The organism is Ensifer sp. EB106-05-01-XG146 (assembly GCF_058791875.1).
The window spans coordinates 1,443,624-1,500,134 of record NZ_JBYTDX010000002.1; the positions used below are offsets into that span (position 1 = coordinate 1,443,624).

52 protein-coding genes (2 of these 52 running past the window's edge) are annotated in these 56,511 nt (G+C 63.1%); 15 read left to right on the forward strand and 37 right to left on the reverse strand.

Annotated features, from left to right (window positions below; translation table 11 throughout):
• Window positions 1-53, forward strand: partial view of an NCS1 family nucleobase:cation symporter-1 gene (locus AC3WVQ_RS26745; RefSeq protein ID WP_034805858.1) — the end only. It extends 1,396 nt beyond the left edge of the window; the window shows 53 of its 1,449 coding nt (coding positions 1,397-1,449); its start codon lies beyond the left edge, outside the window; it ends in the stop codon at window positions 51-53.
• Between the two features lie 47 nt (window positions 54-100).
• Here AC3WVQ_RS26745 and olsE read toward each other — a convergent pair whose 3' ends face one another.
• Window positions 101-1,042 (reverse strand): ornithine lipid hydroxylase OlsE, encoded by a 942-nt coding sequence (gene olsE / locus AC3WVQ_RS26750; protein WP_457578461.1) that lies wholly within the window; start codon window positions 1,040-1,042, stop codon window positions 101-103.
• The gene (locus AC3WVQ_RS26755; protein ID WP_112771414.1) at window positions 1,042-1,485 is read right to left on the reverse strand and encodes a hypothetical protein; all 444 of its coding nucleotides are present in this window, start codon (window positions 1,483-1,485) and stop codon (window positions 1,042-1,044) included. The genes olsE and AC3WVQ_RS26755 overlap by 1 nt, the downstream gene beginning before the upstream one ends.
• Window positions 1,486-1,516: 31 nt before the next feature.
• Between AC3WVQ_RS26755 and AC3WVQ_RS26760 the strand changes: the two genes are divergently transcribed.
• On the forward strand, window positions 1,517-2,986 hold the full coding sequence (locus tag AC3WVQ_RS26760; protein WP_112985527.1) for an amidase: 1,470 nt from the start codon (window positions 1,517-1,519) through the stop codon (window positions 2,984-2,986).
• The gene (locus AC3WVQ_RS26765; RefSeq protein WP_051659713.1) at window positions 2,971-3,636 is read left to right on the forward strand and encodes a TetR/AcrR family transcriptional regulator; all 666 of its coding nucleotides are present in this window, start codon (window positions 2,971-2,973) and stop codon (window positions 3,634-3,636) included. Before AC3WVQ_RS26760 ends, AC3WVQ_RS26765 begins: the two co-directional genes overlap by 16 nt.
• On the opposite strand, the gene AC3WVQ_RS26770 is transcribed toward AC3WVQ_RS26765, so the two are convergent.
• On the reverse strand, window positions 3,621-4,283 hold the full coding sequence (locus AC3WVQ_RS26770; protein ID WP_492383239.1) for a sulfite oxidase-like oxidoreductase: 663 nt from the start codon (window positions 4,281-4,283) through the stop codon (window positions 3,621-3,623). The two genes, AC3WVQ_RS26765 and AC3WVQ_RS26770, sit on opposite strands and share 16 nt — an antisense overlap.
• A gap of 90 nt (window positions 4,284-4,373) precedes the next feature.
• The gene (locus tag AC3WVQ_RS26775; RefSeq protein ID WP_034805852.1) at window positions 4,374-5,129 is read right to left on the reverse strand and encodes an IclR family transcriptional regulator; all 756 of its coding nucleotides are present in this window, start codon (window positions 5,127-5,129) and stop codon (window positions 4,374-4,376) included.
• Window positions 5,130-5,309: 180 nt separating this feature from the next.
• On the opposite strand from AC3WVQ_RS26775, the gene AC3WVQ_RS26780 reads away from it, so the two are divergent.
• From AC3WVQ_RS26780 to pcaF, 3 genes are read left to right on the forward strand one after another with little or no spacing between them, the layout of a single operon-like run.
• On the forward strand, window positions 5,310-6,170 hold the full coding sequence (locus tag AC3WVQ_RS26780) for a CoA transferase subunit A (RefSeq protein WP_492383240.1): 861 nt from the start codon (window positions 5,310-5,312) through the stop codon (window positions 6,168-6,170).
• An 11-nt stretch (window positions 6,171-6,181) separates the two neighbouring features.
• Entirely contained in the window at window positions 6,182-6,964 is a 783-nt protein-coding gene (locus AC3WVQ_RS26785; protein WP_034805846.1) for a CoA-transferase subunit beta, read from the forward strand.
• Entirely contained in the window at window positions 6,964-8,169 is a 1,206-nt protein-coding gene (gene pcaF, locus AC3WVQ_RS26790) for a 3-oxoadipyl-CoA thiolase (RefSeq protein ID WP_034805843.1), read from the forward strand. The genes AC3WVQ_RS26785 and pcaF overlap by 1 nt, the downstream gene beginning before the upstream one ends.
• Before the next feature lie 108 nt (window positions 8,170-8,277).
• Here pcaF and AC3WVQ_RS26795 read toward each other — a convergent pair whose 3' ends face one another.
• The 13 genes from AC3WVQ_RS26795 to AC3WVQ_RS26855 form a co-directional block, all read right to left on the reverse strand.
• A complete protein-coding gene (locus AC3WVQ_RS26795) occupies window positions 8,278-10,290 on the reverse strand; it encodes a beta-galactosidase (protein WP_034805840.1) in 2,013 nt (670 codons plus the stop codon).
• Window positions 10,291-10,417: 127 nt separating this feature from the next.
• Window positions 10,418-11,452 (reverse strand): LacI family DNA-binding transcriptional regulator, encoded by a 1,035-nt coding sequence (locus AC3WVQ_RS26800; RefSeq protein ID WP_034805837.1) that lies wholly within the window; start codon window positions 11,450-11,452, stop codon window positions 10,418-10,420.
• 14 nt (window positions 11,453-11,466) lie between these two features.
• The gene (locus AC3WVQ_RS26805; protein WP_492383241.1) at window positions 11,467-13,170 is read right to left on the reverse strand and encodes an amylo-alpha-1,6-glucosidase; all 1,704 of its coding nucleotides are present in this window, start codon (window positions 13,168-13,170) and stop codon (window positions 11,467-11,469) included.
• A gap of 4 nt (window positions 13,171-13,174) precedes the next feature.
• The gene (locus tag AC3WVQ_RS26810; protein ID WP_492383242.1) at window positions 13,175-13,987 is read right to left on the reverse strand and encodes a carbohydrate ABC transporter permease; all 813 of its coding nucleotides are present in this window, start codon (window positions 13,985-13,987) and stop codon (window positions 13,175-13,177) included.
• Window positions 13,980-14,933, reverse strand: a complete 954-nt coding sequence (locus AC3WVQ_RS26815) for a carbohydrate ABC transporter permease (protein ID WP_234798784.1) — start codon at window positions 14,931-14,933, stop codon at window positions 13,980-13,982. Before AC3WVQ_RS26815 ends, AC3WVQ_RS26810 begins: the two co-directional genes overlap by 8 nt.
• 25 nt (window positions 14,934-14,958) lie before the next feature.
• Window positions 14,959-16,188 carry an ABC transporter substrate-binding protein gene (locus tag AC3WVQ_RS26820; RefSeq protein ID WP_060581002.1) on the reverse strand — a complete coding sequence of 410 codons (1,230 nt, stop codon included), beginning with the start codon at window positions 16,186-16,188 and terminating at the stop codon, window positions 14,959-14,961.
• A gap of 20 nt (window positions 16,189-16,208) precedes the next feature.
• Window positions 16,209-17,357, reverse strand: a complete 1,149-nt coding sequence (locus tag AC3WVQ_RS26825; RefSeq protein ID WP_060522036.1) for an ABC transporter ATP-binding protein — start codon at window positions 17,355-17,357, stop codon at window positions 16,209-16,211.
• 194 nt (window positions 17,358-17,551) lie between these two features.
• Window positions 17,552-20,584 carry an aminotransferase class III-fold pyridoxal phosphate-dependent enzyme gene (locus tag AC3WVQ_RS26830; protein WP_492383243.1) on the reverse strand — a complete coding sequence of 1,011 codons (3,033 nt, stop codon included), beginning with the start codon at window positions 20,582-20,584 and terminating at the stop codon, window positions 17,552-17,554.
• 12 nt (window positions 20,585-20,596) lie between these two features.
• Window positions 20,597-21,259 carry an SDR family oxidoreductase gene (locus AC3WVQ_RS26835; protein WP_060522034.1) on the reverse strand — a complete coding sequence of 221 codons (663 nt, stop codon included), beginning with the start codon at window positions 21,257-21,259 and terminating at the stop codon, window positions 20,597-20,599.
• Window positions 21,260-21,269: 10 nt separating this feature from the next.
• The gene (locus AC3WVQ_RS26840) at window positions 21,270-22,925 is read right to left on the reverse strand and encodes an amino acid ABC transporter permease (protein WP_060530453.1); all 1,656 of its coding nucleotides are present in this window, start codon (window positions 22,923-22,925) and stop codon (window positions 21,270-21,272) included.
• A gap of 74 nt (window positions 22,926-22,999) precedes the next feature.
• Entirely contained in the window at window positions 23,000-23,746 is a 747-nt protein-coding gene (locus AC3WVQ_RS26845; RefSeq protein WP_034805816.1) for a transporter substrate-binding domain-containing protein, read from the reverse strand.
• Window positions 23,747-23,765: 19 nt separating this feature from the next.
• Window positions 23,766-24,839, reverse strand: a complete 1,074-nt coding sequence (locus AC3WVQ_RS26850) for a LacI family DNA-binding transcriptional regulator (RefSeq protein WP_034805813.1) — start codon at window positions 24,837-24,839, stop codon at window positions 23,766-23,768.
• 180 nt (window positions 24,840-25,019) lie between these two features.
• Window positions 25,020-25,775: an SDR family NAD(P)-dependent oxidoreductase gene (locus AC3WVQ_RS26855; RefSeq protein WP_060581004.1), complete on the reverse strand. Its 756-nt coding sequence runs from the start codon at window positions 25,773-25,775 to the stop codon at window positions 25,020-25,022.
• A 330-nt stretch (window positions 25,776-26,105) separates the two neighbouring features.
• Here AC3WVQ_RS26855 and AC3WVQ_RS26860 point away from each other — a divergent pair, with 330 nt between their 5' ends.
• The 6 genes from AC3WVQ_RS26860 to AC3WVQ_RS26885 all read left to right on the forward strand — a co-directional run bounded on the left by AC3WVQ_RS26860 (window position 26,106) and on the right by AC3WVQ_RS26885 (window position 30,207).
• Window positions 26,106-26,693, forward strand: coding sequence for a L,D-transpeptidase (locus AC3WVQ_RS26860; RefSeq protein WP_060581016.1), 588 nt, complete (start codon window positions 26,106-26,108; stop codon window positions 26,691-26,693).
• A 190-nt stretch (window positions 26,694-26,883) separates the two neighbouring features.
• The gene (locus AC3WVQ_RS26865) at window positions 26,884-27,015 is read left to right on the forward strand and encodes an ABC transporter (protein ID WP_077963089.1); all 132 of its coding nucleotides are present in this window, start codon (window positions 26,884-26,886) and stop codon (window positions 27,013-27,015) included.
• Between the two features lie 145 nt (window positions 27,016-27,160).
• On the forward strand, window positions 27,161-27,733 hold the full coding sequence (locus tag AC3WVQ_RS26870; protein ID WP_060581005.1) for a hypothetical protein: 573 nt from the start codon (window positions 27,161-27,163) through the stop codon (window positions 27,731-27,733).
• 218 nt (window positions 27,734-27,951) lie between these two features.
• Entirely contained in the window at window positions 27,952-28,539 is a 588-nt protein-coding gene (locus tag AC3WVQ_RS26875) for a protein-S-isoprenylcysteine O-methyltransferase (protein ID WP_034805804.1), read from the forward strand.
• A gap of 10 nt (window positions 28,540-28,549) precedes the next feature.
• Window positions 28,550-29,332 carry a hypothetical protein gene (locus tag AC3WVQ_RS26880; RefSeq protein WP_060644690.1) on the forward strand — a complete coding sequence of 261 codons (783 nt, stop codon included), beginning with the start codon at window positions 28,550-28,552 and terminating at the stop codon, window positions 29,330-29,332.
• Window positions 29,329-30,207 (forward strand): SDR family NAD(P)-dependent oxidoreductase, encoded by an 879-nt coding sequence (locus tag AC3WVQ_RS26885; RefSeq protein WP_112975528.1) that lies wholly within the window; start codon window positions 29,329-29,331, stop codon window positions 30,205-30,207. Before AC3WVQ_RS26880 ends, AC3WVQ_RS26885 begins: the two co-directional genes overlap by 4 nt.
• Before the next feature lie 75 nt (window positions 30,208-30,282).
• Here AC3WVQ_RS26885 and AC3WVQ_RS26890 read toward each other — a convergent pair whose 3' ends face one another.
• From AC3WVQ_RS26890 to AC3WVQ_RS26955, 14 genes are all read right to left on the reverse strand, one after another.
• On the reverse strand, window positions 30,283-30,966 hold the full coding sequence (locus AC3WVQ_RS26890; protein ID WP_348646568.1) for a DUF930 domain-containing protein: 684 nt from the start codon (window positions 30,964-30,966) through the stop codon (window positions 30,283-30,285).
• 154 nt (window positions 30,967-31,120) lie between these two features.
• Window positions 31,121-33,991, reverse strand: a complete 2,871-nt coding sequence (locus AC3WVQ_RS26895) for a DNA translocase FtsK (RefSeq protein WP_457578464.1) — start codon at window positions 33,989-33,991, stop codon at window positions 31,121-31,123.
• A 341-nt stretch (window positions 33,992-34,332) separates the two neighbouring features.
• Window positions 34,333-35,409 (reverse strand): plasmid partitioning protein RepB, encoded by a 1,077-nt coding sequence (repB, locus tag AC3WVQ_RS26900; protein ID WP_034805797.1) that lies wholly within the window; start codon window positions 35,407-35,409, stop codon window positions 34,333-34,335.
• Between the two features lie 5 nt (window positions 35,410-35,414).
• On the reverse strand, window positions 35,415-36,674 hold the full coding sequence (gene repA, locus AC3WVQ_RS26905; RefSeq protein ID WP_034805794.1) for a plasmid partitioning protein RepA: 1,260 nt from the start codon (window positions 36,672-36,674) through the stop codon (window positions 35,415-35,417).
• Between the two features lie 250 nt (window positions 36,675-36,924).
• Window positions 36,925-38,364 (reverse strand): M20 family metallopeptidase, encoded by a 1,440-nt coding sequence (locus AC3WVQ_RS26910; protein WP_060581010.1) that lies wholly within the window; start codon window positions 38,362-38,364, stop codon window positions 36,925-36,927.
• 113 nt (window positions 38,365-38,477) lie between these two features.
• Window positions 38,478-40,022: an ABC transporter substrate-binding protein gene (locus AC3WVQ_RS26915; RefSeq protein ID WP_457578465.1), complete on the reverse strand. Its 1,545-nt coding sequence runs from the start codon at window positions 40,020-40,022 to the stop codon at window positions 38,478-38,480.
• A gap of 37 nt (window positions 40,023-40,059) precedes the next feature.
• Window positions 40,060-40,917 (reverse strand): serine hydrolase, encoded by an 858-nt coding sequence (locus tag AC3WVQ_RS26920; protein WP_492383244.1) that lies wholly within the window; start codon window positions 40,915-40,917, stop codon window positions 40,060-40,062.
• Window position 40,918: 1 nt separating this feature from the next.
• The gene (locus AC3WVQ_RS26925) at window positions 40,919-42,547 is read right to left on the reverse strand and encodes an ABC transporter ATP-binding protein (RefSeq protein WP_034805780.1); all 1,629 of its coding nucleotides are present in this window, start codon (window positions 42,545-42,547) and stop codon (window positions 40,919-40,921) included.
• On the reverse strand, window positions 42,544-43,362 hold the full coding sequence (locus AC3WVQ_RS26930; protein WP_034805777.1) for an ABC transporter permease: 819 nt from the start codon (window positions 43,360-43,362) through the stop codon (window positions 42,544-42,546). The genes AC3WVQ_RS26925 and AC3WVQ_RS26930 overlap by 4 nt, the downstream gene beginning before the upstream one ends.
• Window positions 43,359-44,303, reverse strand: coding sequence for an ABC transporter permease (locus tag AC3WVQ_RS26935; RefSeq protein WP_034805773.1), 945 nt, complete (start codon window positions 44,301-44,303; stop codon window positions 43,359-43,361). Before AC3WVQ_RS26935 ends, AC3WVQ_RS26930 begins: the two co-directional genes overlap by 4 nt.
• Window positions 44,304-44,519: 216 nt before the next feature.
• Window positions 44,520-45,638: an NAD(P)-binding domain-containing protein gene (locus AC3WVQ_RS26940; protein ID WP_112985493.1), complete on the reverse strand. Its 1,119-nt coding sequence runs from the start codon at window positions 45,636-45,638 to the stop codon at window positions 44,520-44,522.
• 57 nt (window positions 45,639-45,695) lie between these two features.
• Window positions 45,696-46,184, reverse strand: coding sequence for a GAF domain-containing protein (locus tag AC3WVQ_RS26945; protein WP_457578467.1), 489 nt, complete (start codon window positions 46,182-46,184; stop codon window positions 45,696-45,698).
• 89 nt (window positions 46,185-46,273) lie between these two features.
• Window positions 46,274-47,176 (reverse strand): LysR family transcriptional regulator, encoded by a 903-nt coding sequence (locus tag AC3WVQ_RS26950; protein WP_034805970.1) that lies wholly within the window; start codon window positions 47,174-47,176, stop codon window positions 46,274-46,276.
• 157 nt (window positions 47,177-47,333) lie between these two features.
• Window positions 47,334-47,720: a BRA0787 family protein gene (locus tag AC3WVQ_RS26955; protein ID WP_034805768.1), complete on the reverse strand. Its 387-nt coding sequence runs from the start codon at window positions 47,718-47,720 to the stop codon at window positions 47,334-47,336.
• A gap of 396 nt (window positions 47,721-48,116) precedes the next feature.
• Here AC3WVQ_RS26955 and AC3WVQ_RS26960 point away from each other — a divergent pair, with 396 nt between their 5' ends.
• Together AC3WVQ_RS26960 and AC3WVQ_RS26965 are read left to right on the forward strand one after the other, a co-directional pair.
• Window positions 48,117-49,334, forward strand: a complete 1,218-nt coding sequence (locus tag AC3WVQ_RS26960; RefSeq protein WP_435383199.1) for an SfnB family sulfur acquisition oxidoreductase — start codon at window positions 48,117-48,119, stop codon at window positions 49,332-49,334.
• A gap of 79 nt (window positions 49,335-49,413) precedes the next feature.
• Window positions 49,414-50,811 carry an LLM class flavin-dependent oxidoreductase gene (locus tag AC3WVQ_RS26965; RefSeq protein ID WP_159415789.1) on the forward strand — a complete coding sequence of 466 codons (1,398 nt, stop codon included), beginning with the start codon at window positions 49,414-49,416 and terminating at the stop codon, window positions 50,809-50,811.
• Window positions 50,812-50,890: 79 nt separating this feature from the next.
• Here the strand turns inward: AC3WVQ_RS26965 and AC3WVQ_RS26970 are convergent, their stop codons facing one another.
• The 3 genes from AC3WVQ_RS26970 to AC3WVQ_RS26980 all read right to left on the reverse strand — a co-directional run bounded on the left by AC3WVQ_RS26970 (window position 50,891) and on the right by AC3WVQ_RS26980 (window position 53,522).
• Entirely contained in the window at window positions 50,891-52,117 is a 1,227-nt protein-coding gene (locus tag AC3WVQ_RS26970; RefSeq protein ID WP_268088320.1) for an acyl-CoA dehydrogenase family protein, read from the reverse strand.
• Window positions 52,118-52,262: 145 nt separating this feature from the next.
• Window positions 52,263-52,838 (reverse strand): class I SAM-dependent methyltransferase, encoded by a 576-nt coding sequence (locus AC3WVQ_RS26975; RefSeq protein WP_034805750.1) that lies wholly within the window; start codon window positions 52,836-52,838, stop codon window positions 52,263-52,265.
• Window positions 52,839-52,895: 57 nt separating this feature from the next.
• Complete coding sequence (locus AC3WVQ_RS26980) at window positions 52,896-53,522, reverse strand: Crp/Fnr family transcriptional regulator (protein ID WP_492383245.1); 627 nt, start codon at window positions 53,520-53,522, stop codon at window positions 52,896-52,898.
• On the opposite strand from AC3WVQ_RS26980, the gene AC3WVQ_RS26985 reads away from it, so the two are divergent.
• Window positions 53,516-54,286: an SDR family NAD(P)-dependent oxidoreductase gene (locus tag AC3WVQ_RS26985; RefSeq protein ID WP_457578470.1), complete on the forward strand. Its 771-nt coding sequence runs from the start codon at window positions 53,516-53,518 to the stop codon at window positions 54,284-54,286. The two genes, AC3WVQ_RS26980 and AC3WVQ_RS26985, sit on opposite strands and share 7 nt — an antisense overlap.
• 72 nt (window positions 54,287-54,358) lie before the next feature.
• Here the strand turns inward: AC3WVQ_RS26985 and AC3WVQ_RS26990 are convergent, their stop codons facing one another.
• The 3 genes from AC3WVQ_RS26990 to urtD form a co-directional block, all read right to left on the reverse strand.
• Window positions 54,359-54,817, reverse strand: coding sequence for an RrF2 family transcriptional regulator (locus AC3WVQ_RS26990; protein WP_060522010.1), 459 nt, complete (start codon window positions 54,815-54,817; stop codon window positions 54,359-54,361).
• 307 nt (window positions 54,818-55,124) lie between these two features.
• The gene (urtE, locus tag AC3WVQ_RS26995; protein ID WP_029742910.1) at window positions 55,125-55,820 is read right to left on the reverse strand and encodes an urea ABC transporter ATP-binding subunit UrtE; all 696 of its coding nucleotides are present in this window, start codon (window positions 55,818-55,820) and stop codon (window positions 55,125-55,127) included.
• A 35-nt stretch (window positions 55,821-55,855) separates the two neighbouring features.
• Window positions 55,856-56,511, reverse strand: partial view of an urea ABC transporter ATP-binding protein UrtD gene (gene urtD / locus AC3WVQ_RS27000; RefSeq protein WP_029742911.1) — the 3' portion only. It continues 109 nt past the right edge of the window; the window shows 656 of its 765 coding nt (coding positions 110-765); its start codon lies off the right edge, out of view; its stop codon occupies window positions 55,856-55,858.

Sequence of the window (56,511 nt, forward strand, 5' to 3'; positions counted from 1 at the left end):
CGATCTACTACGTCTTAAGGATCGGCGCACGCAAGCCGGCCTTTGCGGCCTAGTTGTTGCGCAGCATGCCCGGTTCAACACCGGGCATGCTGTCGCATTTTCATGAGCTTTTCTTCGGGAGGCCGAGGATTTCGCGAACGCCGTTCTTGGTGAAGGGCTGCGCCAGTTGTGCCAGGAAGCCTCGGGCTATCTGGCCCTTGATGCCGATGTTAGTGGAGGACGGACGGTCAGGGTTGTAGTATGTGCCGAACAAAAGGTCCCAGACCACGACGTTCTCGCCGTAGTTCATGTTGCCCTCGCGAAGATCCTTCGAGTGATGCCAGCGGTGCAGCCGCGGCGTGCTGAAGAGATAGTCGAAGGGGCCGGTGCGCATATCGACGTTGCAATGGGTAAGAATGCCCATGAAGGCCGTGACCGCGCCGAGCCACCAGAAAACGTGCAACGGAGCGCCCAGGCAATAGAGCGGGATCTGGCTCATGGCGATCTTGAACAGTGAATCGGCCACGTGGAAGCGGCCGGTATTGATGACCCAGAGGCGAACGACGCTGTGATGCAGAGCGTGGAACCGCCAAAAGAACAGCTTTTCGTGGGCGATCCGATGCGACCAATAGAGGCCGAATTCGGCAACCACCACGGCGATAGCCACCTGAAACACCATCGGCCAATCCGATGGCCAGAGACCGAACTTGAGCGCTGCGAGCGGCTGCAGGATGTTGGCGGCATACATGGGAAAGACGGCGGCGATCAGGCCAGCCGCCTGCAGCAGGCCCTTCGTCGCCAGCGTGTGGCCGATATCGTTCACCGTTTCGCCATCCGACTGAAGCCAGCCCCGCTCGTAGGGAATGTAGCGTTCTAGAAGAAACAGGATGAAGACGGCAGCCGCATAGACCGCCACGAATCCGACCATCGGCTCTGCGCTCGCGAACGCGTAGTAGGCGCCGAGCAGTCCACCGAAAAACACCAGCGGCCAGGACAGATACCCAAGCACTAATCTGACAACCTGTCCGAGCCTCGACACGGTGGCTCTGCGCTCTGCCTTCATCAACGATGCTCCATCCACTCGAGCAGTTCCCGGCATGTGCGCGGCCGACCGTCGCTGACGCGCCCGTTGCTGCATGCATCCAGGCGATGGTCCTGCTCGGACCAGCCGCCTCGTCCATGCCGGTACATGCGTCTGATCTCGGCGCAGGTCCGCGGCGTTCCATCACTTAGCCGACCATCACGACAGGGATCGTACAAAGGCTGCACGGTCCGATACGGATTGTCCGCAATCCACATTGCCTTTTCTTCGGCATGGGTCGGGCTCGCGCTGAAGAGGATCATCCACATGGGTAAAATGGCCAGGCGCATCGACAACGTCCTTTGTTGAAACGTTGCACGAGCTTTGCGGGGGGTGGGTTGCACCAGCATTGCAGGAGACGGGAAGATGCAATCAGTCGCTTGCGGATGCAACCGCCCATTGACGATGAAAAGAGAATCTATCATTCTCTTTTCATCGTCAATGGAATCTGGACAGATGCGCGCGCCGAATCCCGAATTTTCGCAACAGGAAACGGACGACTTTTCCGCGCTGGACGCAACGGAACAGGCGCGTCTCGTCTCGACGGGCCAAGCCTCGCCGCTCGAACTCGTCGATGCCGCCATCCGGCGCATCAAGCGGATCGAGCCGCACGTCAACGCCCTTGCATCCACGGGTTTCGACCAAGCGCGCAAGTGCGCCGGAGCTCTTCGGCCGCACGCGGACATGCCGTTCCCGGGCGTACCGACCCTGCTGAAGGATCTGCTTGCCTATCCCGGCCATCCGGCCGGCTTCGGCTCTCGCCTCTTCAAGGGACAGCTCGCCCAAGGCGGATCGGATTACACGGACGCAATCGACAAGGCCGGTCTGATCGTTCTTGGAAAGACGACCACATCGGAGTTCGGTCTGCTCGGCACCACCGAAACCCTCGCCCATGGCGCGACGCGCAACCCCTGGAATTTTGCCCTTTCGACCGGCGGCTCGTCCGGCGGCGCGGTGGCGGCCGTTGCCTCCGGCATGGTGCCGATCGCCCACGCGTCCGACGGCGGCGGCTCGATCCGTGGCCCCTCCTCCTTCTGCGGGCTTTTCGGCTTCAAGCCGAGCCGGGACCGCACGGTGAATGCCGGCCTGCCGCCGGCGATACCGACGGCGCGGCTGATCAGCGACCATTGCGTCAGCCGTTCCGTGCGCGACAGCGCCTTGTGGCTGGCGGCGACCGAGCGGCAGGACCTGACGCGACCAATGCCTGCGATCGACGATATGCGCTGCGGCCCGCAGAAGAGGCTGCGCATCGGCGTCTATCGCCATGATGTTTTCGGGCGCGGCGTGTCTGAAGCGGTCGAGGACGCGCTCAACGCAGCGATCACGTTGTGCACGGTTTTGGGGCACGAGGTCGTCGAATGCGCGGGGCCTGACGTCAACGCGCAGGAAACCAGCCGCGCCTTTTTCAATCTGACCGGGATCGTTCTGTCCGGCCTGTTCGACCAGGTCGCGGCCGCAATGGGCGGCGCCTTCGACGAGACCTTGTTCGAGCCCTACACGGTCGAGCTCGTCCGCCGCGCCAGGCGGCTGCCGGAGGCGGCAATCATGGAGGCGATCGGCGCGACGAAGAGGGCCGAGGCGAGCGCAAATCAGACGATCTCCGGCTATGACGTGCTGCTTTCGCCCACCGTCCCCTTCACGGCCTTTCCGCTGGGGACGCAAGGACCGACCGAGGATGCAGTCCAACTCATCGCGTTTACGGAACGCCTCGCCGGGTTCACCAATGTGGCGTCCTTTGCCGGATGGCCCGCCATGTCGGTGCCGCTTTGCTGGTCGCGCGAGGGGCTGCCGGTCGGCTGCCATTTCGCTGCAGCAACGGGCGAGGACGCGTTGCTCTTCTCGCTCGCCTTCCAGTTGGAAGAAGCTGCCCCCTGGCAACCAAGGCTCACCGAGCTTGCAGAAAGGCTCGCATGCCCCAGCGCCTGAAGCAGGAAGTGCGCGAGCGTCTGCTTACGGCAGCGGCAGCGGTGTTTGCCGAGCAAGGGTTCGAAAAGGCGCGGCTGACCGATGTGGCGGAACGGGCGGGTACGAGTTCGAGCAACATCTACAAGTACGTCGCCGACAAGGAAGCGCTGTTTTATGAGATCGTGACACCGGCGCTCGCCGGGCGATTGTTGCGCCTGCTGCGCGCCCGTGTACGAGAACTGCGATCGATCGGCAATTGGCTGCAGGCCGATGCTTCCGGATCCGAACGTGCCGGGGCGCTGCTGTCCTTCTGGATCGAACAGCGGCTCGTGGTCCTCATCCTGCTTCGCGGCGCTGACGGCACGCGCTACGCCCATGTCCGCAAGCTGATGATCCGGGAGATGGTGCGGCTGGCTTCCGGCTACCTGACCGACAAGGGCGGCGAGCAGGCCCTGACGCCTTTGATGGGTTTCATGCTCGAGCGAACCTTCACTCGAACGCTGGACACCATTGCCGATACGCTCAGCGAATACAGCGACGCCCCATCGATCCAGTCGGCCATTTCGCTCTTCTGGCGCTACCAGCTTGCGGGGCTGCAATCGCTTCTGGACCCGGACGCGTTGGGCGGTGATCGTCAAGCCTTCACAGGCCCCGATCAGTCGTCCGAATAGCGCTCCTCGCGCCACGGGTCGCCACGCATGTGGTAGCCGTTCCGCTCCCAGAAGCCGGGCATGTCGCCTTCGCGAAAATCGATACGCGTCAGCCACTTGGCACTCTTCCACAGATAAAGATGCGGAACGACGAGCCGCATCGGTCCGCCATGGGTGCGGCCGATCGGTTGGCCCTCCCATTCGGTCGCAAGGATCGCGTCTTCGGAGGCGAAATCCGCAAGCGGCATGTTCGTGGTGTAGCCGTCATAACTCGTCAGCATGACATGGCTCGCCTCGGCCTTCGGCATCACCTGGTCGAGCAGATCACGTGTGGTCACGCCTTGCCAGCGGTTGTCGTAGCGCGACCACGTCGTCACGCAATGCATGTCGGAGAGACGGTGGCTCTGCGGCAACGCCTTGAAGGTGGCCCAGTCGAGCGACAGCGGATGCTCGACGTGGCCGGTGATATCGAGCCGCCAGCTTTCCGTCCGGATGATCGGCTGCTGGCCGAGGTCGAGCACCGGCCAGTCCTTGACCAGGTGTTGCCCGGGCGGAAGGCGCTCGTCCTCGGGGCGCACGATCCGCCCCGTCAGGAACTTGCCATCGCCGGCCCAGCGCCGCTTCGTCGTCGTGAGCTTGGTTTCCGGCGGATGCGCGTCGTCGGTCATGATGCTCTCCTCCCCAACCCCCGAATTCACTCGCCAAGCGAGAGTAAGAAGGGCGCGACGGCGGAAGGTCAAGCGCAGCTTCAAAAGTTGTTATCTCAGCACCAGCCGGAGCGCCGCTTGCGTTTCCTTGAGCAGCGGCAGGTAACGCTCAACCATCTCCGCTGCGGCCACGTGGGCTGCCGGCGCGCCGATGTTTAGCGCCGCAACGATCCGGCCGCGGTCGTTTTCGAGCGGCACTGCGATCGAACAGAGACCGAGTTCGAGTTCCTGATCAATCAACGCATAGCCCTGGTCGCGCACACGGCGAAACTCGGCGATCAGGTCCTCCGGATCGGTCTTCGTATAGGGCGTGTTTGCCTTGAGGTTCGATCGGGCAAGGATCTCTCGTGCCTCATGCTCCGGCAGTGCCGCGAGCCATACCCGCCCCATGGAGGCGCAATAGGCCGGCAGGCGCGACCCCGTCGTCAGGTTGATCGACATCACCCGCTTTTGCGAGGCGCGGGCGATGTAGACGATCTCGGTTCCATCCAAGACCGAGGCCGAGGCGCTCTGCCCGGCGCGGTCGGACAATTGGTCGAGATAAGGTTGGATGATCGTCGGCAGCGGCGTTGCCGAGAGATAGGCATGGCCAAGGCGCAGGATCTTCGGCGTCAGCGCGAAGAACTTGCCGTCATAGTCTGCATAGCCGAGCTCGGAGAGGGTCAGCAGCGACCGGCGCACCGTCGCCCGGTCAAGCCCGGTAATCTTTGACGCCTCGGCAATCGACAGTTTCGGCCGGGTTTCATCGAAGGCTTCGATCACTGCCAACCCGCGCGCAAAGCCGCTGACGAAGTCCGTTTCCCGCATCCTTGCCTCCCAAATCATCGCCAACGATTTTGTGCGATATACGAACAAAAGTCAAATATCGCACAAAATGTTTGACCGAGCGTTTCGATCGGCGCTTATTGGCATCCGGAAGAGGAAGGCGCCGGCTGCCCGTGGGGCGACGAAGGCCACGAACAGATCACTGAGACCAAGAGAGGAAACATGGCGAAGATCGTTTCGCTCGCCGAGGCTGTCGGCGACAATGTCAGGGATGGCGACACCGTCGCCATGGAAGGCTTCACCCATCTGATCCCCTATGCCGCGGGGCATGAGGTGATCCGCCAGGGTCGCAAGGACCTCTATCTGGTGCGTATGACGCCGGACATTCTCTATGACCAGCTGATCGGCGTGGGTGCGGCGCGTGGCATGAAGTTTTCCTGGGGCGGCAATCCCGGCGTCGGCTCGCTGCATCGCTTCCGCGACGCCGTCGAAAACCAATGGCCGCGGCCGCTGGAGATCGAGGAGCATTCCCACGCGGCGATGGCCAACGCCTATGAGGCGGGTGCCGCCAACCTGCCGTTTGCGACGCTGCGTGGTTACATCGGCGCCGACCTGCCGAAGGTAAACCCCAACATCAAGTCGGTCACCTGCCCGTTTACCGGCGAAGTGCTTGCGGCCGTACCGGCGATCCGCCCTGACGTCACGATCATCCACGCCCAGCACGCCGACAGGAAGGGCAACGTGCTGATCGAAGGCATCGTCGGCGTGCAGAAGGAGGCGGTTCTTGCCGCCAAGCGCTCGATCGTCACGGTCGAGGAGATCGTCGACGAACTCGACCCTCCGTCGCCCAATTCCCTCGTACTGCCGAGCTGGGCCGTCACATCGGTTGCCCACGTTCCGGGTGGCGCCTTCCCGTCCTATGCGCACGGTTACTATCCGCGCTCCAACGCCTTCTACATCGGCTGGGACGAGATCGCCCGCGACCGCGATAGCTTCACCGCCTGGATCAAGGAAAACGTGCTCGACGCCGGGCCGGAAGATTTCGCCAAGCATGCCGGCAACAAACCGGCAAAAGCGGCCTGAGGGAGGATAGGATGAGCGATTTTACCCCCACCGAAATGATGACCATCGCCGCTTCCCGGGCGCTCTCCAACGACGACGTCTGCTTCGTTGGCATCGGCGCGCCCTCGGCCGCCTGCAACGTCGCGCGGCTGACGCATGCACCCGATATCACGCTGATCTACGAGAGCGGCACGGTCGGCACCAAGCCGGATGTGCTGCCGCTTTCGATCGGCGATGGCGAACTCTGCGACACGGCCCTTTTCACCGTGTCGGTGCCGGAGATGTTCCGCTACTGGCTGCAGGGCGGGCGTATCACGACAGGCTTCCTCGGTGGCGCCCAGATCGACAAGTTCGCGAACCTCAACACCACGGTCGTCGGCCCCTATGACCACCCGAAGGTGCGTCTGCCCGGTGGTGGCGGCGCTCCGGAGATTGCCTCCAATTGCGGCCGCATCTTCATCACCATGGCGCTCTCCAGGCGCGGCTTCGTCGAGAAGCTGCCCTTCATTACCTCCATGGGCCACGGCGACGGCGGCGACCACCGCGAACGGTTGGGCATGAAGACCAAGGGACCGACGCGCGTCATCACCGACCTCTGCATCCTGGAGCCGCATCCGCAAACCAAGGAACTGACCGTCGTTTCGATCCATCCCGGCGTCACGCGCGAGCAGATCGTCGAGAATTGCGGCTGGGCGATCAGGTTCGCCGAGCACGTGATCGAGACGCCGGCCCCGTCCGAACTCGAACTCAAGACCCTTCGTGACATCAACGCTCGCACCAAGAAGGCGCATCAGGGCGACAAGGAGGCTGCGTGATGGCCGAGGCTTTCATCTGCGACTACATCCGCACCCCGATCGGCCGGTTCGGCGGCTCACTCTCATCGGTCAGGGCCGACGATCTCGGCGCGGTCCCACTTCGCGCCCTGATGGAGCGTAATGCCGATGTCGACTGGGACGCCGTCGACGACGTGATCTTCGGCTGTGCCAACCAGGCGGGCGAGGACAACCGCAACGTCGCCCGCATGTCACTGCTCCTGGCCGGCCTGCCGGTCGGCGTCACCGGCACGACGATCAACCGGCTTTGCGGCTCCGGCATGGATGCGGTCATCACGGCAGCCCGCGCCATCAAATCGGGCGAAGCCGAGCTGATGATCGCCGGTGGCGTCGAGAGCATGTCACGCGCGCCCTTCGTGATGCCGAAGGCCGATGCCGCCTTCTCCCGCAACGCCGAAATCTACGACACGACCATCGGCTGGCGCTTCATCAATCCCCTGATGAAGAAGCAATATGGCGTCGATTCGATGCCAGAGACGGGCGAGAACGTCGCGGCTGACTTTCACGTCAGCCGCGAAGACCAGGATGCGTTTGCTGTGCGCAGCCAGGCAAAGGCAGCGGCTGCGCAGGCCAATGGCCGGCTGGCGAAAGAGATCGTTTCGGTGACGATCCCGCAGCGCAAGGGCGAGCCCGTTATTGTCGATCGCGACGAGCACCCGCGCGCGACGACGATGGAGGTGCTTGCCAAGCTCGGCACGCCCTTCAGACAAGAAGGCGGCACGGTGACCGCCGGCAACGCCTCCGGCGTCAACGATGGCGCAACGGCCCTGATCATCGCCTCGGAAGCGGCAGCGAAGAAATACGGCCTCAGGCCGATCGCCCGCATCCTCGGTGGGGCTACCGCCGGCGTACCGCCGCGCATCATGGGCTTCGGCCCGGCTCCAGCATCGAAGAAGCTGATGGCCCGCCTCGGTCTCACGCAGGCGCAATTCGACGTGATCGAACTCAACGAGGCCTTCGCCTCGCAAGGGCTCGCCACGCTTCGCGACCTCGGCATTGCCGACGACGACCCGCGCGTTAACCGCAACGGCGGCGCGATCGCACTCGGCCACCCCCTCGGCATGTCTGGCGCCCGCGTCACCGGCACGGCGGCACTCGAACTGCACGAGACCGGTGGGCGCTATTCGCTGTCGACCATGTGCATCGGCGTCGGCCAGGGCATCGCCGTGGCGCTAGAACGGGTCTGACCACGGAAAAAGTACCGTATGAAACGCAAAGAGCCCGGCCTTTTTCCAAGGCCGGGCTCTTTGCTTTTGGGTGCTGCGTCGGTCGGCGGGCGATAATCTGCCTTCCGATCACTCCGACCAGATCGCGACGTCGACCGGGCCGAGCTTGCGGCCACCGACATGGAAGGTTGCGCCCGCAGACGCCGGCACGTCCACGGCCGTCTTGCCGTAGTTGAAGGCGAAAGTGAGCTTGCCGCGGCGGGTGATGCGCAGATCGCCAAGATCGGCGAGCGCCTCGACCGAAGCCCAGCCGAGCGCATCGCCAATCACCTTGTCCAGGAGCTCGCCGCGTGCACCCGTTGCCATGTAGCGTGCCTTGTCGTTGCCGACGAGCGCCGGAGCGCCATTGCGATAGTCGCCCTCGAAGGTCGCAAGCACGGTTTCGTTGGTGCGAACCGTCTCGCGCCAGACGCCGGCCGGATAGGTCTCGTTGCCGTAAAGCACACTCTCGCCGTGGAATTCCGGCAGCGACTCGACACGCGCGACGCTGACGTCGATCAGCGCGGCGAGCGGACCCGGCGGCAGGCCCTCCGGAATATGCATGTCCTCGGTCTTGCTGCCACTGCGCGGTCCGAAAAGCACCTTGGCACCCGACGCCGCAAGCTTTTCGACAAAGGCCTGTTCGGGGATCACGAGGTCGGGTGCCAGCACCAGCTGGTAGCCTTCGAGGTCCGAGTGCTGGCCGATGATGTCGACATCGACGCCGAGGCGGGCGACGGTCGAATACCAGTCGAGCGCGATCTGCGAAGCCAGATAGGTGCGGCCCTGCGGCAGCGCCCGGGTCGCCCAGCGCGAATTGTAGTCGAGCAGGATCGCGACTTTCGCCTTCTCGCGGCGCTCACCCTTCGGCAGACGCTTCATTTCCTCGGCAACCTGCGCGACTTCGAGATAGCCCTGGTCAGCCTCGCTGTTCGGAAGCAGCAGACCCGCATGGAACTGTTCCTGCGCAAACGGCACCTGGCGCCAGCGGAAATAGGAGACCATGTCGACGCCGTGGGCATAGGCGAGCCAGGTCCAGAGCCGCACCATGCCGTCGGCCGGCGACTGATTGTGCGAGGCCCAGTTTACCGGGCCCGGCTGCTGCTCCATCACCCAGACGCGGCCGTTGCCGACGGCGCGGTAGAGATCGTGGTTGAAGGCCGGTTGGTCGGGATCGCCGACGCGCAGATACCGGCCCTTGTCTTCCGACGAGAGACGACCATTGAGCAGGCCACCCATCGGATAGACGTCCCACGACGCGATATCGATGTCCTCGCCGACCTTGTAATGGTCGAAGTCGGTGTTCTGCGACATGAAGTTGTGCGTCACCGGACGGCCCGGCGAGTGCTTGCGGATGATGTCGACCTGCGCCTTGTTGAAGCTCTTCACCTGGTCTGAGGAGAAGCGGATGTAGTCGACGATATGGGTCGGGCTCGGCTCTTCGACGAGGTTGTTCGGAAGCTCGACCTCGTCGAAGCTCAGATAGTTCATCGCCCAGAAGGCCGTACCCCAGGCGCGGTTCAGCTCGTCGACCGTGCCATAGCGGGCCTCAAGCCATTCGCGGAAGGCGCGCAGCGCCTCGTCGGAATAGCTGTAGATCGTGTCGTGGTCGCCGTACTCGTTATCGGTTTGCCAGGCATGGACGAAGGCGTTTTTGCCGTAGCGCTCGGCCATGGCTTCGGAAATCCGCGCCGCCTCGATGCGGTAGCGGCGGCTGGAGAAGCAGTAGTGACGGCGGGCGCCGAACTTGCGCACCACACCCTTGACGTCGACGGGCAGGATGTCCGGGTAGCGGTCGATCAGCCACTTCGGAGGTGCGGCGGTCGGTGTTCCCAGAATGACCTTAAGACCGGCCTTGCCGAGCACCTCGATCGCGTCGTCCAGCCACTCCCAGTGGAATTCGCCCGAGCGGGGCTCGATCTTCGCCCAGGCGAATTCGCCGATGCGCACCCAGGCAAGGCCAAGCTCGACCATGCGGCGGGCATCCTCTTCCCATTTTTCGCGCGGCCACTGCTCCGGATAGTAGCAGACGCCGAGTTCCAGCATGTCCGTCTGCTGTTCTTTGGCGTTGAAGCGGTTCGATCTCGTCAGGGGCATGTGCACGGGTTCCGGTCCTTCGTCATGTCTTACGGCCGGTTGGGTCCGACCTCGGGTTTTGTCTGTGCGCCCTCGAATATAAACGTTTATATTCAAGGGCATGAATGAGCGCCCTGAGCGGGCGTGAAATTCGTCAACGGTTCGGGTTCAAGCGGTCGTCGCAACGCTCGATCAGGTTCGGCATGAGCAGCGTCTGCAGCGCTTCCGGCGGCTCACCCTCCATGCGCCTGAGGATATAGGCGCCGAGCAGGCTGCTCGGCTCGCTGATCGGCAGGTAATAGGTGGTGATCGGCGGCGCGAAATACTGGCTGACGTTGAGATCGTCGGTGGCGTTGATCACCGCATCGCGGCCATGCACCAGCCCGCGCTCGTGGAAGCCCGAGAAGGCGCCGAGCGCGGAGGCTTCATTGGCGCAGATATAGGCGGTCGGCGGGTTGCCGAGCTCCGACATGGTCAGCACGTTCTCGCGGCCGAAAGCCGGCGTCAGACGGCCATGGGCGACGAGCGCCGGATCATAGGGAAGCCCCGCGACATCAAGCGCATGCCTGTAGGCTTCGTGCCGGGTGATGCCGTAGCTTAAGTCCGAGAGCGGGTTGAGCAGCGCGATGCGGCGATGACCGCGCTCGGTGAGCCGCGCCATCGACACCCGGATCATCTGCTCGTTGTCGGCATCGACATAGGCATGCGGCGCATTGTGAATGCTGGTGCCATAGGTGACGAAGGGGAAATCGGCCGCCTGCATCGTGCGGATGCGGGGATCGTCGGCGCGGGTGCCCGAGATGATGATGCCATCGGCCTTCTTCAGCGAAACGATCTGCTTGATGACCGCCTGGCTCTCCTCGAAATTGCGGACCGCATAGAGCGAGACGCGATAGGGACTGTCTTCCAGCGCCCAGGAAATGCCGCTCAGGAGCTGGGCGTATTCGACGCCTTCCCATTCGTTCTGCTTCGGACCCGGCGCGGTCATGATGGCTGCGACCTGATAGGTCTTGCCGGTGCGTAACTGCACGCCATGCATGTTCAGTTCGTAGCCGACGCGTTCCGCCGCTTCGATCACGATCGCGCGCGTCTCCGGACGAACCTGAGGCGAATGCTTCAGGGCCTTGGAAACGGTGGCGATGGAAAGCCCCGTCTCCTGCGCAATGGTCTTGATCGTCGGTCTCTGCATGGCGGTTCTGCTCGTCACGGGTTGTCAGCGCTGAGCGATGCTGCCAGCACAAGATAGACTGCGGATGTCCAGGCGAATGCGCGATCGCGAAGGCCCCTCCCCGAGCGCGCGTCGAAGTTTTCGGCCATACCGCTTTTGCTCGCAAGTGAACAGAACTTTTCCGCGACTTCGCGCGCGAGCTCAATCTTCCCTTGCCGGCGCAGTCCATCCCAGAGAAGCAGTGTGGTCGGCGCCCAAATCGGCCCGCGCCAGTAACCGTCGTCTTCGTAGAAGGAACTCTTCGGGCTTTCCGTCGCCGGGCCCCATTCGGTGATGAAGCCGCCAGCGACGAGCCGCGCGGCCAGCTTCTCGCGCATGTCGGGCGTCAGCCGCGAACCGAGCAGCAGCGGCATGAACTGGATGAGGTTTTCGCCCGGCAGTATCCGCTCCGGATCCGCAGCGAGCCGGGCGCCAAAGGTGTCGCCGGTCCAGAGGCGCTCGAACAGCAGCACCTGCAGGTCGTCTGCCTTCTGCCGCCACACCGCCCGGCGTTCTCGATCGTCTTCAAGAAGCTCGGCCAATGCCTCGCAGGCAAGGATCAGGAAAACCGGCAGATCCGGCGAGATCACCGGGCCGCCTTCGGCAAAGAAGGTGGCGTTGTCCCAGCCGCTGTCGTTGCCGTGGAAATAGGACGGCAGGCTCGTGGCATCTTTGCGTCCATGGGTCAGCCAGTAATCGACCTGTCGGCCGATGGCGTCGCGCAGGTAGGACTTGCGCTCCGCTGTCAGGAAGCCCGGATTGGCAGCTGCGATCAGCGACAGCGCCCAACCGTGCACCGGCGGCTTGGTGAAGGCAAAGAGCACGTCGCGGTCGTTGATGTAATCCGGCAGCAGGCCGGAGGCGTCCTGGTGGTCGAAGATTGCTGCGAACTGATCGAAGGCGAGATCCTGATCGAAGGCCGCAACGCCCAGCGCCGAAAAGGCGTTGTCCCAGCTCCAGATGTTGATCATGTGGTTCTTGGACATGTAGATCGCCGGCCGCGTCAACGCGCCACCGGCCGGCACGCCGTTCGCCCAGAGCAGATAGCTTGCCAGCCGATGCGCCTCGCCCTGGCCGTCAACACCTCCGGGAACGCGCGCGTGCCACACAGAGAATTCTGCCTTCGCATCCGAAAGCGCCTCGGCGAACCGACCGGGCCGATCAGCCGGCGGCAAGGTGCGGAAGAAGTCGACATTGCCCTCGAAGGCACCGGTCCCCGAAAAGGCGAAGGACACGTCTTCGGAATGATCGCGCTGCCAGGCGCCGGTGACCTTCAGGTCGCCGGTGATCGCCCGCGGGATGAACTTGACGTTTTCGACCGCAGCGACGAGGCAATCCTCTCCGTTCGGCGTGCGGTAGACATAATCGTAACGCGAGCCTTCGAGATGAAAGCGTACGCCGGCTTGTCTGCCGGATATGTGCAGCCGCTCCCCTTCGCCGATGACGAAGGTGACTTCGCCGTCACCGACGCGTGCGTCGAGTCGTTCGGGTGAAAGCACGAGCACCGGGGCCACGGCCCTGCCTTCCGCATCGAGAAATTCCACGCGGCAGAGGCGACCGAGCGATGGCCGCTCGTCGCCGCCTGCCACGTGGCGGAGATAAAGTGCCCGCTCGCCGTCGCGGCCCGGCACGCGCATCATCGAGAGCGTCAGGAACCGGCCCCTGCGGCTGAAGGGCACGGTATCGATGTCGAACAGCATGCCGTTATCCCTTCACCGACGAGCCGACTGCGCCATCCATGATGTAGCGCTGGGCGACGAAGAAGAGGGCGAGCGGCGGCAGGCAGAGGATGACCGTGATCGCGGCGATCGAGGTCACGTCCACCTCGTGCAGGCCCTTGAACATGGAGAGGCCGAGCGTGAGGGTGTATTTCGACTGGTCGTTGAGGAAGATCAACGGGCCGAGATAGTCGTTCCAGGCATTCATGAAGTGGAAGGTGCCGACCAGCACCAGGGCCGGCATCATCAGCGGCAGATGGATGCGCCAGTAGATGTCGAAAGCGTTGGCGCCATCCATGCGGGCCGCCTCGTCGATCTCCATGGGCACAGTCATGATGTACTGGCGCAAAAGGAAGACGAAGAAAGCATCGGCGAAATAGGCGGGCACGATCAAGGGCTTCAGCGTGTTGATCCAGCCGAGCAGGTTGAACTCCATGTAGAGCGGGATCATCTTCACGTCCCACGGGATCATCATGGTGGCGAGCAGCAGGATGAACAGCGGGTCGCGGCCGGGGAAGCGGAAGCGGGCAAAGCCATAGGCAACCAGCGACGACGAGATCAGCTGGCCGATCGTCGACAGCACCACGACGATCACCGAATTGGTGAGGTAGGTGCCGAAGGGCTGCTTGTTCCAGGCGGCGGCAAAGTTCTCCCAGTGCCATTCCGACGGCCAGAAGACTGGCGGGAACTGGTAGAGCTCGGCGGAGCTTTTCATCGCCGTCATGAAGGTCCAGTAGAACGGCGCGATGAACAGCGCCGAGAGCAGGATGAGCGCGGAATAGAGCAGCGTCTTACGCATTGTGCTCTCCATCGTTCTGGCGGACTTCGCCTTCGTAATAGACCCAGGCAGCCGACCAGCGCATGACGCCGAGGCTGAGCAGGAGCACGATGATGAACATCACCCAGGAGCCGGCGGCGGCATAGCCCATGTCGAAATACTTGAAGGCGTTGTCGTAGATGTACATGGCGAAGAAATAGGTGGAGCCGAGCGGTCCGCCCTTGGTCAGAAGCAGCGCGATCGTCAGCTGCTGGAAGGCCGAGATGATCGAGGTGATGAAGGTGAAGAGCAGCATCGGCCCGAGCATCGGCAGGGTGATGAAGACCATCTGCGCCCAGCCGGGAACGCCCGAAACGGTTGCGGCCTCGTAGAGCTCCTTCGGGATGGCTTTCAGGCCCGTCAAGAGGATCAGCATCGTGCCGCCGAGCCCCCAGAGGCTGGCGATGATGATGGCGACGATCGCCAGGTTCGGATCGCCGAGCCAGTTCGGCCCGTCGATGCCGACGAAGGAGAGCATGAAGTTCAAAAGCCCGTATTCCCGGCTGTAGATCCAGCTCCAGATCGTCACCAGCGCGACGCCGGAAATGACGCTCGGCAGGTAGAAGGCGGTGCGGAAGAAGCCGCTGGCGAAGGTAATGTTATGCAACATCAGCGCCAGCAGGAACGACATGACGATGTTGAACGGCACATAGATTGCCGCAAACTTGACGGTAATCCAGAGGCTTTCCCAGAACTGCGGATCCTCGAACAGCATGGAACGATAGTTTTCGAGCCCGACGAACGTGCGTTCACCGACGACGGGCCAGTCGTAGAAGCTCATTGTCAACGAGAAGACGAGCGGGCCAAGCGTGAAGAACAGAAACCCGAGGATCCACGGGGAAATGAACAGATAGGCCGCGATGTGGCGGGCGAAGGCCGAGCGCTTGCGCTTGGCCGCGGCCGGCACTGCGGCTGTTGCATAGGTCATGTCCATCTCCCCGGGCTCCCTTGTCTTACTTGATCAGCCGCTTCGAGCGGGCAACCGCCTCGTCGAGATGCTGCTTGGCATTGCCCTGGTCGATCATCGTCGCCTCGATGGCGCGAGCGAGATTGTCCTGGACCTTGCCCCAGTTGGCGTTCTTCAGGAACGCATGGGTTTCGGTGTTGGAGGTCGCGAGAATGTCGAAGAACGGCTTGTAGATCGGGTCCTTGGTCATGCCCTTTTCTTCCGCAACGCTGGTGCGCACCGGCAGGTCGTTGATGCGCATGGCAACCGCTTCCGGCGAGGAGAAGAACTTGACGAATTCCCAGGCGAGGTCCGGATGGGCCGCATCCTTGGCGATCGAGATCGCCGAAACGCCGAGCGCCGAGTGGGCGGTCTTGTCGCCGAACTTCGGCAGTGGTGCTACGCCATACTTGATGCCGGATGCATCGATGCCGGACTTCGACCACATGGCGCTCTGGAACATCGCGATCTTGCCGCCCTTGAACAGCGTGCTGCCCGACGTGTCGTCGCCGAGGTTCAGCGTGATCGCTTCCTGCTTCTTGGCCATGTCGCCGAACATGTCGAGGACTTGGGCGGCGGCGTCGCTGTTCATGTAGCCGTCGATCTTTTTGCCATCGTCGGAAATGTACTTGGTGCCGTTCGACCAGAGGAACTGCTCGAAATCATAAGGGTCGGGCTTGGCGTCGACGGCAAAGCCATAGACCTTGTTTGGCTCGTCGCGGAACTTGGCAGCCTTGGCGCGCAGGTCGTCCCAGGTCCAGCCGTCCTTCGGTTCCTCGACGCCGGCCCTGGCGAACATGTCCTTGTTGTAGAACACCACCTGGGTGGTGAAGCCCGACGGCATGCCGTAGGTCTTGCCCTCGACACGAACCGTGTTCATCAGGCCCTTCGGGAAATCGTCCGGCTTGATCTCGGCCGCATCCTTGGCGATCAGATCGTCGAGCGGCTTCAGCGACGTGTAGTATTGCGGGAAGTTCCACATATACATGACATCAGGCGGGTTGCCGGCACCGAAGGCGGCGATCAGCTTCTGATCGTAGCCATCGGCGTAGGGTTCGACCTGAACCTTCACGCCTGGATGCTTTTCCTCGAACTTCTTGGCGATTTCCTGCTGGATCGCCAGGCTTTCGTCCGTATCCCAGGTCGCAAAACGCAAGGTCTCTTCTGCGCGAGCCGTGGCGGTTCCGGCGATCGCCAGAACCATCAGCGAGCCGATGATCGACTTCCTGTTGAGCATGTTTCTCCTCCTCCTTCGGGTTACGCGACCCGCTTTGCCTTTTCCTGATTGATGAGCGCCTGCGTCTCGCCATCGAGACGTCGGGCAACCGCCTGGCCATCGCCGTCGAACAGATGGCAATGCTCGGCCGGCAGACGCAGATGCACGCGCTCGCGGGCGGAAACCGGATGCGTGCCGCGCACGACCGCGGTCATGTCGCCACCATTCTGAAGGCTGATATGGACGTGGCTTTCCGTGCCGAGCCGCTCGACGAGGCGCACGTCGCCGACGAGGTGACCCTCCTCGGCCGAAACCAGCTCGATCTTGTCCGGGCGAATGCCGAGCGTCACCGACTTGGGCTTGGCGACCGGTGCGGCCGAGAGCATTTCGAGCGTGAGCGGATGGGCGAGACCACCGCCGTTGAGCGTCACCGCCGTATCGACCTGCGACGTCACTTCGGTGGTCACGAAGTTCATGCGCGGCGAGCCGATGAAGCCGGCGACGAACAGGTTGGCCGGCTGATAGAAGAGTTCGAGCGGCGTACCGAACTGGCTGACCTTGCCCTTGTCGAGCACAACGACACGATCGGACAGCGTCATCGCTTCCACCTGGTCGTGGGTCACATAGATCATCGTCACGCCGAGACGTTCATGCAGCGCCGCAAGTTCGACGCGCATGGTGACGCGCAGGCCCGCGTCGAGGTTCGACAGCGGCTCGTCGAGCAGGAAGAGCTTTGGCTCACGCACGATCGCGCGGCCGATCGCCACCCGCTGGCGCTGGCCGCCGGAAAGCTGGCGCGGCTTGCGGGCCAGCAGTTCCTTGATGCGCAGGATGTCGGCAGCGCTCTCGACGCGGCGGTCGATCTCGTCGCGTTTCATGCCGTTCAGCGCCAGACCGAAGGACAGGTTCTTGCGCACGTTCATGTGCGGATAAAGCGCGTAGTTCTGGAAGACCATGGCGATGTCGCGCTTGGCCGAAGCGACGTCGGTGATATCGCGATCGCCGAGATGGATCGAGCCGCCGTCGAGATCCTCGAGGCCGGCGATCGAGCGCAGCAGCGTGCTCTTGCCGCAGCCGGACGGACCGAGGAAGCAGACGAACTCGCCGTCGGCGATATCGAGGTTGATACCCTTCAAGACTTCGAGCGAACCAAAGCCTTTGCGCAAATTGTCGATGCGGATCGCTGCCAACGGGCCCTCCCTGCCGGCGGAGCACTGCTGCGGCCAACGGCCGAGTTGCAGCACCAAGTTAAACGTTTATATGCACGATAAAAACGTTTAACTTTCTTGTAAAGCGGAAAATCGCATCGATCCGATTTTGCTGTTGAGAGCAGAGAGCAATGACAAAACGGCCGCCCGGAGGCGGCCGTTTTTGGTCTTTTGTCTCAGACGCTTAGACGCTGAAGCGTATCGTCCAGCGCATCGAGGAAGCGGTCGCAATCCTCGGCGCTGAAGGGCGCCGGCGGCTTCACCTTCAGCACATTGTGGTGCGGTCCCTCGCTGCTCAAGAGAATGCGGTGCTTGCGCTTCATCTCGGCAATGACGAAATCAAGCTCGCGCGCTGCCGGCTCCAGCGTCTCGCGGTTGCGCACCAGTTCGATGCCGTTGAAGAGGCCGTGGCCTCTGACATCACCGATGATCGCGTGTTTGCCGGCGAGCGTCCGCGCCCCGTCCATCAGCCTGTCACCGACGACGCGGCAATGGTTCATTAGCCGCTCGTCGCGGATGACATCGAGCACGGCAAGGCCGATCTCGGCGGAGACCGGATTGCCGCCGAAGGTGTTGAAATACTCCATGCCGTTGGCAAAGGAGGCGGCGATCGCTTCGGTCGTGACGACGGCCGCCATCGGGTGGCCGTTGCCTATTGGCTTGCCCATGGTGACGATGTCAGGCACGACGCCCTGGAGTTCATGCGCCCACATGTGGCTACCCACGCGGCCGAAGCCCACCTGCACCTCGTCGGCGAGGCAGAGGCCGCCGGCGGCGCGCACATGCGCATAGGCTTCGCGCAGATACCTTTCCGGAAGCGACAATTGCCCACCGGTCCCAAGAATGCCTTCGCTGAAGAACAGCGCCGGGCGGCGACCATCGGCAGCAAGAGCCGCAACCTGGTTGCGCACATCCTCGGCATATTTCCGGCCCGCATCCGCGTCACCATAGCGATAGCGCCCGCGATAAAGGTCCGGCATCTCGGCGACCTTCACATGCAACGCCTGCCCTTCCCCGCCCTTGCCGGCGAACTTGTAGGGGCTGACGTCGATCAGGCTCGACAGGTGGCCGTGATAGGCGTGGTCGACGGTGATGATGTCGCGATTGCCGGTATAGGCGCGCGCCAGCCGGATCGCGAGGTCGTTCGCCTCGCTGCCGGAATTGACGAAGAAGCAGACGTTGAGCGGATCCGGAAACTGAGCGGCGAGCCTGCGGGAATATTCGACCAGCGAATCGTGCAGGTAGCGCGAATTGGTGTTCAGCCGCTGCATCTGCGTCTGTGCGGCCTTGACGACGCGCGGGTGGCAATGGCCGACGTGGCAGACATTGTTGACCATGTCGAGCCAGCGCGTGCCGTCCTCGTCGATCAGATACGCGCCTTCGCCACCGACGATATTCAAGGGTGTCGCGCTATAGGCGATGCTCAGCGACCGACCAATCCGACGATGGCGTTCACGCACAAGAAAGGCCTTGTCGCGCGGGACGATCACAGAGACCGGCACCGAAAGGCCAAGCACGACGCTCGGGTCCGGGCTCACTTCGCGCCAGACCTGCCATTGATCGCGCACGCCGACGCCATGCATCTGTCCGGCGAGACCGAGATGATCGGTGACGATCTGGAAATGCAGATGCGGCGCCCAGTTGCCGTTTTCGTCAGCGGAACCGAAGGCGGCAAAAACCTCGCCCCTGGCGATCGCCTGCCCCTTGGCGAGCTTGGCAACGCTGTTGCGCGAAAGATGACCGTAGAGCGTCCAGAAGCGCAGACCGCCTTCGACCTCGTGCTCGAGAAGTACGGTCGGACCGAAACCAAAGGCAACCGCGTCGTCGTGTATATAGGCGACCTTGCCGGCGAAGGGTGCCGAGACCGGCTCGCCCGCCGGTGCGAAGATGTCGACGCCGAGATGCACCGAGCGCCGCGCGCCTTCGATCGCCGTCTCATAGGCGTCGCTCTGGTAGATCCCGCGATCCTCGCCGTAGAGGCCGATGCCGAAGGCGGCGCCTTCGCTGCCGATCTTTCCCGCAATACGGGCTTCAGCTTCCGCCGCATCGAGGCTTGACCATCGCGCGGCCTCCGGGCCGGCGGCGGAGAAATCGAACACCATCACCTTCGGTTTTTTGACCGAGGGCCGAACGATCGGCGCGAAGTCATGCGCGTTCTTTTCGAGCCAGCGAACCACGGCAGCGGCATGCGGGATCGGCGCAAAGCCGCAGGCGTCGCGGATGCGCGCGATGGCGATTGCGCGGTTTTCGCCCTGCAGGCGATTGAGTTCGCGCCAGACATCCTCCTGGCTGACGAGCAGATAGGTATTCTCAGGATTGTCGCGGATCTGCTTTGCCGCCATGCACATGCTGACGGCGTAGCGGGTCGTGACCAGATCGAAGACCAGGTCGACTTCCGCCTCGCTTAGCAGATTGACCTGATGGTAGGCGCCGGCAAGGGCTGCAACCGTGCCGACCGGATCGGGAGACCCGATCAGCGCATAGGCAGAGGCGACGGCGATCTCGATCACGCGCCAGGTCTCGACCATATCACCGAAGTCGAGCAAGCCGCTGACAACGCCATCCTTGTCGAGCAGCACGTTGTAGTCGTTGGCGTCGTTGTGAATGACCTGCTTCGGGCAGGAGGCAAGACGCGGAAGGACCGTCGAAGAAAAGTGCTCGAGGATCGCCTGAACCGCTCCCCGCTTGTCGGCGCCGTCGATCAGTTCCACATGGCAAGCGTGCATGTCGGCGCGGCCGATGTCCCAGGCATAGAGCCGCTTGGCGCCCGCATGGGAGAAATCTTCGAGGCCGCGGTCAAGACCGGCGAGCAGGCGCCCGAGGCTTTCGGCGCTCGCCATGTGGCGAAGCGGCGCCTTCGCCCAGATATCGCCGGGCAGCCAGGCGAGCAGCCGTGCGGTGCGCGAGCCTCGAAGTTCGATCTTGCTGGTGACGCCACCCGAGCGATCGCAAAACGTCCGTGAGATCGGCAGCCCCGAATCCTTGGCGGCGATGTGTTCGAGCACCGCAATCTGCATCTCGAGTTCGTCCGCATCGCCGGCAGCGTGCAGCTTCAACAGATACTCCTGGCCATCGGCAGCCGAGACACGATAGTTGAGATCGTGCTCGCCCTGCAGCGGCGAGAGGCTTGCCTCGATGCCGTAGGTCTCAATGAGCCAGATCCGGATCGTTGCCAATTCCTGCTCGGTTCTCAAATCTCTGTCTGCCATTTCACTGTCCTGTCACCACGAAACCCGGCGCCCGTCATAGGCGCGGAAACTGCCGCTATCGGCCAAACCTGTGCCGTCGATGATCGCCTTCAGCCCGGCAGCACTTGTCGCCACCGAAACGACGGCTTCGCTGCCGCCCATATCCGTCTGCACCCAACCAGGATGCAGCGAGACGACGGAAATCCCGTCGCCCTTCAGATCCTGCGCCAGCTTGACCGTCGCCATGTTCAGGGCCGCCTTGGAGCAGCGATAGGCATAGTCGCCGTCATCATCGTCGAGCGTGCCTTCGGCAAGGGAGCCGGCGCGGCTGCTGATATTGGCGACGACGCGATGTTCGCCGGCGCGCAGGTTCGCAAGGAGCGCCCGCGTCACCAGCAGCGGCGCCAGCGCATTGACGCGCATAACATCGAGAAACTCGCCCGGTTCAAGCGTCGCGAGGCCGCCGGTATCGCCGCGCACGGCCGCATTGTTGATCAGCAGATCGATCGCGACGCCTTGCAGCGACTGACCGAGAGCCTCGATCGATGCGGGATCGGCAACGTCCAGCACCAACCGATCCGCCGAACCTTCGCTCGCGACCGGTCCCCGCTGGCAGGCGATCACCCGCCAGCCGTCTTCGGCGTAAAGCCGCGCGAGTTCCGAGCCGAGGCCGCGGGAGGTACCTGATATCAGCACCGTGCGAGATTTAGCGGTGCTTGATGTCATATTTCCGCTCGATCATGTTGACGAGGCTGGCCGCCGCCAACGTCAGGAAGATGTAGAAGATCGCCGCCGAGTTATAGGGCGCGAACGGCAGGAAGCTTGCCGACTGGAACTCCCGCATGCGCTGGGTGATGTCGCGGATCGACAGGATCGACAGCAGCGACGTGTCCTTGAGGATCGCGATCAGTTCGTTGCCAAGCGGCGGGATGATGATGCGGAAAGCCTGCGGCAGCACGACGAGACGCGCCGTCTGCCAACGGTTGAGGCCGATGCTGCGCGCCGCTTCGACCTGGCCGACCGGGATCGCATTGATGCCCGAGCGGAAGATTTCGGCGAGATAGGCCGAATAGGCGAGTGCCATCGCGACGATGCCGCGCATCAGGTTTGGCGGGTCGAGCACCCCTTGCGTCGCGTCCTTCAACGCCCCGCTCAAGGGCAGGCCGACATAAAGCACGATCACCAGCATCGGAATGCCGCGGATCGTATCGACGATGAACTCCGAGCCGATCGCCAGAGGATGGCGCTGGTGCAGATAGCCGCCGAAAGTGAGAAGGCCAAGGATGATCGCAAGCACGGCGACGGTGACACCGGCGGCACGGTCGCGGTCGTTGAGCGCCTCGGTCTTCCACAGGACCGGCATGTCTGCCGGAGCGGAGGCAGCCGGCAGCAAGGCCCCGGAAACGCCCTCGCCCTTGGCGATCGACGCCAGCGCCTCGGTCGGGCCGACGAAGGTGCGGACCGGCGTTTCCGTCTGCGGCGCGCCGTCATACTGACCGAAACGCACGGCGCTGATGAGCCCCGCCGGCGTATTGGTGATGATGCCGACCTTGCCGTCCAGCGTGCCGGCGAGCACGTAGGTGTCGCGCGGCTGCATGAGGAACCAGCCGGCCGCAACCGCCAGCACCAGGGTGGCGATCGCAAAATAGAGGCTGGTCCTGACGGTTGAGTGCAGTTGCAACAGCCCAACCCAGACAAGGCCCATGAGCGCCGCCAGGATATAAGCTGCGATCGCCGCGCGGATGGTGGTCGCCACACCGGCCGCAAAGGCGATATGGGCGAAGAAGAAGATGAAGACGAGACCCGCACCGTTGACGAGGCCGATGATCCAGCGCGCGATGCGGCGCGACCTTCCGTCAGGAGGAGCATCGGGACGTCTGCTCCAGAAATGAAGACCAAGACCAATCAGCGTGACCCCCAGATAGGCGGGAAACAGCCAGGCCTCGACGCCCTGCACCATGAGATCCGCAGCCTCGGTCAATTGCCGCGGCGTCACGCCCTTTGCGATCAATGTCGACTTGAACGGATCGACGCCATTGGCGACGACGGACGCGATGAAGGGATGGATACTGTGGCCGATAACGAGAACGGCGGCGGCAGCGAGATTGAGCAGCGCCGCCACATTGGCGAGGCGCGGACGCGGCGCCTTGGCGCGCGAGAATACGAGCACCGCGATGCCCGAAGTAAATGCGATCGCCAGCGCCAGAAAGCCAGGCACGAAGGCCGACGAACCGTTTTCGACACCGAGGATCGCCCGCAGCGAGCGCTGATAGTCGCCGGAGGAAATAAACAGATAGATGATGAAGGGCAGCGCGGTCAGGATGATCAGATTGCTCGGACGCACGCTTCTCAGGAACGACATTCATTCCTCCGGGGGCATAGATTAGACAGACGGAGGACCCGGAGCATGCTCCGGGCCCGATCGGCACTCTGGGCTTACTTAAGGCCCCAGTATTTGCTGATCAGCTGGTCGAGCGTGCCGTCGTCCTTGATCATCTTCAGGCCTTCGTTGAAAGCCGCAACATTCTCATCGCCCTTGCGGAAGACGAGGCCGAGCGGGTCAGATTCGAGGTCCTTGATGGCAACGACGAGCTCGCCGGCAAACTCGCGCTCATAGGCAGCGGCATTGGCGCCGTTGATGACGACGCCGTCGACGTCCTTATTCTTGAGCGCGATGATCGCGGCGCTGAACGTGTCGTAAGCAGCGACGTTCTCCTTGCCGACGACGCTTTCGGCGACTTGGGCGTCCGTCGTGTTTGCCTGGGCGGAAAGCTTTCTGCCGGCATTCTTGAACGCGTCGAGCGTGATGCCCTGGTCGTCAGCGCGCATGAGCACAGCCTGGCTGTTGACGATGTAGGGATCGGAAAAATCCATCGCCTTCTTGCGTTCCTCAGTGATCGAGACGCCGGAGGCGACGAGGTCGAAGCTGCCCTGGTCAAGTGCTGCGAAGATGCCATCCCAGCCGGTCGTGATGAATTCGGCCTGGCAGTTGATCTTGGCGCAGACGGCATTGACCACGTCGACATCGAAACCGACCACTTGTCCGGTTGCCGGATCGATGCTCTCCATCGGCGGCGAGGTCGTGTCGGATCCGACCTTCAGCAGTTTGCCGCCGAGGTCGGCGGCATGGGACACGCTCGAAGCAAGGGCTGCTACGGCCAGGGCAATCATCAGTTTCTTCATGGATCTCCTCCTTGGATGATTAACTTTGGATCAGGCGGCCGCCGAGATTATCGGGCTGGCGCGCGATCAGTGTCGGCCTGAAGACCTGCCGCAACGCGTCAGGGTCCTCCCCCTCCATGCGGCGCAGCAGGAATTGCCCGAGCGTGCGACCGAGCACCTCGATCGGCTGATAGAAAGTCGTGATCGGCGGCGTGAAATAGGCGCTGACGTTGATGTCGTCATAGGCGATGACGTCAACATCGACGCCGACCTGGCGTCCGAGGCTGCCGAGCCCCGAGAGCACGCCGAGCGTGGTGGATTCGTTGATGCAGACGAAGGCGGTCGGAGCGTCGTCGAGCTGCAGGAAATCGATCACCGTCTGCCGGCCGAAATGGGTCGAGAGGTCGCCTTCGGCAATCAGATCCATCGGGGCTTCCAGGCCGGCCTCGCGAAACGCCCGGACGAAACCGTCGATCCTGTCGAGCGCGTAGGAAAGCCGCCGCTCCGGATTGACGAGCGCGATCCGCCGGTGGCCGCCGGCGATCAGCCGCGCGGTCGCCGCATGCGCTGCCCATTCGTTGTCGATGTCGACATGGGCATAGTTGAGATCCCCGCGGCAGCGCCCCATCGAGACGAACGGGAAATCCTCAGCGACGAGCAGATCGATGCGCGGGTCATCGGCGAGAATACCGGAGAAGATCAGGCCATCGGCAAGCCCCTGATCGACGATGCGGCGCGCCGCGTCCGCGCCATCGGCCGCGTCGCGGATCACGTGCACCGACATGCGGTAGTCGGTGCCATCGAGTGCCTGGCTGATGCCGCTGAGGGTCTGGGTGTATTCGACGCCGTCCCATTCATAGTCGCGTGCCGCAGTCACCGGCATCAGCACGGCGGCCTGAAAGCTCTTGCCGGTGCGAAGCGCCATGCCGCGGGCGTTGGCCTGATAGCCGACCTCACGGGCTGCCTTGTAAATGATGTCTCTTGTCGCCGGCGCGACCACCGGGGATTCGCGCAAGGCCTTCGAGATCGTTGCGATGGAATAGCCCGTCATCTCGGCCAGGGTCTTGATCGTCGGCGTCGGCGTGCGCCGCGCCCTGTGCATCTCAGTCGCCATGCACCCTCCCAGGCCTCGACCTCTCCTGAACATAGAGGTAACAGCCAATAAAAACGTTTTCAAGGAAAATAAAAACGTTTTTATTTTCGCGTCGCAACAAGCCGCAGCGCGATACCGGACGCGCGCATCTACGTGCCCAGAACCATAGGGAGGTGATCTAAAAAGTGAATACGCCGCCCGTTAGTGAGCGGTGTAGGCGCCATCGACGAGATGAACGCTCCCGGTGATGAAACTCGCCTTCTCGGACAACAGGAAACAGATCAGGGCAGCAACCTCATCCGGCGTACCGAGACGACCCATCGGCTGCAGAGACATCATGCGCCTGTTTTTTGCCACGTCAGCATTTTCCGCCGAGAGCGGCGTGTCGATCCAACCAGGCGCCACGGCATTGATACGAATTCCCGTTCGGGCATATTCGATTGCAGCAGCCTTCGTCAGCCCAACCACTGCATGCTTGGCGGCCGTGTAGGCGGCTGCGGCCGGCAGAGCGACAGCGCCCAGAATGGAAGAGGTATTGACGATGGCACCCCCGCCCTGAGCGACCATGGCCGCGATCTCGTACTTCATACAATAGAAGACGCCGTGCAGGTTCACATTCATCAATGCGTGCCAGCCATCAACTGGATAGTCGGCGGTCGCCTTGCGGACCCCATCGACGCCGGCATTGTTGACCGCCAGATGCAGACCGCCGCAGGTCTTAACAGCGAAGGCAACCAGCTTTTCCACGGCGGCAGCGTCAGCAACATCGACGGCAACGTCGTGGGCTGCGCCCCCCTTCGCGCGAAGCTCCGCAACGATGTTGCGCGCGCCCTCAGCGTCGACGTCGGCAGCCACCACTTCTGCCCCCTCGGCAGCGAGTTGCCGACATACGGCTGCGCCAATTCCCGAACCCGCGCCAGTCACGAGCGCTACCTTGCCAGCGAAGCCTAAATTCATGCTGCCATTCCTAATTTACATGTTTCGACCCGTCGAGCGTGCACGACATCGCAAGTCATTTCATGGGCGCACATCAGGCCCCGATCTTCCAACCTGGCTGATGCAACTACACACAAGAATCGCAGCAAATTTTAATCCAATCCATGCATCACACCCATCCTCTCGTTCCAGATATACAATCCTTTTCGTTCATCCCCTGGGACGCAGAAAAAATATTAAGCGTCATCTGATTATCTGCTTGCAAGCCTCACTTGATTCATTGGAACTTGGCCAGGCAATATTGTAATGCTAGAAAGATTCGGGGCGTACCATTTTTCTCAGCAGGTAAAGATGGACAATCACCGCATTACACGGAGACTCCTGTTAATCGGCAGCCTTGGCTTGTTGACGGGATGCAGTTCAACTTGGCAAGGCGTCTCCTTTCCGTCCCTATACGGCGGCACCCCGGGCGTTGATCGTCGTTACCGAAAACGGCACGTCCGATATGACGGCAACGAGCCGGCCGGAACGATCCTTGTCGACACGTCGCAACGCTACCTCTACTCGATCGAAAGTGGTGGATGGGCGATGCGCTACGGAATCGGCGTCGGAGAAGAAGGCCTGACCCTCAAGGGGCGGGCAGTTGTCGGTCGAAAGGCGGAATGGCCGACATGGACACCGACGGCAAGCATGATCCGACGCAAGCCGGAATTGGCGCAATACGCCGGTGGCGTTACAGGCGGCCCTCACAACCCGCTCGGGGCGTCGGCTCTATACCTTTATCGCAATGGACAGGACACCAAGTTCCGCCTCCACGGTACGAATGCGCCCTGGACAATAGGGCAAGCCGTTTCCAACGGCTGCATCCGCCTCACCAACGAGGACATCGTCGACCTATACGCGCGGACACCGATTGGAACTTCGGTATTGATCATTTGAAGCCGTACTCTATCTGAGTTTGACATTGGAGTAGGGCCCAGCACGCTTTGATGGATTATTTAAACTTCGGTAACGATAAACCGACCAACGAGCGTGTTATTTCTGCACTAGGACGAATCTCGAATTGCCGGTAATACTATGAATGTAGCCTTCGAATAACCATTCCGACAACAGAGGAAAGGAAATATTGATGAGCCGAATTCTAATCGTGACAGTTGCGTTGCTTTCCGTGGCCAGCCTCGCCGCTTGCGGAACAATCGGTAAAGGCAAAGGCAAGGCGCCGCCTCCTGTGGCTGAAGAACCAGCGCCCGTTTACAAATAGTCACTGACCTTAGTTCGGGGAGGACCTCACAGTCCTTCCCGCCCTGTCTGACCGTGGCCGGCTTGGCCACATTTCGCGGCGCGAATCGAAATCCACCAGTCGCACCTTCGCAGCCTGATCAGAATTTGGGAGACATCGCGCAGAAATGACTCGTTCACGAGGTCGTATTTCGTTCGCCGTCCTGGCCGCAATCGCGGTTACGGCGTGTCAATCGCAGGACAAGGGCCCTCAGCCGCGATTCGTCTCAAGCTACGCGGGCACAACGTCACAACAGCGCGATCAGGGCTATTTCATTGAGTTCCGCTCTCGTTATGCCCTCAGTTACGGTCACTCCTACGTAATTTTTGGCCGGCTCAGCAAGTCTGGAGCAATGGTCAATCCAGAAGTTGCGGGGCTTGCCCCAGCGACAAACGATACCGCTCCCTATGTAATTGGTCACGTTTTGCCGGTGCCGGCCGAAACTGGCGCCAGTGACGGTGATCTGGAGGAACAGTACAGGTCCGCGAGCTGGCGCGTCATGTTGACGGAAGCGGAGTATCGCGACGTCGTTGCCAAGATCCGAAAGCTCAAGTCCGAAGCCCGCTTCTGGCAGGCGTCAATCTACAACTGCAACGCTTTCGTCGCCGACATCGCCCGCTCCATGGGCTACAAGACACCAGGCATCTGGCTCAGGCCCCAGCAGTTCATCACGAGACTACGCGAGATGAACGGCGGATAGGCTGAAAGAACTCGCGCACCCCTCCGAACGGTCAACAAGGACCGCTTGCGCCATCATCGGCTGCCATCACCCCCCTTGGCTGCTGATTATGGGTATCGGCTGGCCGTCGACGTTTCGGTACCTTGTCAGGTCGAGGCGGCGCGTGGCAGTCTCACCTACGCTTGCCGCTTCGGTGATCGAACCCTGCAGCAAAAGAGCTTGAGTGAAACAACGTGAACATGTCTGTCGCTTCCATTGGCGAAATCGTCTGGGTCATAGGCATCATTGCCTGGTACGTTATCCGTTATCCCTTTGAGCGCCGGGCAAAGCGCGTGCGGGTGATGAGCAGTCGTCGCTCGGCGAGCGATACGATCGGTCTGGCCGCTGCGTTGGCGGGCCTTGCGATTTTGCCCGGATTGTATGTTGCAACGGGAATCCCCGCTTTCGCCGACTATACGGGGCGCCCATGGTCGGTGGGTCTTGGCGGCGTCATCTTCGCCTTGGCTCTATGGACGTTCCGCCGCACCCACAAGGAACTCGGCCGAAACTGGTCGATCTCGCTGGAAATTCGCGAAAAACATCAGTTGATCTGCGGGGGCCCTTACGCCCTCGTGCGCCATCCGATGTACACCAGTTTCCTGCTCATGGGCGTTGGCCAGCTGTTTCTGCTGTCGAACTGGGTGGCTGGCCTCGTGGGTGTCCTTGGCTTCGCTGTGCTTTTCTTCCTGCGTGTAAGCAAGGAGGAGCGCCTGATGCTGGAATTCTTCGGGCCCGAATATCGCGCTTACATGGACAGGACGAAGCGAATTATACCCTATATCTATTAGAGGTGGCACTATGCGCGGCCGACCGATCAAGCTTTCCGCCGCACGACGCCTCGTCGGCGATCTGATGCGATTTTCCATCGGCGTGCCGCGGGTCACGGTGCAACGGCAGATGGACATCAGCGCGTTGCACAAAGCCCGGGCAGGCCGACCTGACCGGCCTTCGTGGATGGTGTTATTTCTCAAGGGTTACGGGTTACTCTCGATGGAGACGCCCGAGTTTCGCCGGGCTTATGTCAAGCTTCCGAGACCGCAACTCTATGAGTATCCCGGAAGCATCGCGTCCGTGGCGCACGAGCGCGAGCACGAAGGCGAACGGGTCGTCCTTCTCAGCACGATCAAGCAACCCGAGAGGCGGTCCCTTGCCGAATTGAGCGCCCTGCTCCAGGAGGCCCGGTCCCGCCCCGTGCTCGAGATCAGGGAATTCCGGCGGGCGTTGAAGATCGCACGCCTGCCTGCACCGTTGCGGCGGCTGCTGATGTGGCTCAGCCTGAACATGGGGCGCCAGCGGGGCCACCGCTTCGGCACCTTCCAATTGTCGGTCTATTCCGGCCTGGGTGCGGAGTCGCTTAATCCGCTGACGCCTTTGACGACCATCTTCAACTATGGGCCGATCGGTGACGACGGATCGGTCACGGTCAGGATCCACTATGACCACCGCGTCATGGACGGCGCCAATGTCGCGCGAGCCCTGGCGCGTTTCGAGGAAATATTGAACGGTGAGATCGCCGACGAGGTGGCGATCCTTTCCGAAGTTGACAAGCCGCCAATCGCTACGCCGGAGCCATCGGCATGACATCGCAGCAGTCACCACGACCCGCCATTGTCGTTGTCGGAGCGTCCCGGGGCATAGGCAGGGCAATTGCCGAACTTGCCGCACGAGACGGCGCGCCGGTCGTTCTGGTCGCGCGATCCATCGAAAGCTTGCACGTCGTGCAGGCCGCGATCGGACAGGCGGGCGGCGAGGCATTCTCCCTGCCGGTCGATCTGGCCTCGCCCGATGCCGCGCGCATTCTCGACGAATTTCTTTCGCGCGAAGGCCTCGTCTGCGACGTTCTTGTCAACAGTGCCGGCTATGGCCTGCGCGGCGCGGCGACCGCTTTGCCGATTGCCGACCAGATTGGAATGATCGACGTCAATGTGCGTGCGCTTGCGGCCCTTACTTTGCACCTGTTGCCGGGCATGGTCGCGCGCGGCCGCGGCGGCATCATCAATCTAGCCTCGGTCGCGAGTTTTACGCCCGGCCCGTACATGGCAATGTATTATGCGAGCAAAGCCTTCGTTCGTTCGTTCTCCGAAGCGCTATACCAGGAGACGCGAAGGACCGGCGTAACTGTGACCTGCGTTGCGCCGGGACCGGTATCGACCGAGTTCCTCGAAAAATCCGGCGCCAACAGGGCTGCCTTGTTCAAGGCGCTCCCGAAAGCCACTCCGGAATACGTGGCAAAATGCGCCTGGCGCGGCTTCAAGGCGCGCCGGCGGCTGGTCATTCCCGGCATTTCCGCCAGGCTGGCAATCCTGATGGCGGGCCTCCTTCCCTCCGCAGCGCTCTTGCCGCTTGTTGGTCGCCTGCAACTGCGCGGCAACGACCCCTGCCCCTGCGGATCTGGCAAGCAACTCAAGCACTGCTGCCGCACAGGCCACGCCAAAGGTGGAACCGCCCCGGCTTGATCCGGCTCCGCAGCCTGCTTCTCGTCAGGTCGTTCACCAAAGTGCACAGGGAGCGGACTTCGGCCATGGCCACGATCAGTGGGCTTCGGCACCGGCAGAGAGGAAATTTGCCTCCCACTCACTTTCCGGAATTTCGTCACCAACCTGAAACTCAAATGCGGCGACGCTTTTGATATCCGGCGCCACGGCGCAGCCAAATTTGATGTTAAACCAGCGCCCCTTGCTGCGAAAGGCGGCGCCATCGGCGCGGAGGTTCCGCCCAACCAAGACGATATCCGACGTGGCGTAGGCGACGAGCAGGTCGGGGGTAAAGTCAACGCGCCAGCGATGAACCTGCTCCATCGCCTCGAGATTGCAGAGCTGGACAATCTGTTCATCGGCGGTGAGCTGTGACAGCCCTTCCAGCGCCTGTCTGCTGCGTGGATCAGCCAGTATCGCCGCCGAGAAGAACCGCTTCGCTTGCACCATCGGCTGGGCAGCCGGCGGTAGCGTGGCTGTTTCCGCGGCAGGCGCCGTCTCCGGAACGGAATGCGCGACGGGCGGCGCATCTTGCGGTCCGAGCACGGGCTGCACCACCTCAGGGCGTGGGGGTGGCAATTCCAGTATCTGAACGGCGATCCCCTCGTCCGGGCTCGGAACAGGTGGCCGTGGTGACGGGAGGAGGAAAAGCACCGACACGGCGAACGCATGGAGGATGAGAGCAAGCGTTAGGCTTGGCCAGATCGGTGTCTCATTGCGACGATGCTTTACTGCTTGCACCGATCAGATCATCCCATGCGCGACATTAGGGCCGGAAGCATCACGACGACGGCTCCTGACGCAGGCGACACTAACAGCAACTCGAAGATAGAAAAGCCGCCGCCAACAACCTGTCAGCGACGGCTCGAAATCCCGGCCTGGGCTACGCCCGGTATCAATCCATGTCGTCGTTGTCGGGCGCGCTCATATGGTCGCGGTTGCCGTAGATGATCTCGCGCTTGCCGACGTGGTTCGCCGACCCGACGAGGCCTTCCTTTTCCATGCGCTCGACCAGCGAGGCAGCACGGTTGTAGCCGACGCCAAGGCGGCGCTGGATGTAGGAGGTCGAGCACTTCTTGTCGCGCAGGACCACCTTGACGGCCTGGTCGTAAAGTTCGTTGCCGTCTTCCGACGCAAGCGCGCTCTTGTCGAAGACCGGGGACTCTTCCTGCGGCTCTTCTTCCTCTTCTTCCGCCGTGACGGTGTCGAGGTATTCCGGGCGTCCCTGCGTCTTCAGATGTGCGACGACGTGTTCAACCTCAAGATCCGAAACGAACGGGCCATGGACACGGGCGATACGTCCGCCGCCCTGCATGTGCAGCATGTCGCCCTGGCCGAGCAGCTGTTCGGCACCCTGCTCGCCAAGGATCGTGCGGCTGTCGATCTTCGAGGTCACCTGAAACGAGATGCGGGTCGGGAAGTTCGCCTTGATCGTGCCGGTGATGACATCGACCGAAGGACGCTGCGTCGCCATGATCAGGTGGATACCGGCAGCACGCGCCATCTGCGCCAGCCGCTGGATCGCGCCTTCGATTTCCTTGCCGGCGACCATCATCAGGTCGGCCATCTCGTCGACGATGACGACGATGTACGGCATCGGCGCCAGGTCCATTTCCTGCTGTTCGAACAGCGGCTCGCCGGTGCCCTTTTCGAAACCGGTCTGCACCGTGCACATCACCGGTTCGCCCTTTTCACGGGCAGCGGCAGCGCGCTGGTTGTAGCCGTCGATATTGCGCACACCGAGCCGCGACATCTTGCGGTAGCGGTCTTCCATCTCGCGCACGGCCCACTTCAGCGCCATGACCGCCTTCTTGGGGTCGGTTACGACGGGGGTGAGCAGATGCGGGATGCCGTCATAGACGGAGAGTTCGAGCATCTTCGGATCGACCATGATCAGGCGGCACTGATCCGGGCTCAACCGATAGAGCAGCGACAGGATCATGGTGTTGATCGCGACCGACTTGCCCGAGCCGGTGGTGCCGGCGACGAGCAGATGCGGCATCTTCGCAAGCTCTGCAATGACAGGCTCGCCGCCGATCGTCTTGCCCAGGCAAAGCGCCAGCTTGTAGCCAGTCTTGCGGAAATCGACAGATTCGATCAGCTCGCGGAAATAGACGGTCTCGCGGGTGGCATTCGGCAGTTCGATACCGATGACGTTGCGGCCGGGCACGACCGCGACGCGGGCCGAAAGCGCCGACATGGAGCGGGCGATATCGTCGGCAAGGTTGATGACGCGCGACGATTTCACACCGGGCGCCGGCTCGAATTCGTAGAGCGTGACGACCGGGCCGGGGCGAACATGGATGATTTCACCCTTGACGCCGAAATCTTCGAGCACGCTTTCGAGCAGGCCGGCATTCTGTTCCAGCTGCTCCTGCGTCATGAAGAAGCCCTGACCGACGGGCGCTTCCTGCAGCAGTTCCTCGGATGGGAACTCGTAGCCGTCGGCGCTCGGCGCGCGGTCGGTCGAGCCGATGGCCGGCATGTTGCTGGGCGCGCGGGTGACCTGCGCCGGCATGGTGATGGCCGCCTTCGTGGCAACCGGCGCCGGCTGTTCGATTTCGACCGGTTCGACGTCAATGATTTCAGCGGCGGCCACAGACACCGGTTCTTCAGCCATGGCAACCGGAGCTGGCGCAACGTCGGCAACGGCCTCAGCGGCGGCGGCGGGCGGTTGCTGTGCTGGCACATCCTCCGGCTTTGCGCCGCGGACATCGACAACGCGGAACAGCGAGGTGATCGCCGTCGGCGGCATACGGCGGATTTCAACCGGACGCACGGGTGCTGGCGGTGTCACCGCAACGGCAGCAAAGGCAGCGGGAGTGACGACAGGCGTCATCGGTGTCGGGGCGGGCGTCTCGACAAAGGGCTTCGGATGGGTGGCTTCCGTACCGGCAACCTCAGCATCGTCGGCCGGGCCGAATTCGAAGAAGGCGAAATCCGACAGGAAGACAGAATGCGCAGCGCCCTGATCGACGGAAGCGTCGCCTGCCTGAGCGGGCGCGGGTTGGACTTCGGCGACCGGCGCGGAAACGGCGATCTGCGTCGTCAGAACGGGCGCAAGGGCTACGCTCTCGTCGGCCGGAGCTTCGACACGCGCGAGCATGGCCGGCTCGATCGTGTTTTGCGCGGCGGTCCAAGTGGGCAACTGGTTGGTCAGCATGCGCAACAGTTCGGACGGGCTGTAGGACGGCAGCGCGACCTCGGCCAGCGGCGCCTCGTCAGCAGCAACGGCCGAAGCTTCCGTCTGTACCGGCTCGACCGTGGCCGTCGCGACGGGCTCAACGGTTTCCACCAAGACCGGAGCAGGCTCCGCCGCCACCGCGACGATCGCCTCTTCGACTTCGGTTGCCGTTTCGCCTTCTTCGACCTGCGGCGCGCGTCGCTTCATGAATTCGCGCTCGGGCGTGCGGGTGAAGCGCACGTTCGGCGCCAGGAAGAAATGGCTCTCCCAGGTGGAATCGCCGTAGTGGCCGGCAATCTCCGAAAGGGTCGGCAAGGGTTCGCTCATCGTCGACGTCACCTGTGCAGGAGCGTAGGCGGAACCCTGCCCATAGAGGCGGGTCGCACGGCTCGTGGTTTCAGCCTGCTGGTTCGCCGGCCGGCGAGGCGCCGCCGGCGCCTCGTACAACTGATAGGGGTCGGCGGGTTCCGCCTCATGGGTGGGCATACCGCTCAACGCATCATCCTGCGGACCATTGAAATAATCCGCCTGGTTTGCATCATGCAAAGCAGCCTGTGAGAAGTTTGTCCTGGGAATACGCATGGGTCCTGGAAGAGCTAGAGACATCGCCGCGGGGCCTTCTAAGCGATAGGAAATGAAGGTTAACAAGTCCCTTCCAACGCCCCGTTTCGAACCGGGATCCGTGGTCGATTGCTGCCTTTCTGTGGGCTCCATGCAACGGCAATGCCCGACGCCCCAAGGCCGCCGCGACATCCCGTCGCCGGCCTCACACGGCCGAAAATATTTCTTGGATGGGGGCGACAGCGGCGATCGCACGGGGATGCTCGCGGCGGCCTACCATCGGCTCCGCCGGGAAAACGAATCGGGCCTGCGTGAGAGCGTCACGCAGGCCCGATTGGAACTTTCAGAAGGGCAGACTTCGTTCAGCCTTCGCGGCCCGCCGCGAACACCGCATGCTGCTTGGCAAGCAGTTCGACGACCTCGTCGATGAAGGCTGGATCGACATCGACTGAGAACTCGATGCGGGCATTCTTGCCGTCGCGCTTGAGCTTGGCAAAGGCGCGTCCGCCGGCGTCGACCAGCGTCTCCGGCTTGGCCGCTGCGTCCGGCTTCGGTTTGCGCGACAGGCGCGCGAAGACGATCTGGAACCGCTGGTCGCTTTCGGCTTCGAGGAAGCGGCGCGAGCGGCACTCCTCCTGCGCCAGTTCGACGGTCACCATGTCCTCAAGCAGCGCGCCGAAGGCCATCCAGCGTTCGCGGCCGACCTTCGGTGCCGGGCCGATCGCGCGGGCAATCGCCGGCGGCACGCCTTCGGCCACCTGCAGGAGGCGCGACAGCTCGCTCTTCTGCACGGCGAGCGCCTCGCCGATCACCTTCCGGTCGAAGCCGCGGTCGGCGAGCGCCGACGCAAACATGGCACGCTCGATGAAGGACAGGTTGCGCCGCTCGGCGTTTTCCTTGCCCTGCGCCAGCACCAGCTCGTCGTCAGTCAGCGGCCGGACGATGGCCTTGACCTTGGTGCCGAGGCTGCGCACGGCATTGAGACGACGATGGCCGTAGGCGGTCTGGTAGCGGCCTTGCTTCTGCGGGTGCGGGCGCACGAGGATCGGCGACTGCTGGCCGCTGTCGCGGATACTGTCGGCGAGCGCCAGGAATTCCGGATCGTCGGTCTCGCCGTCGGTCAGGCGGTCGCCGACGAAAGACGCATCGATCAGCTCCGGATCAAGCTCGACGACGCGCTCGCCCTGATGCAGGGCCTCGCGCAGCGCGCGGGCCTCTTCCGCCTCGCGGGTGATACTCCCAAGCGAAAGCCCCATGGCCTTGATCGCGCCGGAGGCGGCCCGCGGCACGTCGGCCTGGGCGGCGGGGACCACGACTGGCTTTGCCGGCTGCACGCTTGGTGCGGCGGGCGCCTTGTCATCCGCTTCCGCGGCAGGCGCCGCCGGGGCGACATTGCCGGAAAAGAGTGCGCGCAGTTCGTTCTTGCGGTTGCCAGCCATGTCGGTCAGCGCCCCCAGGCCGCGTGAATGAGCGTTTCGATCTCGCCGTTGACGGCGTTCAGCGATTCGATCGCGCGGTCATAGGTGGCGCGGGTAAAATTCTCGCGTCCGACCTCGTAGAGCGTCTGCTTCGTCAGGCCGGCATCGGAAACCGCGGTGGACTTCACCATGGCCGAGGTCAACACCCGGTCGCCGAAGAGCGAACGCATGAAGCCGACAATCTGGGCCTGCGGCCCGTCGTTCGGCTCGAAGCGGGTGACGAGGTAGCGCAGGAAGTCGAAGTTGAGTTCGCCACCGGCCTCGCGCACGACGCTCAGGAGGTCCGACGTCATGTAGAGAAACTGGTTCATCGAGGCGACGTCGAGCATCTGCGGATGCACGGTGACGACGACGGACGTCGAGGCGCAGAGCGCTGACAGCGTCAGATAGCCGAGCTGCGGCGGGCAGTCGATGATGACGACGTCATAGTCGTCGGCGACGCTCGCAAGGGCGGCCTGCACGCGGGCGAAGAACAGCGGACCAGCGTCCGTGCCATTGTGACGGGCGCTCAGTGCCTGCGGCGTCGTGTGCTCGAACTCCTGCAGTTCGAGATTTCCCGGCACGAGATCGAGGCCGTCGAAATAGGTCTTGCGGATGATGTCCTTCAACGGCCGCGCCTCGGCGTCGTAGCGGATCGCGCCATAGAGCGTGTCGTTGCCGGTAAGGTCGAGTTCCGGCTGGTAACCGAAAAGCGCCGAAAGCGAGGCCTGCGGGTCGAGGTCGACGGCGAGCACGCGGTGGCCGGTCAACGCCAGATATTGCGCGATATGCACCGACGATGTGGTCTTGCCGGAGCCGCCCTTGAAGTTGGTGACCGAGATCACCTGCAGGTGTTCGCCCGCTTCCGCATCGCGCCACTTGAGATAGCTGCGCGCCTTGGCGGCATTGCCCTTGGCAAGCGCCTGTTCGGCCAAGTGCCGGCGAAGCGCATTGATGTCGGAGAGTGAATAGGAGCGGCGGCCGCCAAGCCCGGTATCGGGCTGCGGACCTTCACCCGCAAGCGAGAGCTGGCGCAGATAGCCGTCAGAAACGCCGATCAGCTTGGCCGCCTCGCCCGAGGTGAAGCTGCGCAATGTCTTCATCGCCGTCGGCGCGAACAGGCGCTCGCGCATCGCCTTCAACTGTTCGGAAAGCGCGCGGGCATCGGCCGCGATCGCTTCGTCGGCCGGACGGCGTGCCTGGGAGTGACCCGCGTCCTGTCTTGCCTGGGTTGCCGTCATATTCATTCTGCCATACTCCTTGCGCGCGTCAGCGGCCCAACGGCGCCACATCACGCTAACAGAGATTCAATTCAAATACGGCCAATCGGCACTTATTCGGAAAACTCCGTAACAGAGATGCCGGAGCCTGCGATTCGCGTCAAGAGTCTGGCGCCATTCAAAGGCGCGTGCACTCGCCGGGCAGACGTTCCGGACGCCGACAAAACGAAACGCCCGCGGGGTGGCGCGGGCGTTTGCAGGCATCGAAAAAATGATTTCAGAGTTTCGGACCGATATGATCCGGGATCGGGCATTGGTAGGGCTTGCCCTCGGTCTTTTCACGCCACTCGGCCTTTGCCCGTGCCAAAAGATCGGCATCGAGGATCAGGTCGAGGCCGGTCGTGGCCAGTGATTTTGCCGCGTGGGCGAAAGCCTTGTGGGCGGCCGGGCTCTTGCCCTGCGCCACCACCTGCCAGGTGTGCGGCGCCGTGCCGATCGCCCAGGCGGGCGCCCAGCATTGCGCGGTCGGCGTGATCCAGCTGACGTCGCCGACATCGGTCGAGCCGGCGCGGAAATGCGACTGGCCCTCGAAATCGCGAAGGCCGAGATGCAGACCGGTCGAACCGTCCATGCGGCTGTTCGCAAAAACATCGCCCTTGATCTGGTAAAGCCGGATGCTGCTCGAAATTGCTTCCTGCGTCAGCGTCTTCTGGATGTCCTTGGCAAAGGCGATATCGGCCTCGTCGAAGGGAACCGGCCCGAGCGCCGCCATGTTGTCGTGGATCGCCGTTTCCAGCGCGATGTTGGGCAGCAGATTGGTCGCCGCCCGGTCAAAGACGATCTCGACCTCGGTCTCCGTCATCATCGCCGCCCCCTTGGCGATCTTGTCGATGCGGGCAGCGAGCGCCAAGGCCTCCGGCATCTGCGGCGCCCGCACGAGATAGAGCGCCTCGGCGCGGGCCTGGACGACGTTTGCCGCCTTGCCGCCGGCATCGGTGATCGCATAGTGCACGCGGCAATCCTGCGGCATATGCTCCCTCAGGAAGTTGACGCCGACATTCATCAGTTCCAGCGCGTCGAGCGCGCTGCGGCCGAGATGGGCACCGTTCGATGCGTGCGCGGCGACGCCCTTGAAGCGGTAATAGATTTCAAGAACGGCGAGATTGTTGGTCGAGCGTACGCCGTTGAAGGGTGCCGGGTGCCAGGTCAGCGCCGTATCGACATCAGCGAAGATGCCGGCGCGTGCCATGAAGGTCTTGCCGGAACCGCCCTCCTCGCCGGGGCAGCCGTAATAGCGCACCGTGCCCGGCAAGTCGTTTTCCTTGAGGTAGCGGGCAAGCGCGACGGCAGCGAGCAGCGAACCCGTGCCGAGCAGATTGTGGCCGCAGCCATGGCCCGTACCGCCCTCAGTGAGCGCTTTCGCCTCGGCGACACCGGCCACCTGGCTCAGACCCGCAAGCGCGTCGAACTCACCAAGAAAGGCGATCACCGGCAGGCCCTGTCCGCTCTCGCCGACGAAGGCGGTATCGATGTCCGCCAGTCCGCGCGACACGCGAAACCCATGCTTCTCCAGCATGGCGATCTGCGTCGCTACCGACTTTTCCTCATGAAAACTCAGTTCCGCATGGTCCCAGATCGCGTCGCTCATTTCGGCGAATTCGGGCTTCAGCGCTTCGATCGTGTCGACAAGGGCGGTCCGGGCGGCTGGATTTGGCATCAATCATCCTTTTGCGACGGCGCGGGGCGCGGTCGCATCAGCAGTTTTGTCTAAGGAGGTGCGGAGGGCGACAAACGGCCGCCATCCGCTGGAGAGAAAGGACTACGCCCGCATCAGTCGTCGAGCGTCACTTCCCAGAGGCGGGTGTTGGACTGCCAGACCGGCTGGCCGTGCAGCTTCTTGGTGGCGCCCCAGATGTCGACCATGTCGTACATGAAGATGCCGGGGACCTCGTCGAGCATCAGCTGGTGGAACTCGTCGAAGATCGCCTGGCGCTTGGCCTGGTCGGCCTCGACATAGGCTGCCTTCATCAGTTCAACCGCCTTCGGGTTGTCCCACATCAGCGAGGCGTTCTTGTCCTTGTTGCCGACATAGAAGCTGTACATCAGCGCCGGATCGAGACGCGGCGACACCGACTGCGAGATCACCTGATAGTTGCCGGAGCGGCGGCGATCGACCTGGGTCGCATAGTCGAGCACTTCGATCTGCACGTTGAGGCCCACCTGCTGCATCATCGCCTGGGCGACGACGGCAGCGGGGAAGCTCGGCACGTTGCCGCGCTTGTTGGCGATGATGGTGATCGGCTCGCCGTTGTAGCCGGCATCAGCCAGGTTCTTCTTCGCTTTTTCGAGATCCATCGGGATCTTCTTCTTCTGGACGTCGGAGTAGAAGATCGAGTCGGCCGAGACCATCGATGCGTTGGCTTCGCCGGTGCCGTTGGAAACAGCGGCGACGAGCTGGTCGAGGTCGAGCGCTTCGGCCATCGCGCGGCGAACCGCAACGTTGCTCAGGATCTTGTCGCGGGTCTGGAAGTAAAGCAGGTTCTTGCCGTTGTTGCGCTTGACGATGAGTTGCATCGTGTCGCTGTCCTTGAACTCGGCAATGAGATCGGCCGAGACTTCGGCGGTGTCGAGCGCGCCCGAAAGCAGGCCGGTCTTCACGGTCGAGGCGTCCGGGATCACCATGAACTTGATGCCGTCGACGAGCGGCCGCTTCGAGCCGACCATGCCATCGGGCTTGCCGTCATTGGCGGGTGAGACGTAGTCGGCGTTCTTTTCGAGCCGGACATATTCGCCCTTCTTCCATTCCGCCCACTTGAACGGGCCGGTGCCGATGGGCGCAGTGTAAGCGCCGTCTGCGCCGACGGAATCTTGGGAGACGATGCCGGTGTAGCCGCATTCCGGCCGGGCCATCAGGCCGAGAAAGACGGCCGAAGGCTTCTCGATACTCATGGTGACGGTGGAGGCGTCGGCTGCGGCGACGCTCGTCACCTTGATCGACTTGCTGCCGTCGAAGTCGCCGGCGCAGGTCCACTTGGTCTCCGGCTTCATGTAGCGGTTCCAGTTCCAGACCACGTCTTCCGCGGTCAGCGCCTTACCGTTGTGGAACTTCAGGTCGTCTCGCAGCTTGAACGTATAGGTCAGGCCATCGGGCGAAACCTCGAAGCTTTTCGCGAGCAGCGGCTTCACTTCGCCGTTCTCGGCGTAGCCGACCAGACCTTCGACGATGTGGAAGATCACCGAGTCGGTGTTGCCGTCGCGGTTGACGCCGGGCTCGTTGCTGCGGATGTCCGAGCTCTGGGCGACCGTCAGGTCACGCGCATGGCCGAGCGCGATCGCGCTCATCAGCATGGTTCCGGCAAGAAGTATGGTTTTCATGGTTCCTCTCTCTTTTCTGATTGTTGGTGTTGTCGGTTCAAAAGGCGCGCCAGCAGGCCTGTGACAGCTTGCCGATGGTTTCGAGCGCGATGGTGTAGCCGGGCGTGCCGTCGGGCATCAGCGCGGGTACGCCGTCGGTGAAGGCGGCGATCGCATAGAGCGGCTTGCCGTCGCGATAGACGACGCCGGCATCCATGCGGCCGCGTTTGCCGCGCCCCCCCTTGCAGGCGACGACCGTATCGAAGGGCAGCCGCGAGCGGATGCCATAGCGCAAAACCTGGTTCTTCAGCGTCTGCACAGCGAAGGCGGCGAGCTCGACCGTGATGCCAAGCCTGGCGGCAGCAGCGGCATCGTGCTCGGCGGCGAGGATCAGTTCCAGCAGCATCACCTGGTCGGCAGCCGTCGTCGTCGTGACGTCGGCCAGCGAATGATCGGGTTTGAGCGCCAGCGGCGGAATGAGGAAGCGATGGTGCGTGCCCACCATGCCGAGCGCCTTGCAATAGCCGTCGACCTCTTCAAGCGTCAGCCGCTCGAACACCATCTTGGTGCAGACATTGTCGCTCAGAACCATCATGCCGACGATCGCGTCGCGCAGCGAAATGACGATTCCAGGCGTCAGGTAGCGGAACATGCCGCTCGCCACTTCCTGGGCGAGCCGTGCTTCGTAGGTGATGCGCTCGTCAAGATGAAGCCGGCCTTCTGCCACCGCCTTCAGCGCCGCCATCATGATCGAGGTTTTGCGGGTGCTGGCAGATGGTGTTTCCTCACCCTCGCCACGGCCGATGGTTTCACCGGTCTGGAGATTGCGCACGAGGAAGCGGGTGACGAAGGGCTCCGCGTCGGCGATCGCGTGGAGTTCGGCCGCGATCGCACCGGTCTTGATTTCCGTGCTCATCTCAGGCCTCCAGCCGCCATTTGAGGGTGACGCCACCGGTCTGGTTGAGATCGAGCGCCGGGATCGCCGAAAGCAGCTTGCGGGTATAGGCATCCTTCGGCGCATCGAAGATCCGGTCGCGGTCGCCTTCTTCGATGATGCGCCCGTCCTGCATGACGATGACGCGGTCGGCGACCTGCTCGACGACGCCGAGGTCGTGGCTGATGAACAGGCACGAGAAGCCGTAGCGCTTCTGCAGGTTCGAGAAGAGTTCCAGCACCTGAGAGCGAACGGTTACGTCGAGCGCCGACACCGGCTCGTCGGCGATCAGGAATTTTGGCCGCCGTGCGATGGCGCGGGCGATAGCCACACGCTGGCGCTGGCCGCCCGAGAGCTCATGCGGATAGCGATTGGCGAAATCGGCGCTGAGCCCGACTTCCTCAAGCGTTTCGAGCGCACGGCGACGCTTGGCCGGCGTATCGAGGTCCGGCACCAGCCGCAGCGCTTCCTCGACGAGCGCCTGAATGGTCATGCGCGGATCGAGCGACGAATAGGGATCCTGGAAGACCATCTGGCAGTTCAGCCTATAATCGCGCCAGTCGGCGCTGCGCTCGCGGCCCTGGAACAGGATGTCGCCTTCGGCCTGCTGGACGAGGCCTGCGATGGTGCGGCCGAGCGTCGTCTTGCCAGAGCCGGAACCGCCGACCAGTGCCACGACCTCGCCGACATGGATATCGACGCTGACGCCGTGCAGCGCGCGCTTCGGCTCGTGCCTGCGGAAGAGACCCTTGCGGCCGGGATACTCGACGACAATATTGCGCGCCGAAACCATCGGCGTGCGGGTCATGTCGAGCTCACGCGCAGCACCACGGAACGGCAGCGACGAAAGCAGCTTGCGGGTATAGGGATGCTGCGGTGCTTGCAGGATCTCCTCGGTCAGCCCCTGCTCGACGACGACGCCCTTTTCCATCACCACGAAACGGTTGGTGTAGCGGGCGACCATCGGCAGGTCGTGGCTGATGAGCAGCACTGCAGTGCCCTCGGCCTGGGTCAACTCGACCATCAGCTCCATGACGTCGCGCTGGACGACGGCATCGAGCGCGGTCGTCGGCTCGTCTGCGATCAGCAAGGCTGGCTTCAACAGCATCACCGAGGCGAGCATGATGCGCTGGCGCATGCCGCCGGAGAACTCGTGCGGATAGGCGGTCAACGCCCGCTCCGGCTCGCGTATGCCGACGCGACCAAGCATCGAGAGGATCGCCGTGCGGCGCTCCTCGACCGACATCTTTGTGTGCAGGATCAGCCCTTCCTCGAGCTGCCGGCCGATGGTCATCGACGGGTTGAGCGAGGTCATCGGCTCCTGGAAGACGACGCCGACCTCCCCGCCGCGAAGCTGGCGGAGATCCCGGTCCTTCATGCCGAGCACATCCTTACCCCGGTAGAGGATCGTGCCGCCGATACGGCGGACGGCCGGCGGAATGAGCCCGATGATCGCGCGTGTCGCCAATGTCTTGCCGGAGCCGCTTTCGCCGACGATGCCGACGATTTCGCCGGGCGCGACGTCAAAGCTGACGTTCTTCACTACCTGGTTGCCGGAGTGAGTGACGGCAAGCGAAAGGCGCTGGACACTGAGAAGAGGATTGCCGGTCATTTCAGGCCTCGCATGCGGGGGTCGAGACGGTCGCGTAGCGCGTCGCCCAGAAGGTTGATGCCGAGCAAAGTGAGAGCGATGCAGAGACCGGGGAAGAAACCGAGCCAGACGGCCTGTTCTATGAAGGGGCGGCCGGCGGCGAGCATGTTTCCCCAGGTGGGTGCCGGTGGCGGCACGCCGAGACCGAGGAAGGAAAGCGCGCTTTCCGAGAGGATCGCCCAGCCGAACATCGAGGTGGCAAGCACCGTGATCGGCGCGACGCAGTTCGGCAGGATATGGCGCAGCATCGTATATATCTCGCCATTGCCCATCACCCGCGACGCCTCGATGAACTCGCGTTCGCGCAGCGACAGCACCGCTCCGCGCACCACGCGGGCCATTGACGGCGTATAGGCGATGCCGAGCGCGAAGATGATGCCGTACTGGTTGGCGCCGAAGACGGCGAGCAGGCCGAGCGCCAGCAGGATGCCGGGGAAGGCCAGGAGCGCGTTGTTGATCGCCATGATCACGCCATCGACCCAGCCGCGCGCATAGCCGCTGACGATGCCGATGAAGGTGCCGAAGACGACGGCGAAGGTGACGGTCAGGAAGCCGATCCAGACGCTGGCACGGGCGCCGACCATCAGGCGGCTGGCGACATCGCGGCCGAACTCGTCGGTGCCGAGCCAGTGCGCTGCACCGGGTGCGGCAAGCCGCGCGGTGAAGCCGAGCGCCATCGGATCATAAGGCGTCCAGAAAAGGCCGATGAGGGCGGTGATGACCAGCAGGCCGATCAGGCCGCCGCCGATGGCGCCGTTGAAAGTGAGCTTTCTCATTCTGCCACCACCCGCGGATCGAAGAGAGGATAGAGGAGGTCGACCACCAGATTGACGACGACATAGGAGAAGGCGACGAGCAGCAGGCAGCCCTGGATCACCGGATAGTCGCGCTGGAAGATCGCATCGACCATTAGACGGCCAAGACCCGGAATGGTGAACACCGTCTCGATGACGGCGATGCCGCCGAGCAGGTTGCCGAGGATCAGGCCAATCATCGTCCAGGTCGGGCCGAAGGCGTTCTTGAAGGCGTGGCGCCAGAGAACGGCACTTTCCGAAAGCCCCTTGGCACGGGCATGGGTGATGTAATCGAGCCGCAGCACTTCGAGCGTAGAGGCGCGGGCCATGCGGATGATCACGCCCATCTCGTGGATGACAAGCGTCATGACCGGCAGCACCAGATAGAGAAGGCCGGCCTTCCAGTTCTCCGAGATCGGCACGTAGCCAAGCACCGGCAGCCAGCCGAGCTTCAGGCCGAAGGCGAGCAGCAAGAGAAGACCGAGCCAGAAGGTTGGGATCGACAGAAGCACGGTCGCCGAACCGACAAGCGCCAGGTCGGTCAGGCTGTTCTGCCGCCAGGCGGCGATGACGCCGGCCGGAACCGCGATCAGGCTCGCGAGAAGCACGGCGATGACGACGATTTCGGCGCTGACGAAGAAGCGGCTGACGACCAGATGCAGCACCGGCTCGCCGGTGACGATCGAGGTGCCGAAATCGCCGGAGAGGATGTTGCCGGCCCAGATGACGAATTGCTCCGGGATGCTGCGGTCGAGACCGAGCTCCGCGCGCAACGCGGCAATCTGCTGCGGTTCGGCCATATCGCCGAGCATCAGCGCTGCCGGATCACCGGGAATGAGGCGGATAAGCGTGAAGACGGCAACCGAGACGATCACGATCGTCGGTATCGCCATCACGAGACGATTGAGAATGAATTTGATCATGGGTTCCCCGTACTGAGGCAGGCCGCACGCGTTACCGCGATTCTCCTGCCCGTCGGCTCTCTTGTTGCAGGGACTATGATCGATTGGAAAAAATCGTGCAATATTATGAGTAAATGTCATACCTCTATGAAAAGGGCATGCAACTTCATCGCGACCGGGTGGGCGCTGCCCGGCTGCTCGCTGGCGAGGAAGCCGGCGCGATCGCGCCGGCTTCCGTCAGGTCAGATGAAGAAAATCGGCCAGTTCGCGGGCGGCAGCGCCTCCTGCCCGGTTCGCACCGATGGTGGAAGCCGACGGCCCGTAGCCGACGAGATGGATGCGCGGGTCTTTTGCCACCTGAGTCGCCAGCCGACCGGTCATCAGGATACCGCCGTCAGCATTGCGCAGTTGCAGCGGCGCCAGGTGATCGAGCGCGCTTCTGAAGCCGGTGCTCCAGAGGATGACGTCGACGGCCAGTTCGCGCCCGTCGGACCAGCGCACGCCGTTTTCGGTCATTTCGGCAAACATCGGCTGGCGCTCGAGCGCGCCGCGTGCACGTGCGGCCATGATCGCAGGTGTCACCGGAATGCCCGTCACCGAGACGACCGAGCCCGGCGGCAGGCCGCGGCGAACCCGGTCCTCGACCATGGCTACGGCGGCGCGTCCAACCTCTGGCGTAAACGGTTCGTCGCGGAAGGCCGGCTCCTCCCGCGTTACCCACGTGGTCGATGTCACCTGCGATATTTCATCGAGCAGCTGGATGGCGGAGATGCCGCCGCCGACGACCAGCACATGCTGCCCCGCGAATTGCGCTGCCGACTGATAATCCTTCGTGTGCAGCTGGTGCCCCTTGAAGCGCTCCGCTCCCGGATAGGGCGGGATATAGGGGGCCTCCCAGGTGCCGGTCGCGTTGATGATGCCGCGGGCAGCATAAGCCCCGTCGTCCGTCTCGACCCTGAAGCGCTCGCCCCGGTCACACACGACCTTGACGGCCACCGGCCGGCGGACCGGCAGACCGAATGCCTTCTCATAGGCGCCGTAATACTGCGGCACGGCGACGGCCGCGTGAACCTCGCCCTTGCTGGTATCGACCGCTTCGGAAAATCTCATGCCGGGAAGATCGTGAATACCGTTGACCGTATTCAAGGTCAGCGACGGCCAGCGAAACTGCCAGGCCCCGCCCGGCTGCGGCGACCGGTCGATGACGACATATTGCCTGTGAGGCGCCAGCCCGAGCCGGCCCAGGTGATAGGCCGAAGACAATCCCGCCTGCCCGGCGCCGATGACGACGATGTCGATCTTGCGGGCCGCGCGCGCATGCGTTTCGACATCGACAGGCTGAGCCGCATCCGTCATGGTGCGGCCCGAAGCAAAAGCCTGTCAGTCCTTGCCAGATCATCCACGGCGGCGGCCCTATGCAATTGCCGCTGCGAAGATCGCCGCAAGTTTTTCGATGCCGATCTGGTCGTCGCGGTCGAAGCGTGCAGGCTCCGGGCTGTCGAGATCGATGACGCCGATCACCCGGCCGTCACGCCGCACCGGAACCACGAGTTCCGAGCGCGAGGCCGCATCGCAGGCGATGTGCCCCGGAAAGGCATGGACGTCTTCCACAAGGATCGAGCGGGCTTCCTTGACGGCCGTTCCGCAGACCCCGCGGCCGACGGCGATGCGCACACAGGCAGGCTTGCCCTGGAACGGTCCCAGCACGAGTTCGTCGTCGGTTTCGAGGAAATAAAACCCCGCCCAATTGAGGCTCGGCATGGTCTGGAACATCAGCGCCGACGTATTGGCCGCGTTGGCGATCAGGTTCGGCTCGCCATGAAGCAGCGATTCGAGCTGCTGGGCCAACTCCGCATAGAAAGCGCGCTTGTCGCCTGTGTCGATGGTGGCTGCCTGAAACATGATCTTATCCGCTCTAATGTTCGTATCGGCCGGCAATGTAGTGTCGCGCCCGTCCCATTGCCAATGGCCGCAACCTTGAGGCCATTGTCTCACGGCTGCTGCGAAGCGGCGACCTGCCTTTTGAGGCAGTCAATCATGGCTTGGGCTGCAAGCGACAGCGGTACGCCAGCCGCCGTCGCGACGCCGAAATCCTGGGTGAGGTGCGGCGAAAACGGACGGATCTCGATCGGTAGGTGCCGGTGCAGATTGGCAAAGAAGCTGCTGATGATCGCGACCCCAAGGCCGTAGGCCGCGTAGGCGCAGGCCGAGCTGTTGCTGTGGGTCTCGATCTTGACCTTTTGCGGCACGCCGGCCTTGCGGAAGATCTCGTCGAGCATGACCCGCGTCGGCCGGCGGCGGCCGATCAGGATCAAGGGCACGCCGCGCAGTTCCTTCGGCGTCACGGTTTCGTGCTGCGAAAGCGTGTGCCCCTTTTCCATGACGCAGACGCTGAGGCCGGTTGCGACCGGCTGCATTTCGAGACCGGCACTCAGCTGCCCCTCATAACGCAGGAAGCCGAAATCGATGATGCGCTGCTCGACGAGGCGGGCGATCGCAACGGTCGTGTCGAAGAAGGTTTCGACGCGCACGCCGGGAAAATCCTTGGCATAGTCGGCGAGCATCGCCGGGGCGAAGGTCTCGGACATGCTGTTCGGCAGGCCGATGCGCACGACCTCTGGGCCGACTGCGCCGCTGCGCAGGTCCTGCGCCAGATTGGTGAACCGGTCGATGCCGAGCAAGATATGCTCCGCATCCTCGGCGAGCTTCATCGCCTCGGGCGTCGCAATCAGCCGGCCCTTGTCACGGGCAAAAAGCGTCAGCGACAGCTCTTCCTCGAGCTGCTGCAACAGCCGGCTGACGCCGGACTGGCTGAGCCCCATCGTCTTGGCGGCCGCAATCGTCGATCCGGTCGCCAACAGCGTGCGCAGCACTTCCAATTGTCGAAAATTCACGCCGCCCCCGGTCCGCTCGAACATCCGCTTGCTCTCCCCTCGTGTTTACGGGAAGGCGATGCTTCAAGGAAGGGGTCGGCAAGGTGCGGGGAAATCCGTGACGGATACCCGCCGGGAACGAGGAGCGCGCACGCGCGCTCCTCTGAGGTCACCGGTCTCACGCGCTGGCGTGGACCGGATGGTTGAAGCGGTCGGCGAAGATCTCGATCGAGCCGCGACCGAAGCTGCGCAGCTGCCGCCGCGTCAGCACCGACATGACACGCGCGGCCGTCGAGACGGTCATGGCGTCGAGCGGCCCTTCACCGCTCCACGGCTTGTTCAGCCGGTCGGTTACGATGCCGATGAGGTTTGCCGGCATGATGTCGCTGCAAGGTTTCATCCAGTCGAAGACCTCGCTGATGGGAATGCGCTTGCCTTCGAACGCAACGATGGGCTCGGGCATGTTGGCGCCCCAGTCATCATAGGCCTCCAGAGCATCACGAAACAGGTTCTGCAGCGTGATGGAGGCGTGCCCTTCATGGAGAGCAGGCAGGAAATTCGTCATTTGTGTCTCCTTCAGTGGTTAAGGCCGGGAAACGCGAATGGCCAATTCTGTCAGCATATGTTTGTGTTCGTGCCGGGTGGCCGATACTCTGGGGCCACACGACGGGTCAAACTGCAGGCGATGAGGCAAATGCACAAATCGGGCGATGGTTCCCTGAGCCGCAGTCAATTTTGGCGGGAAATCGGTGAGCATACACGCCGCCGAGCATCACCAGGGTCCTCTTCCCTGGCCTTCCCCCGAATCGATCTTACCCATCCCGACCCGAAGGTAAACACCAAGTCGCCATCAAGGCCGAAACGAAATACTCAAATCGATAATTTCTATAGAATATACTATCTTACCCGATCAGGCCAGATAATTCACTGATATGCACCTCAATCGACAGGGAGCAGTCACATGGGAACGATCTCGCGGCTTTCCGAGAAAACTAGAGCCCCGGCGCACCGGATCGAAAGCGAAGAGGAAGCGCTGTCGATCGCGCGTGAGCTGGCGGCGGAATTTGCAGGGAGTGCCAACGAGCGGGACACGGATCGCATTCTGCCCTTCGACGAGCTCGATGCGCTCGCCCAATCCGGCCTGCTGGCGATCACCGTGCCGCCGGAGTATGACGGCATAGACGTCTCCAATGCCGTTCTTGCCGAAGTCACCGCCATCCTTTCGGAAGCGGATTCCTCGATCGGCCAGATCCCGCAGAACCATTTCTACATTCTCGAGGCGCTGCGCACCGATGGCACCGAGGAGCAAAAGGCCTTTTTCTTCGGCCGGGCGCTTGCCGGCGACCGTTTCGGCAACGCCCTTTCGGAGCGTGGCACGAAAACCGTCGGCGACTATGAGACCCGGCTTTCCTCCGACGGCCCCGGCTTCCGTCTGAACGGGCGCAAATATTATTCGACCGGCGTGTTGTTTGCCGAATGGATCGTCATCTTCGCCCTTGATCCGAACGACAAGCTGACCATGGCCCTCGTGCCGCGCGGCGCGGAGGGCTTGCAGATCATCGACGACTGGGACGGCTTCGGCCAGCGCACGACCGGCAGCGGCACGACCGTGCTGCAGAACGTCTATGTGGCCGCCGATGCGGTGGTGCGCCATCACCGCGGCTTCGAAAGGCCGACGACGATCGGTAGCGTCGGCCAGATCATCCATGCCGGCATCGATCTCGGCATTGCCCGGGCAGCCTTTGCCGAAACCCTCGACTTTGTCCGCAATCATGCGCGCCCCTGGATGGACAGTGGCGCCGAACGGGCGGCCGACGATCCGTTGACGATCGCCCGCATCGGCCAGCTTGCCATCCGCCTGGAGGCGGCAACGGCCACGGTGGAGCGTGCCGGCAAAAAGGTCGACGTCGCCCAGATCAACGGTACCGAGGAAAGCGTGATCGAAGCGACGCTTGCCGTTGCCGCGGCAAAGGTCCTGACGACCGAAATCGCCTTGGAAGCGAGCAACACGCTCTTCGAACTCGCCGGCACCGCATCGACGAAGATCGGCCTCAACCTCGACCGCCATTGGCGAAACGCCCGCACCCACACGCTGCACGACCCGGTGCGCTGGAAGCATCACGTTGTCGGCAACTACCACCTGAACGGCATCAAGCCGCCGAAGAACGGCGCACTCTGAGCCCATCGACCGCGCGCGATCGTCCCGAGGCGTGACCGGCGCTTTGGGCAACGCCCAACCTTGCCCGAAGGAGAGCCCCATGAGCCGCGAAATCCGGCTGAATGCCTTTGACATGAACTGCGTCGGCCACCAGTCGCCAGGGCTCTGGACCCATCCGCGCGACCAGTCCTGGCGCTACAAGGATCTCGATTACTGGGTGCATCTGGCAAAAACGCTCGAGCGCGGCAAGTTCGACGGCCTGTTCATCGCCGACGTGCTGGGCGTCTATGACGTGCTGAACGGCAATGCGGATGCAGCCCTTCGGCATTCGGCCCAGGTCCCGGTCAACGACCCGCTGCAACTGGTGCCGACCATGGCCTACGAGACCGAGCATCTCGGCTTCGGGCTGACGGCGTCGCTCTCCTTCGAGCATCCCTATACCTTCGCCCGCCGCATCTCGACGCTCGACCATCTGACCCGGGGGCGTGTCGGCTGGAACATCGTCACCTCCTACCTCAACAGCGGCGCGCTCAACATCGGCCAGGCGCAGCAGGCGCGCCACGACGACCGCTATGATCTCGCCGAGGAATATCTGGAGGTCTGCTACAAGCTCTGGGAAGGAAGCTGGGAGGACGGCGCCATCGTGCGCGATCGGGCAAGCGGTATCTTCACCCATCCGGAAAAGGTGCATCCGATCAACCATCACGGCCGCCACTTCACTGTTCCCGGCATTCACCTGAGCGAACCGTCGCCGCAGCGCACGCCCGTGCTCTACCAGGCCGGCTCTTCGAGCCGCGGCAAGGACTTTGCCGGGGCGCACGCCGAATGCATCTTCGTCGCCGCGCCATCCAAAACCGTATTGAAGCGCTATGTCGCCAATGTCCGCGAGGCAGCCGCGCGCGCCGGCCGCAACCCACGCGAAATCCTCGCCTTCAATCTGCAGACGGTGATTCTCGGCGAAACCGACGCGGAGGCGAAGAAGAAGTTCGACGAATACCGCAGCCACGTGTCCTACGAGGGTGCCCTGGCGCTGATCTCCGGCTGGACAGGCATCGATTTCGGCCAGTTCGCCCCGGACGAGCCGCTTCGCCACCGTTACACCAACGCGGTGCAATCGGCCGTCGAGACCTTTACGACCATCGACCCGGACCGGGTGTGGACCGTGCGCGAAATGGCCGACTGGGTGGGTATCGGCGGCTTCGGCCCCGTCTTCGTCGGCTCGCCCTCGACGGTCGCCGATCTCCTGCAGGAATGGGTCGAGGACACCGATGTCGACGGCTTCAACCTTGCCTATGCCGTCACGCCCGGGACCTTCGAAGACGCCGTCGACCTGCTGGTGCCGGAACTGCAAAGGCGCGGCGTCTACAAGACCGGCTACCGCGAAGGCACGCTCCGCGAAAAGCTCTTCGGGGCCGGTCCGAGGCTTGCAGCGCCGCACCCGGGCGCCGGCTATCGCGACCTCGCCGGCCAGCGGCAGGCGATCGCGGCCTCCGCTTAAGCGAAGACATCAAAGAAACGCCGCCGGAACCTTTGTTCAGGCGGCGTTTTTCCACGCACAGTCACTCTGTGCGTCAGGTTCAGCTATAGAGGCTTACCGGCGGGATCCGTCCGTTGAGCGCAAAGTCGCCGACCTCGCGCGCCTTGTAGGCGACCGGGTCATGCAGCGTGTGGGTGCGGACATTGCGCCAGTAGCGGTCGAAGCGATAGTGCCCAGCCGTGGCGCGCGCGCCCATCAATTCGAACACCCTTGCCGTCACGTCGAGCGCCACGTGGGTGGAATGCACCTTGGCCGCATAGGCCTCGATCGCCGCCGCGCCCCGCCCCTCGGCCGTTACCGAGCTGCCCTCGGACAAGGCCGCTTCGACCGCTGCCGCAGCCGCATCGGCCAGCGCAACCGACGCCTTCAGGTTCGTCTGGAGCTCGCCGATCGCCTCAAGGATATAGGGGTCGTCGCCGGCACGCTCGACGCCGGACGTCACCCAGGGACGCGTTGTGCTGCGGACGTAGTCGAGCGCTGCTGCCAGCGCCCCCTGCGCCGTGCCGAGATAGAAATTGACGAAGACGAGCTGGATCAGCGGCGTGTTGAAGGTCGCCTGCACCGGTGGCGGATCTAAGGGTTCGGCAAGCGCCTGGATGAAGTCTCGCCCATAAACCGGAAAGTCGCGGAACTCGACGCTGCCGCTGTCCGACAGGCGCTGGCCGATATTGTCCCAGTCGTCGTTCGCGATATAGCCGGGACGGTCGGTGGGCACGACGAAATTGGCGATCTTGCCGTCGAGTGTGGCATTGACGTTGATGCGGTCGGAGACATGCGCGCCGGTCGAAAACGTCTTGCGGCCGTTCAAGACGTAGTGCGCGCCGCGCCGCTCGAGCGTCAGGCCGGGGTCGCGCGGGTTGACGGCTGCACCCCAGTAGAGCTGCCGCTCGACCGTTTCGGCGCCCAGCACCCAGGCTTGCCGGGGATCGGCGGCGGCCCAATAGACGTATTGGCTGTTGACGTAGTGGTAGCCCAGCAATTGCCCGATCGAGCTTTCGCCGCGCGCGACGATGCGCACCAGCCGCAGCCCGTCGATCCAGCTCAAGCCGGCCCCACCGATCTCCGGCGAATGCAACGCCGTCAACAGACCAGCCTGGCGGAGCGCCTCGATCTCCTCGCGCGGCGGCGCGCCCACCCGGTCGAGTTCGGCGCCCCGACGGGCAAGATCGGTTGACAGCGCCTCGGCACGGGCAAAAAGCTCCCGTCGCCTTTCGTCATGTTCGGCGTTCACCGGCGCCGGTTCTCTGAGGAAGTGTACGTTGCTCATCCGCCTCTCCTTGGTTGAGGCGTATTAATAAACTTATTCTATAGACAATGACAGCAAATGGATTTTGACTTGGGCGGAAGCCCGAGAAAGTCTTACCTGTCACCCGGTGCCGCCCACGCGCCGGCGGGAAACGGGGCCATCGCGCTCAGGCACTATTCCGGGAAATGCGATAGACGCTGGCAGGCGGCAGGTTGAGCGGCACCCAGCGCCGAAAGGAGGCCTTGAGCCCAAGCTCGCGCAGAACCTGGAGCGAGATCGGGCATCGCGGTCCATAGGTGAACTGGAACAGGCTTCCATCCTCGGCAAGGTGATGAAAGACCGAGGCGAGGATCGCCCGCACGGTCTGCGCCGGCATGGACAGAAGTGGCAGGCCGCTGATCGCCGCCCCGACGGACTTCACCGCCGGCAGGGCCAGGTGCTGGGCGTCGCCCTCGATCAGCGTCGCGCTCGGGAACCGCTCCCGCAACAGCATGGCGAAAGCCGGATTGCGCTCCACCAGGATGAGATTGTCCTCGTAAACGCCGTTGCGAAGCAGTGCCCGCGTGAAGGCTCCGGTGCCAGGCCCAAGTTCGAGCACATTGCCGGAGAGCGGTCCGATCTCGGTGGTCATGGCGACCGCCAGCCGTCTGCTCGAAGGCGCGATCGCCGCGACCTCCAGCGGTCTCGCCGCCCAGGATCTGAGGAAGAGCAGGAAATCCGATGCCGTTTTCTGTTTGGTCAAGTCGCGCCTCCGTTGTTGCAACGGTGCCTGGTATCGCTCCTTGTCCGATGCCGCGCATTAACCCGGGTTAAGCCTGGTGTCGGCCTCCGCCCGCACTCGCTTGGCGATGCGGCTGAGGCCGACCGGGGTGATGCCGAGATAGCCGGCGAGGTCCTTCTGCGGCACCCGTGCGACCACCTCCGGTTCCTCGACGAGCAGTGCGCGATAGCGCTCCTCGGGATCAAGCGTCAGGAACTGGCGTTCACGGCGCTCCTTGCGCTCGGCAAGCATCATCAGCGCACTTCGGATCATCCGCGACCAGCCAAGGTCGGTGTCGGCCAGCGCCTGCAGCGTCACGAACGGAATTCTCTCGAGGCGGCTCTCCTCGACCGCAATTGCCGAAAAGCTCGCCCGCCCGGCGGGCACCAGCGCCGAGAGGCTCGCAAAGAACCGCCCTTCGATGGCGAAGGACTTGATCCACTCCTCGCCATTGGCACGCAGATAAGTGAGCTTCACCAGGCCGCGCTCGATCACATAGACATAGGGATGCGGCTCATCCTGATGGAAGACCGTTTCGCCAGCCCTCACGCTGCACACCTGCATCGCCTCGGCCAGGCGCTCCGCCTGCGCCAGCGGATGCCGGGCGATGCGCTCGAACAGCGAAATCGCAGCGCCCTCTCCGCGCTTAACTTCGGTTAATGCCATCCCCGTCCTCCCGTTGCAGATTCGACTGCGCAACAACGGGAAATAGATCACATGGCACGCTACGTCGTCACCGGGGCAAGCTCGGGAATCGGCAGGGAGATCGCACTGCAACTGGCCGCGAGGGGGCACGATGTCTTAGCACTTGGCCGCGACCGGAGCGACTGGAGGACTTGACGCTGCGAAACCGGAGGATCGAAACGCGGGTGCTCGATCTCTGCGATCGGGCCGCAACCATCGCCTGCAGAGCCAAGATGGCGGGCGATCCGATCGACGGTCTCATCAACAACGCGGCCATCCAGCACAATGTCCGGTTCGACGACCCGCATTACGACGCCGGACAAATCGCGGACGAAGTCGATACCAATCTCGTCGCGCCGATGCTGTTGTCGCGGCTGCTTCTGCCGAAGACGCCCGGGCGCCCCTTCGTCATCGTCAATGTCGGCTCAGCACTCGCCCGTTATCCGAAAACGACGGCGGCGGTCTACAGCGCCACCAAGGCGGGGCTGCGCATGTTTTCGGATGCACTTTCCGTCCAGCACCAGGCAGGCGCAGTCAAAGTGGTTGATGTGGTGCTGCCGCTCGTCGATACCCCGATGACATCAGGGCGGGGAAAGGACAAGGTCAGCGCGGCCTATGCGGCGAAGGAAATCCTGCGTGCGCTCGAGCCGGGCGGGCCCCGCATCCATGTCGGCAAGGCGCGATTGCTGCGCCTGCTCGAAATCATAGCGCCGCCTGCAGCCGCCGCGATCATCAGAAAGCTGTGACGCTGCAGTTCCGCGATTGTCCCGCCGCGTCTCGCGATCTCAGGCACCCAGTAAAGAACGGATGCGCGGAGGTCAGCCGGCCTCAGCGTCCCTCAAGGCGACGATCTCGGTCGCGTTGTCGTTGGCGGCGAACTGCTCCAGCGTCATGTTGTCGAGGATCGAGGCGATCGCGTCGCGAACGTTGCTCATCGACTTGCGCACATGACAGTTGACCGGATCGGCACAGTCGTCGCAGGCCTCGAACGCGGTGCGGCTGGCGCAGCGGATCGGTGCCAGGGGACCGTCGAGCGTGCGGATGACCTGGCCGATGCGGATGTCGGAGGCTGGCCGGGAGAGCGAATAGCCGCCGCCCGGGCCCTTCTTCGAGCGCAGGATGCCGGCATTGCGCAGTTCGAGCAGGATCGCGTCCAGGAACTTTTTCGGAATATTGTTCCGCGTGGCGATCTCGGTGATGAAGGCGGTCTCTCCGGGCTCCAGTTGAGCCAGGTCGACAAGGGCCTTGAGCCCGTATTTTCCTTTTTTGGTCAACATGTCACTTCACTTTCCTGAACAAGGAAAGCCGCCACAACGCCCCTTCCCGCGGCATTTACCGGGGGTAACGGGTTGTGACGGCCGCACTCTTTCGCTTAGGATGTCCTACACCCAAACTGCACCATTCTCAATAAAATACGTCAGTTACTGCATAGATTTAGTGATTTTAGAAGGCGCTTTTATGGCAGGGGGGAGAATTTCCGCTCCCTTGAGAAGGTGGTTTTGCCTCAAGAGCCAGCAGTCGCTTGCCTCGGACGCCGCGAAACCCGACGCCGGAGCACCGCAGGTGTAACTGTTCAGGATGCGATCACACCGTCAGATGGCGGCGCGCCTCTGATGTGTCCAGCGTTTCGGCTGCGCCCTCGTGGACCACAGCGCCCCGATCGAGGATGTAGACGTGGTCGGCGAGTTCGCGACAGAAATCGAGATACTGCTCGACCAAGAGGATCGCCATGCCGGTCGAATCCCTGAGATAGCGGATAGCCCGGCCGATATCCTTGATGATCGAGGGCTGGATGCCTTCGGTCGGCTCGTCGAGCACAAGGATCTTCGGTCGCGTCACCAGCGCTCGGCCGATCGCCAGTTGCTGCTGCTGACCGCCGGAGAGGTCGCCGCCACGGCGACCAAGCATCGAGCGCAACACCGGAAAGAGGTTGAAGACGTCCTCGGGTATCGAGCGGTCGCCGCGCTTCAGGGGCGCATAGCCGGTCTCCAGGTTCTCCTTGACCGTCAGCAGCGGGAAGATTTCACGCCCCTGGGGGACGTAGCCGATGCCTTCTTTTGCCCGCCGATAGGGCGCCATGCCGGCGAGTGCTGCGCCGTTGAAGTCGATCGCGCCGGCGCTGACCGGATGCTGACCGGTGATCGCCCGAAGCAGGCTCGACTTGCCGACGCCATTGCGCCCGAGCACGCAGGTGATCTTGCCCATCTCGGCCGTGATCGACACGTTTCGCAGCGCCTGCGCGGCGCCGTAGTGAAGATTGACGTTTTCGACGCTGAGCATGGCGCGCCCTCCTTTTGGATTTTCGGTGTGGGTCATCACCGGCCAAGGTAGTTCTCGATCACCTTCGGATCGCTGCTGACAAAGTCGATCGAGCCTTCCGCCAGCACCGCCCCTTCAGCAAGGCAGGTGACCTTGACGCCGAGTTCACGGATGAAGCCCATGTCGTGCTCGACAACCACGACCGATCGGGTCTTGGCGATCTCCTTCAGCAGGATGGCTGTCTCGGCAGTTTCCGCGTCGGTCATGCCGGCGACCGGTTCGTCGACCAGCAGCAGTTCCGGCTCCTGGGCAAGCAGCATGCCGATCTCCAGCCATTGCTTCTGCCCGTGCGAAAGGTTGGCGGCGAGATCGCTGCTGCGCGACGACATGCGGATGGTCGCAAGGATCTCCTCGATCCGAGCCTTGTCCTCTGCCGTCAGTCGGTAAAAGAGTGTCGGAAACACGCCGCGCTTGCGGTTGAGCGCCAGCTCGAGATTGTCCCAGACCGTGTGGCTTTCAAACACCGTCGGCTTCTGGAATTTGCGGCCGATGCCGAGCGAAGCGATCTCCGCCTCGTCCTTCTTCGTGAGATCGATCTCGCCCTTGAAGAACACCTGCCCCTCGTCCGGCCGCGTCTTGCCGGTGATGATGTCCATCATCGTCGTCTTGCCGGCGCCGTTCGGGCCGATGATCGCTCGTAGCTCGCCGGGTT

Bases quoted from the DNA above. Each gene is read 5' to 3' on its own strand.
- AC3WVQ_RS26785 (WP_034805846.1), top strand. From the start codon at position 6,182: ATGAGCGATTTTACCCCCACCGAAATGATGACCATCGCCGCTTCCCGG.
- AC3WVQ_RS26910 (WP_060581010.1), bottom strand. From the start codon at position 38,364: ATGCCAAATCCAGCCGCCCGGACCGCCCTTGTCGACACGATCGAAGCG.
- AC3WVQ_RS26845 (WP_034805816.1), bottom strand. From the start codon at position 23,746: ATGAAGAAACTGATGATTGCCCTGGCCGTAGCAGCCCTTGCTTCGAGC.
- AC3WVQ_RS26850 (WP_034805813.1), bottom strand. From the start codon at position 24,839: ATGGCGACTGAGATGCACAGGGCGCGGCGCACGCCGACGCCGACGATC.
- AC3WVQ_RS26990 (WP_060522010.1), bottom strand. From the start codon at position 54,817: ATGTTGACCAAAAAAGGAAAATACGGGCTCAAGGCCCTTGTCGACCTG.
- pcaF (WP_034805843.1), top strand. From the start codon at position 6,964: ATGGCCGAGGCTTTCATCTGCGACTACATCCGCACCCCGATCGGCCGG.
- AC3WVQ_RS26985 (WP_457578470.1), top strand. From the start codon at position 53,516: ATGCCATCCCCGTCCTCCCGTTGCAGATTCGACTGCGCAACAACGGGA.
- AC3WVQ_RS26925 (WP_034805780.1), bottom strand. From the start codon at position 42,547: ATGACCGGCAATCCTCTTCTCAGTGTCCAGCGCCTTTCGCTTGCCGTC.
- AC3WVQ_RS26960 (WP_435383199.1), top strand. From the start codon at position 48,117: ATGGGAACGATCTCGCGGCTTTCCGAGAAAACTAGAGCCCCGGCGCAC.
- urtE (WP_029742910.1), bottom strand. From the start codon at position 55,820: ATGCTCAGCGTCGAAAACGTCAATCTTCACTACGGCGCCGCGCAGGCG.
- AC3WVQ_RS26765 (WP_051659713.1), top strand. From the start codon at position 2,971: ATGCCCCAGCGCCTGAAGCAGGAAGTGCGCGAGCGTCTGCTTACGGCA.
- AC3WVQ_RS26945 (WP_457578467.1), bottom strand. From the start codon at position 46,184: ATGTTTCAGGCAGCCACCATCGACACAGGCGACAAGCGCGCTTTCTAT.
- AC3WVQ_RS26820 (WP_060581002.1), bottom strand. From the start codon at position 16,188: ATGCTCAACAGGAAGTCGATCATCGGCTCGCTGATGGTTCTGGCGATC.
- AC3WVQ_RS26770 (WP_492383239.1), bottom strand. From the start codon at position 4,283: ATGACCGACGACGCGCATCCGCCGGAAACCAAGCTCACGACGACGAAG.
- AC3WVQ_RS26755 (WP_112771414.1), bottom strand. From the start codon at position 1,485: ATGATAGATTCTCTTTTCATCGTCAATGGGCGGTTGCATCCGCAAGCG.
- AC3WVQ_RS26935 (WP_034805773.1), bottom strand. From the start codon at position 44,303: ATGATCAAATTCATTCTCAATCGTCTCGTGATGGCGATACCGACGATC.
- olsE (WP_457578461.1), bottom strand. From the start codon at position 1,042: ATGAAGGCAGAGCGCAGAGCCACCGTGTCGAGGCTCGGACAGGTTGTC.
- AC3WVQ_RS26955 (WP_034805768.1), bottom strand. From the start codon at position 47,720: ATGACGAATTTCCTGCCTGCTCTCCATGAAGGGCACGCCTCCATCACG.
- AC3WVQ_RS26920 (WP_492383244.1), bottom strand. From the start codon at position 40,917: ATGAGCACGGAAATCAAGACCGGTGCGATCGCGGCCGAACTCCACGCG.
- AC3WVQ_RS26860 (WP_060581016.1), top strand. From the start codon at position 26,106: ATGGACAATCACCGCATTACACGGAGACTCCTGTTAATCGGCAGCCTT.
- AC3WVQ_RS26970 (WP_268088320.1), bottom strand. From the start codon at position 52,117: ATGAGCAACGTACACTTCCTCAGAGAACCGGCGCCGGTGAACGCCGAA.
- AC3WVQ_RS26930 (WP_034805777.1), bottom strand. From the start codon at position 43,362: ATGAGAAAGCTCACTTTCAACGGCGCCATCGGCGGCGGCCTGATCGGC.
- AC3WVQ_RS26815 (WP_234798784.1), bottom strand. From the start codon at position 14,933: ATGACCTATGCAACAGCCGCAGTGCCGGCCGCGGCCAAGCGCAAGCGC.
- AC3WVQ_RS26980 (WP_492383245.1), bottom strand. From the start codon at position 53,522: ATGGCATTAACCGAAGTTAAGCGCGGAGAGGGCGCTGCGATTTCGCTG.
- AC3WVQ_RS26830 (WP_492383243.1), bottom strand. From the start codon at position 20,584: ATGGCAGACAGAGATTTGAGAACCGAGCAGGAATTGGCAACGATCCGG.
- AC3WVQ_RS26940 (WP_112985493.1), bottom strand. From the start codon at position 45,638: ATGACGGATGCGGCTCAGCCTGTCGATGTCGAAACGCATGCGCGCGCG.
- AC3WVQ_RS26870 (WP_060581005.1), top strand. From the start codon at position 27,161: ATGACTCGTTCACGAGGTCGTATTTCGTTCGCCGTCCTGGCCGCAATC.
- AC3WVQ_RS26840 (WP_060530453.1), bottom strand. From the start codon at position 22,925: ATGTCGTTCCTGAGAAGCGTGCGTCCGAGCAATCTGATCATCCTGACC.
- AC3WVQ_RS26760 (WP_112985527.1), top strand. From the start codon at position 1,517: ATGCGCGCGCCGAATCCCGAATTTTCGCAACAGGAAACGGACGACTTT.
- AC3WVQ_RS26800 (WP_034805837.1), bottom strand. From the start codon at position 11,452: ATGCAGAGACCGACGATCAAGACCATTGCGCAGGAGACGGGGCTTTCC.
- AC3WVQ_RS26965 (WP_159415789.1), top strand. From the start codon at position 49,414: ATGAGCCGCGAAATCCGGCTGAATGCCTTTGACATGAACTGCGTCGGC.
- repB (WP_034805797.1), bottom strand. From the start codon at position 35,409: ATGGCTGGCAACCGCAAGAACGAACTGCGCGCACTCTTTTCCGGCAAT.
- AC3WVQ_RS26780 (WP_492383240.1), top strand. From the start codon at position 5,310: ATGGCGAAGATCGTTTCGCTCGCCGAGGCTGTCGGCGACAATGTCAGG.
- AC3WVQ_RS26855 (WP_060581004.1), bottom strand. From the start codon at position 25,775: ATGAATTTAGGCTTCGCTGGCAAGGTAGCGCTCGTGACTGGCGCGGGT.
- AC3WVQ_RS26895 (WP_457578464.1), bottom strand. From the start codon at position 33,991: ATGCGTATTCCCAGGACAAACTTCTCACAGGCTGCTTTGCATGATGCA.
- AC3WVQ_RS26865 (WP_077963089.1), top strand. From the start codon at position 26,884: ATGAGCCGAATTCTAATCGTGACAGTTGCGTTGCTTTCCGTGGCCAGC.
- AC3WVQ_RS26875 (WP_034805804.1), top strand. From the start codon at position 27,952: ATGTCTGTCGCTTCCATTGGCGAAATCGTCTGGGTCATAGGCATCATT.
- AC3WVQ_RS26880 (WP_060644690.1), top strand. From the start codon at position 28,550: ATGCGCGGCCGACCGATCAAGCTTTCCGCCGCACGACGCCTCGTCGGC.
- AC3WVQ_RS26810 (WP_492383242.1), bottom strand. From the start codon at position 13,987: ATGCGTAAGACGCTGCTCTATTCCGCGCTCATCCTGCTCTCGGCGCTG.
- AC3WVQ_RS26805 (WP_492383241.1), bottom strand. From the start codon at position 13,170: ATGCTGTTCGACATCGATACCGTGCCCTTCAGCCGCAGGGGCCGGTTC.
- AC3WVQ_RS26775 (WP_034805852.1), bottom strand. From the start codon at position 5,129: ATGCGGGAAACGGACTTCGTCAGCGGCTTTGCGCGCGGGTTGGCAGTG.
- AC3WVQ_RS26915 (WP_457578465.1), bottom strand. From the start codon at position 40,022: ATGAAAACCATACTTCTTGCCGGAACCATGCTGATGAGCGCGATCGCG.
- AC3WVQ_RS26885 (WP_112975528.1), top strand. From the start codon at position 29,329: ATGACATCGCAGCAGTCACCACGACCCGCCATTGTCGTTGTCGGAGCG.
- repA (WP_034805794.1), bottom strand. From the start codon at position 36,674: ATGAATATGACGGCAACCCAGGCAAGACAGGACGCGGGTCACTCCCAG.